Source organism: Streptomyces sp. NPDC014006, from assembly GCF_043088925.1.
Lineage (GTDB): Bacteria > Actinomycetota > Actinomycetes > Streptomycetales > Streptomycetaceae > Streptomyces.
On record NZ_JBICAJ010000013.1, the window covers coordinates 1 to 57,671 of the forward strand.

52 protein-coding genes are annotated in these 57,671 nt (G+C 71.7%); 41 read left to right on the plus strand and 11 right to left on the minus strand.

The genetic code is table 11. The annotated features are described in order from the left end of the window. From ACF1GV_RS34085 to ACF1GV_RS34100, 4 genes are all read left to right on the plus strand, one after another. The coding region (locus ACF1GV_RS34085) for a vitamin B12 dependent-methionine synthase activation domain-containing protein (protein ID WP_391688721.1) at positions 1-786 on the plus strand (786 nt) is incomplete at its 5' end. A 125-nt stretch (positions 787-911) separates the two neighbouring features. Then, entirely contained in the window at positions 912-1,613 is a 702-nt protein-coding gene (locus ACF1GV_RS34090) for an HAD family hydrolase (protein WP_391688724.1), read from the plus strand. Positions 1,614-2,046: 433 nt separating this feature from the next. Continuing rightward, complete coding sequence (locus tag ACF1GV_RS34095; RefSeq protein ID WP_391688727.1) at positions 2,047-3,651, plus strand: ABC transporter substrate-binding protein; 1,605 nt, start codon at positions 2,047-2,049, stop codon at positions 3,649-3,651. Positions 3,652-3,720: 69 nt separating this feature from the next. Further along, complete coding sequence (locus ACF1GV_RS34100) at positions 3,721-5,301, plus strand: ABC transporter substrate-binding protein (RefSeq protein WP_391688730.1); 1,581 nt, start codon at positions 3,721-3,723, stop codon at positions 5,299-5,301. Positions 5,302-5,407: 106 nt separating this feature from the next. On the opposite strand, the gene ACF1GV_RS34105 is transcribed toward ACF1GV_RS34100, so the two are convergent. Both ACF1GV_RS34105 and ACF1GV_RS34110 read right to left on the minus strand, forming a co-directional pair. Next, a complete protein-coding gene (locus tag ACF1GV_RS34105; protein ID WP_391688733.1) occupies positions 5,408-6,079 on the minus strand; it encodes a response regulator in 672 nt (223 codons plus the stop codon). 120 nt (positions 6,080-6,199) lie between these two features. Further along, positions 6,200-7,345 carry a RecB family exonuclease gene (locus ACF1GV_RS34110; protein ID WP_391688736.1) on the minus strand — a complete coding sequence of 382 codons (1,146 nt, stop codon included), beginning with the start codon at positions 7,343-7,345 and terminating at the stop codon, positions 6,200-6,202. Between the two features lie 180 nt (positions 7,346-7,525). Here ACF1GV_RS34110 and ACF1GV_RS34115 point away from each other — a divergent pair, with 180 nt between their 5' ends. The 3 genes from ACF1GV_RS34115 to ACF1GV_RS34125 all read left to right on the plus strand — a co-directional run bounded on the left by ACF1GV_RS34115 (position 7,526) and on the right by ACF1GV_RS34125 (position 11,023). Beyond that, positions 7,526-9,247: a site-2 protease family protein gene (locus ACF1GV_RS34115; RefSeq protein WP_391688739.1), complete on the plus strand. Its 1,722-nt coding sequence runs from the start codon at positions 7,526-7,528 to the stop codon at positions 9,245-9,247. A gap of 64 nt (positions 9,248-9,311) precedes the next feature. After that, complete coding sequence (locus ACF1GV_RS34120; RefSeq protein ID WP_363264892.1) at positions 9,312-10,214, plus strand: tRNA (adenine-N1)-methyltransferase; 903 nt, start codon at positions 9,312-9,314, stop codon at positions 10,212-10,214. A 242-nt stretch (positions 10,215-10,456) separates the two neighbouring features. Further along, positions 10,457-11,023: a hypothetical protein gene (locus ACF1GV_RS34125; protein WP_391688742.1), complete on the plus strand. Its 567-nt coding sequence runs from the start codon at positions 10,457-10,459 to the stop codon at positions 11,021-11,023. A gap of 115 nt (positions 11,024-11,138) precedes the next feature. Here the strand turns inward: ACF1GV_RS34125 and ACF1GV_RS34130 are convergent, their stop codons facing one another. Then, positions 11,139-11,438 (minus strand): ferredoxin, encoded by a 300-nt coding sequence (locus ACF1GV_RS34130; RefSeq protein WP_391688744.1) that lies wholly within the window; start codon positions 11,436-11,438, stop codon positions 11,139-11,141. Positions 11,439-11,688: 250 nt separating this feature from the next. Between ACF1GV_RS34130 and arc the strand changes: the two genes are divergently transcribed. The 5 genes from arc (at position 11,689) to prcA (ending at position 17,488) form a co-directional block, all read left to right on the plus strand. After that, positions 11,689-13,455: a proteasome ATPase gene (gene arc, locus ACF1GV_RS34135; RefSeq protein ID WP_363264895.1), complete on the plus strand. Its 1,767-nt coding sequence runs from the start codon at positions 11,689-11,691 to the stop codon at positions 13,453-13,455. Positions 13,456-13,698: 243 nt separating this feature from the next. Beyond that, the gene (dop, locus tag ACF1GV_RS34140; protein ID WP_391688748.1) at positions 13,699-15,210 is read left to right on the plus strand and encodes a depupylase/deamidase Dop; all 1,512 of its coding nucleotides are present in this window, start codon (positions 13,699-13,701) and stop codon (positions 15,208-15,210) included. Positions 15,211-15,400: 190 nt separating this feature from the next. Then, a complete protein-coding gene (locus ACF1GV_RS34145; protein WP_181794039.1) occupies positions 15,401-15,619 on the plus strand; it encodes a ubiquitin-like protein Pup in 219 nt (72 codons plus the stop codon). Between the two features lie 221 nt (positions 15,620-15,840). Then, positions 15,841-16,686, plus strand: a complete 846-nt coding sequence (gene prcB, locus ACF1GV_RS34150) for a proteasome subunit beta (protein ID WP_391688752.1) — start codon at positions 15,841-15,843, stop codon at positions 16,684-16,686. 64 nt (positions 16,687-16,750) lie between these two features. After that, positions 16,751-17,488, plus strand: coding sequence for a proteasome subunit alpha (gene prcA, locus ACF1GV_RS34155; RefSeq protein WP_391688755.1), 738 nt, complete (start codon positions 16,751-16,753; stop codon positions 17,486-17,488). A 52-nt stretch (positions 17,489-17,540) separates the two neighbouring features. Here the strand turns inward: prcA and ACF1GV_RS34160 are convergent, their stop codons facing one another. After that, positions 17,541-18,563 (minus strand): LacI family DNA-binding transcriptional regulator, encoded by a 1,023-nt coding sequence (locus tag ACF1GV_RS34160; RefSeq protein ID WP_391688758.1) that lies wholly within the window; start codon positions 18,561-18,563, stop codon positions 17,541-17,543. Positions 18,564-18,657: 94 nt separating this feature from the next. Here ACF1GV_RS34160 and ACF1GV_RS34165 point away from each other — a divergent pair, with 94 nt between their 5' ends. The 7 genes from ACF1GV_RS34165 (at position 18,658) to ACF1GV_RS34195 (ending at position 25,409) form a co-directional block, all read left to right on the plus strand. Next, on the plus strand, positions 18,658-19,917 hold the full coding sequence (locus tag ACF1GV_RS34165) for an MFS transporter (RefSeq protein WP_391688761.1): 1,260 nt from the start codon (positions 18,658-18,660) through the stop codon (positions 19,915-19,917). Between the two features lie 9 nt (positions 19,918-19,926). After that, positions 19,927-21,288, plus strand: a complete 1,362-nt coding sequence (gene pafA / locus ACF1GV_RS34170; protein ID WP_093722625.1) for a Pup--protein ligase — start codon at positions 19,927-19,929, stop codon at positions 21,286-21,288. Between the two features lie 125 nt (positions 21,289-21,413). Then, on the plus strand, positions 21,414-22,415 hold the full coding sequence (locus tag ACF1GV_RS34175) for an FKBP-type peptidyl-prolyl cis-trans isomerase (RefSeq protein WP_391688764.1): 1,002 nt from the start codon (positions 21,414-21,416) through the stop codon (positions 22,413-22,415). A gap of 118 nt (positions 22,416-22,533) precedes the next feature. Continuing rightward, the gene (locus ACF1GV_RS34180; RefSeq protein ID WP_363264902.1) at positions 22,534-22,905 is read left to right on the plus strand and encodes an FKBP-type peptidyl-prolyl cis-trans isomerase; all 372 of its coding nucleotides are present in this window, start codon (positions 22,534-22,536) and stop codon (positions 22,903-22,905) included. Between the two features lie 129 nt (positions 22,906-23,034). Beyond that, positions 23,035-24,012: a helix-turn-helix transcriptional regulator gene (locus tag ACF1GV_RS34185; protein WP_391688769.1), complete on the plus strand. Its 978-nt coding sequence runs from the start codon at positions 23,035-23,037 to the stop codon at positions 24,010-24,012. 18 nt (positions 24,013-24,030) lie between these two features. Further along, a complete protein-coding gene (locus tag ACF1GV_RS34190; protein ID WP_391688772.1) occupies positions 24,031-25,116 on the plus strand; it encodes a helix-turn-helix transcriptional regulator in 1,086 nt (361 codons plus the stop codon). Continuing rightward, positions 25,113-25,409: a hypothetical protein gene (locus tag ACF1GV_RS34195; protein WP_391688775.1), complete on the plus strand. Its 297-nt coding sequence runs from the start codon at positions 25,113-25,115 to the stop codon at positions 25,407-25,409. Before ACF1GV_RS34190 ends, ACF1GV_RS34195 begins: the two co-directional genes overlap by 4 nt. 96 nt (positions 25,410-25,505) lie before the next feature. Here the strand turns inward: ACF1GV_RS34195 and ACF1GV_RS34200 are convergent, their stop codons facing one another. Beyond that, positions 25,506-25,748 carry a hypothetical protein gene (locus ACF1GV_RS34200; protein ID WP_391688778.1) on the minus strand — a complete coding sequence of 81 codons (243 nt, stop codon included), beginning with the start codon at positions 25,746-25,748 and terminating at the stop codon, positions 25,506-25,508. Between the two features lie 75 nt (positions 25,749-25,823). Between ACF1GV_RS34200 and ACF1GV_RS34205 the strand changes: the two genes are divergently transcribed. The 9 genes from ACF1GV_RS34205 to ACF1GV_RS34245 all read left to right on the plus strand — a co-directional run bounded on the left by ACF1GV_RS34205 (position 25,824) and on the right by ACF1GV_RS34245 (position 35,418). After that, a complete protein-coding gene (locus ACF1GV_RS34205) occupies positions 25,824-26,018 on the plus strand; it encodes a hypothetical protein (RefSeq protein ID WP_391688781.1) in 195 nt (64 codons plus the stop codon). A 188-nt stretch (positions 26,019-26,206) separates the two neighbouring features. Then, entirely contained in the window at positions 26,207-26,488 is a 282-nt protein-coding gene (tatA, locus tag ACF1GV_RS34210; RefSeq protein ID WP_391688784.1) for a Sec-independent protein translocase subunit TatA, read from the plus strand. Positions 26,489-26,580: 92 nt separating this feature from the next. Beyond that, complete coding sequence (gene tatC / locus ACF1GV_RS34215; protein WP_391689391.1) at positions 26,581-27,465, plus strand: twin-arginine translocase subunit TatC; 885 nt, start codon at positions 26,581-26,583, stop codon at positions 27,463-27,465. A 122-nt stretch (positions 27,466-27,587) separates the two neighbouring features. Further along, a complete protein-coding gene (locus ACF1GV_RS34220) occupies positions 27,588-30,440 on the plus strand; it encodes a DEAD/DEAH box helicase (protein ID WP_391689394.1) in 2,853 nt (950 codons plus the stop codon). A gap of 319 nt (positions 30,441-30,759) precedes the next feature. Beyond that, the gene (locus tag ACF1GV_RS34225; protein ID WP_391688787.1) at positions 30,760-32,400 is read left to right on the plus strand and encodes a sensor histidine kinase; all 1,641 of its coding nucleotides are present in this window, start codon (positions 30,760-30,762) and stop codon (positions 32,398-32,400) included. After that, complete coding sequence (locus ACF1GV_RS34230; protein ID WP_363264911.1) at positions 32,397-32,804, plus strand: roadblock/LC7 domain-containing protein; 408 nt, start codon at positions 32,397-32,399, stop codon at positions 32,802-32,804. The genes ACF1GV_RS34225 and ACF1GV_RS34230 overlap by 4 nt, the downstream gene beginning before the upstream one ends. Next, positions 32,801-33,211: a DUF742 domain-containing protein gene (locus ACF1GV_RS34235; RefSeq protein WP_391688791.1), complete on the plus strand. Its 411-nt coding sequence runs from the start codon at positions 32,801-32,803 to the stop codon at positions 33,209-33,211. Before ACF1GV_RS34230 ends, ACF1GV_RS34235 begins: the two co-directional genes overlap by 4 nt. Continuing rightward, the gene (locus tag ACF1GV_RS34240) at positions 33,192-33,812 is read left to right on the plus strand and encodes an ATP/GTP-binding protein (RefSeq protein WP_391688794.1); all 621 of its coding nucleotides are present in this window, start codon (positions 33,192-33,194) and stop codon (positions 33,810-33,812) included. The genes ACF1GV_RS34235 and ACF1GV_RS34240 overlap by 20 nt, the downstream gene beginning before the upstream one ends. A 67-nt stretch (positions 33,813-33,879) precedes the next feature. Next, positions 33,880-35,418: a cytochrome P450 gene (locus tag ACF1GV_RS34245; RefSeq protein ID WP_391688797.1), complete on the plus strand. Its 1,539-nt coding sequence runs from the start codon at positions 33,880-33,882 to the stop codon at positions 35,416-35,418. A gap of 17 nt (positions 35,419-35,435) precedes the next feature. Here ACF1GV_RS34245 and ACF1GV_RS34250 read toward each other — a convergent pair whose 3' ends face one another. Next, positions 35,436-36,383, minus strand: a complete 948-nt coding sequence (locus ACF1GV_RS34250) for an RluA family pseudouridine synthase (protein WP_391688800.1) — start codon at positions 36,381-36,383, stop codon at positions 35,436-35,438. A 79-nt stretch (positions 36,384-36,462) separates the two neighbouring features. Here ACF1GV_RS34250 and ACF1GV_RS34255 point away from each other — a divergent pair, with 79 nt between their 5' ends. Beyond that, entirely contained in the window at positions 36,463-37,044 is a 582-nt protein-coding gene (locus ACF1GV_RS34255; protein ID WP_391688803.1) for a GNAT family N-acetyltransferase, read from the plus strand. Between the two features lie 35 nt (positions 37,045-37,079). On the opposite strand, the gene ACF1GV_RS34260 is transcribed toward ACF1GV_RS34255, so the two are convergent. After that, positions 37,080-37,922: a siderophore-interacting protein gene (locus ACF1GV_RS34260; protein WP_391688806.1), complete on the minus strand. Its 843-nt coding sequence runs from the start codon at positions 37,920-37,922 to the stop codon at positions 37,080-37,082. A 66-nt stretch (positions 37,923-37,988) separates the two neighbouring features. Next, a complete protein-coding gene (locus ACF1GV_RS34265) occupies positions 37,989-38,909 on the minus strand; it encodes a 5'-3' exonuclease (RefSeq protein WP_363264918.1) in 921 nt (306 codons plus the stop codon). A gap of 212 nt (positions 38,910-39,121) precedes the next feature. Between ACF1GV_RS34265 and ACF1GV_RS34270 the strand changes: the two genes are divergently transcribed. From ACF1GV_RS34270 to ACF1GV_RS34285, 4 genes are all read left to right on the plus strand, one after another. Continuing rightward, positions 39,122-40,213: a glycine betaine/L-proline ABC transporter ATP-binding protein gene (locus tag ACF1GV_RS34270; RefSeq protein WP_391688809.1), complete on the plus strand. Its 1,092-nt coding sequence runs from the start codon at positions 39,122-39,124 to the stop codon at positions 40,211-40,213. Then, positions 40,206-42,812: an ABC transporter permease/substrate binding protein gene (locus tag ACF1GV_RS34275; protein WP_391688813.1), complete on the plus strand. Its 2,607-nt coding sequence runs from the start codon at positions 40,206-40,208 to the stop codon at positions 42,810-42,812. Before ACF1GV_RS34270 ends, ACF1GV_RS34275 begins: the two co-directional genes overlap by 8 nt. Before the next feature lie 425 nt (positions 42,813-43,237). Then, on the plus strand, positions 43,238-43,807 hold the full coding sequence (locus ACF1GV_RS34280) for an XRE family transcriptional regulator (RefSeq protein WP_363264921.1): 570 nt from the start codon (positions 43,238-43,240) through the stop codon (positions 43,805-43,807). Continuing rightward, positions 43,804-44,523: a helical backbone metal receptor gene (locus ACF1GV_RS34285; RefSeq protein WP_391688817.1), complete on the plus strand. Its 720-nt coding sequence runs from the start codon at positions 43,804-43,806 to the stop codon at positions 44,521-44,523. The genes ACF1GV_RS34280 and ACF1GV_RS34285 overlap by 4 nt, the downstream gene beginning before the upstream one ends. Here the strand turns inward: ACF1GV_RS34285 and ACF1GV_RS34290 are convergent. Next, positions 44,435-45,556 (minus strand): TDT family transporter, encoded by a 1,122-nt coding sequence (locus tag ACF1GV_RS34290; protein ID WP_391688820.1) that lies wholly within the window; start codon positions 45,554-45,556, stop codon positions 44,435-44,437. The genes ACF1GV_RS34285 and ACF1GV_RS34290 overlap by 89 nt on opposite strands. 70 nt (positions 45,557-45,626) lie before the next feature. On the opposite strand from ACF1GV_RS34290, the gene ACF1GV_RS34295 reads away from it, so the two are divergent. Beyond that, a complete protein-coding gene (locus ACF1GV_RS34295; RefSeq protein ID WP_391688823.1) occupies positions 45,627-46,592 on the plus strand; it encodes a LysR family transcriptional regulator in 966 nt (321 codons plus the stop codon). A 122-nt stretch (positions 46,593-46,714) separates the two neighbouring features. On the opposite strand, the gene ACF1GV_RS34300 is transcribed toward ACF1GV_RS34295, so the two are convergent. Then, positions 46,715-47,470: a FadR/GntR family transcriptional regulator gene (locus tag ACF1GV_RS34300; protein WP_391688826.1), complete on the minus strand. Its 756-nt coding sequence runs from the start codon at positions 47,468-47,470 to the stop codon at positions 46,715-46,717. Between the two features lie 96 nt (positions 47,471-47,566). Between ACF1GV_RS34300 and ACF1GV_RS34305 the strand changes: the two genes are divergently transcribed. Genes ACF1GV_RS34305 through ACF1GV_RS34325 form a run of 5 tightly spaced genes read left to right on the plus strand, consistent with a single transcriptional unit; the run spans position 47,567 to position 53,402 of the window. Beyond that, complete coding sequence (locus ACF1GV_RS34305) at positions 47,567-48,928, plus strand: glutamine synthetase family protein (RefSeq protein WP_391688828.1); 1,362 nt, start codon at positions 47,567-47,569, stop codon at positions 48,926-48,928. A gap of 8 nt (positions 48,929-48,936) precedes the next feature. Then, on the plus strand, positions 48,937-50,325 hold the full coding sequence (locus tag ACF1GV_RS34310) for an aldehyde dehydrogenase family protein (RefSeq protein ID WP_391688831.1): 1,389 nt from the start codon (positions 48,937-48,939) through the stop codon (positions 50,323-50,325). Next, entirely contained in the window at positions 50,322-51,104 is a 783-nt protein-coding gene (locus ACF1GV_RS34315) for a 3-oxoacyl-ACP reductase (protein ID WP_391688834.1), read from the plus strand. Before ACF1GV_RS34310 ends, ACF1GV_RS34315 begins: the two co-directional genes overlap by 4 nt. A 26-nt stretch (positions 51,105-51,130) precedes the next feature. Then, positions 51,131-52,375: a haloacid dehalogenase-like hydrolase gene (locus tag ACF1GV_RS34320; protein ID WP_391688837.1), complete on the plus strand. Its 1,245-nt coding sequence runs from the start codon at positions 51,131-51,133 to the stop codon at positions 52,373-52,375. A 28-nt stretch (positions 52,376-52,403) separates the two neighbouring features. Continuing rightward, a complete protein-coding gene (locus ACF1GV_RS34325; protein WP_391688840.1) occupies positions 52,404-53,402 on the plus strand; it encodes a DUF2510 domain-containing protein in 999 nt (332 codons plus the stop codon). A 12-nt stretch (positions 53,403-53,414) separates the two neighbouring features. Here the strand turns inward: ACF1GV_RS34325 and ACF1GV_RS34330 are convergent, their stop codons facing one another. Beyond that, entirely contained in the window at positions 53,415-54,617 is a 1,203-nt protein-coding gene (locus ACF1GV_RS34330; protein ID WP_391688843.1) for an amino acid deaminase/aldolase, read from the minus strand. 504 nt (positions 54,618-55,121) lie between these two features. Between ACF1GV_RS34330 and ACF1GV_RS34335 the strand changes: the two genes are divergently transcribed. Together ACF1GV_RS34335 and mycP are read left to right on the plus strand one after the other, a co-directional pair. Beyond that, positions 55,122-56,435: a hypothetical protein gene (locus ACF1GV_RS34335; RefSeq protein WP_391688846.1), complete on the plus strand. Its 1,314-nt coding sequence runs from the start codon at positions 55,122-55,124 to the stop codon at positions 56,433-56,435. After that, complete coding sequence (mycP, locus tag ACF1GV_RS34340) at positions 56,432-57,649, plus strand: type VII secretion-associated serine protease mycosin (RefSeq protein WP_391688848.1); 1,218 nt, start codon at positions 56,432-56,434, stop codon at positions 57,647-57,649. Before ACF1GV_RS34335 ends, mycP begins: the two co-directional genes overlap by 4 nt. Positions 57,650-57,671 lie beyond the last annotated feature (22 nt).

The following is a 57,671-nucleotide window of genomic DNA, read 5'->3' on the forward strand; positions in this document are numbered from 1 at the left end:
CCGCCGTTCTGGGGCACCCGCGTGATCAAGGGCATCCAGCTCAAGGAGTACGCCTCCTGGCTCGACGAAGGCGCCCTGTTCAAGGGCCAATGGGGGCTGAAGCAGGCCCGCACCGGCGAGGGCCCCACGTACGAGGAGCTGGTCGAGACCGAGGGCCGGCCCCGGCTGCGCGGCCTGCTGGAGCGGCTCCAGACGGAGAACCTGCTGGAGGCGGCCGTCGTCTACGGCTACTTCCCGTGCGTGTCGAAGGACGACGACCTGATCGTCCTCGACGAGGCCGGGAACGAGCGCACCCGCTTCACCTTCCCGCGCCAGCGCCGCGGCCGCCGGCTCTGCCTGGCCGACTTCTTCCGCCCGGAGGAGTCGGGGGAGACCGACGTGGTCGGCTTCCAGGTCGTCACCGTCGGCTCGCGCATCGGTGAGGAGACCGCCCGTCTCTTCGAGGCCAACGCCTACCGCGACTACCTGGAGCTGCACGGCCTGTCCGTCCAGCTGGCCGAGGCCCTCGCCGAGTACTGGCACGCGCGCGTGCGTTCCGAGCTCGGCTACGCCGGGGAGGACCCGGACGAGATCCAGGGCATGTTCGAGCTGAAGTACCGCGGTGCCCGCTTCTCGCTCGGCTACGGCGCCTGCCCCGAGCTGGAGGACCGCGCCAAGATCGCGGATCTGCTCCAGCCGGAGCGCATCGGCGTGCACCTGTCGGAGGAGTTCCAGCTCCACCCCGAGCAGTCCACGGACGCCATCGTGATCCACCACCCGGAGGCGAAGTACTTCAACGCACGGTGACCCCGTTCGACGGGCTGCGACCGGCATCTCGGGCACGTCGATCGAAAACGTCGTACACTGGTCGGTCCAGCGCAGGCCGGTTCCCCTCGGGAACCGGCCTGATCGTCCCCAAGGAGGTACGCCGGATGACGACGACGGTCCCCGCGCTCGGTACCAAGACGGCCGAAGGCTCCGCACTGCAGGCCGTGCTCCTGGACATGGACGGCACCCTGGTGGACACCGAGGGCTTCTGGTGGGACGTCGAGGTCGAGGTGTTCGCCTCCCTCGGCCATGCCCTCGACGACTCATGGCGTCATGTCGTGGTCGGCGGTCCCATGACCCGCAGCGCGGGGTTCCTGATCGAGGCGACGGGCGCCGACATCCCCCTCGCCGAGCTGACCGTCCTGCTCAACCAGGGCTTCGAGGACCTTATCGGCGACGCCCTGCCGCTGATGCCCGGCGCGGCCCGGCTGCTGGCAGAGCTGCACGAGCAGGCCGTGCCCACGGCCCTGGTCTCCGCCTCCCACCGCCGCATCATCGACCGCGTGCTGACCACGCTCGGCCCCCACCACTTCTCGCTGAGCATCGCAGGCGACGAGGTCTCCCGCACCAAGCCGCACCCCGACCCCTATCTCCTCGCGGCGGCAGGGCTGGGCGTCGATCCGGCGCGCTGCGCGGTCGTCGAGGACACCGCGACCGGAGTCGCGGCGGCCGAGGCCGCGGGCTGCCACGTCGTCGCGGTGCCCTCCGTGGCACCCATCGGCCCGGCCGCCCGGCGCACTGTCGTGACCTCCCTGGAAGAAGTCGATCTCGCTTTTCTGCGTGGCCTGATGACGCATATGCGGTAACCGTTCACCCAGCGTGTCCCGCCCATCGGCGGGGAATTCCGCTCACGGGCAGCGGGGCGCGCTCCGGTGAATTCCCGGCGTGCGGTGGAGCGGGAATTGCGCCCCCCGTGCACCCTGCACGCGTGTGACGTTCCCCACGCCAGAAGGGTTCGGGAAGGGGTGGGCCCCTGGCTGTCCACCCCCAACGGCGGCTGCGGCGCGGACCCTTGTGTCCCGATTGATGAAACCCTGCACGAATCCTTCCCCTGTCGGGTTTTCGTTGTGTCCCCGCCCGGTTTCGCAGCGTGATGGGGCCTGAACTCCACGGCCCGCGAACCGCCCCTCGGGCGCGGACTAATCTCATCGCGAGAACATCGCCCCTTACCCCCGTGCTCCGCTGCGACACCCCTGCATGCGGGATACACGGAGTCAGACGCTCTGGAGAAACTCGAGCATGAACCGCAAGACTCTGGTGCTGCCGGCCATGGCCGGCCTGCTCGCCCCCGTACTCGCCGCCTGCGGCGGGACCCACGCGGGCAGCGGCGGCGGAGACGCCATCGCCGTCGGCACCACCGACCGGTTCACCGCCACCGAGGACGCCCCGGCTCCGCTCGACCCGGCCTACGCCTACGACGTCGGCAGCTGGAACATCCTGCGCCAGACCGTGCAGACCCTGATGACCCTGCCCAAGGGCGGCGGCCAGCCGACGCCCGAGGCGGCCCAGAGCTGTGGCTTCACCGACAGCGGCAACGAGCGCTACGCCTGCAAGCTGCGCGACGGACTGACGTTCTCCAACGGGGACGCCGTCACCGCCAACGCCGTGAAGTACTCCATCGACCGGGCCCGCGCCATCCAGGCCGACTCCGGCGTGGCCGCCCTGCTGTCCACCGTCGACACCGTCGAGACGCAGGGCGACAAGGAGGTCGTCTTCCACCTGAAGACGTCCGACGCGACCTTCCCGTACAAGCTGTCCACCCCCGTCGCGGGCATCATCGACCCTGCCGACTACCCCAAGGACAAGCTGCGCGAAGGGTTCTCGGTGGACGGCTCCGGGCCGTACACCCTCAAGGCCGAGACCGACGGCGACTCCATGACCAAGGCCGTGTTCACCAAGAACCCCGACTACAAGGGTTCCTTGACCGTGAACAACAGCAAGGTCGAGCTGGTCTCCTTCGACACCGCCGACGCCATGGGCACGGCGCTGGAGAAGGGCGACATCGACCTCATGAGCCGCACCATGTCCCCGGACCAGGTGCGCAAGCTCTCCGGCGGCTCCGGCAAGAACATCGACCTGGTGAGCATGCCCGGCCTGGAGATCCGCTACCTCGCCTTCAACACCAACGCGCAGTCCGTCAAGGACAAGGCCGTGCGCAGGGCCGTCGCCCAGGTCGTCGACCGAGGCGCCCTGGTCTCGCAGGTGTACGGCACCCAGGCCGAGCCGCTGTACTCGCTGGTCCCGGCGACCGTCACCGGCCACTCCAACTCGTTCTTCAACAAGTACGGCGACCCCAGCGCCGCCAAGGCCAAGTCGCTGCTGGAGAAGGCCGGCATCTCCACCCCGGTCAAGCTGACCCTGCACTACACCACCGACCACTACGGCGCGGTCACCAAGCGGGAGTTCGAGGTGCTCCAGCAGCAGCTCAACTCCAGCGGCCTGTTCGACGTCCAGATCCAGGGCACGTCCTGGGACGCCTTCGTCCCCGCCGAGCGCAAGGGCGCCTACGACGTGTGGGGCATGGGCTGGTTCCCGGACTTCCCGGACGCCGACAACTACCTCGCGCCGTTCCTCGACAAGGACAACTTCCTCAAGTCGCCGTACCGGAACAGTGAGATCATCAACCAGCTGATCCCGCAGTCCCGGCGTGAGGCCGACCGGCTCGCCGCCGCGAAGAGCCTGACGGACATCCAGGACATCGTGGCCGACGACGTGCCCGTCCTGCCGCTGTGGCAGGGTAAGCAGTACGTCGCCGCCCGCGACGACATCACGGGCACCGCCTACGCGTTGAACAACACCTCGACCCTGCAGCTGTGGGAGCTCGGCCGCGGTGTGAGCGGCTGACGCACCCTGTGCCCGGGGCCCGTCGACGGGCCCCGGGCTGTCGGAGAACCGAAGACAAGGCACACGTACGTGAACATGCGCAACCAGTGGCCGGTCCTGCCCCTCGTGGCCGGGCTGGCCTCCGGCCTGTTGACCGGATGTGGAACGGAGGACGGCGATTCCGGGGGAACCGGCTCCGCCGTGGTGATGGGGATGTCCGACGACGTCCTGGCCACGGACCCCGCCTCGGGCTACGACCCGGGTTCCTGGCTGTTGTTCAACAACGTCTTCCAGTCGCTGCTGAGCTTCCCGGAAGGAGCCACCGAGCCGCAGCCGGAGGCGGCGAAGCAGTGCGGCTTCACCGACACCCAGGCCCAGGTCTACCGGTGCACCCTCAAGGACGACCTGAAGTTCAGCAACGGTGACCCGCTCACCTCGAAGGACGTGAAGTTCTCCTTCGACCGCATGCTGAAGATCAACGACCCCGCCGGCCCGGCGATCATGTTCCCGTCGCTCGCCTCGGTGGAGACACCGGACGACAAGACGGTCGTCTTCCAGCTCAAGACCTCCGACGCGACCTTCCCCAGCAAGATCGCCTCGGGCGCCGGATCCATCGTCGACCACGGCCAGTACGACGCGAACGGCCTGCGCAAGGACGGCAAGGCCGTCGGCTCCGGCCCCTACAAGCTGGACTCCTTCAACGACGAAGAGGCCGTCTTCTCGGTCAACGGCAACTACCAGGGCACCGCCAAGGTGAAGAACTCCGGCGTCACGCTGAAGTTCTTCCACGGCGACCAGAGCGCCCTGAAGCAGGCCCTCCTCGACGGCAAGGTCGACGCCGCCTACCGAGGCCTGAGCGCGGCCGACATCGCCGACATCCAAAAGAGCGGCGGCAGTTCGGGCGTCGAGGTGGTCGAGGGCAGCAGCGCCGAGGTCCAGCACCTGGTCTTCAACATGAACGACCCCGTCGCCGGAAAGGCCGGGGTGCGCAAGGCCATCGCCCACCTTCTCGACCGCGACGCCCTCATCCGGGACGTCTACCAGGGCACCGCCACGCCGCTGTACTCGATCATCCCGGCCGGTATCGCGGGCCACACCACGTCCTTCTTCAACACCTACGGCGCCCGCCCCTCCAAGGCCAAGGCCAAGGAGGCCCTGCGCGCCGCCGGCATCACCGGCAAGGTCAAGCTCACCCTGTGGTCCACGCCGTCCCGCTACGGCCCCGCCACCGACGCCGAGCTGAAGGCGATAGCCGACCAGCTCAACGCCAGCGGGCTGTTCGAGGCCGACGTGAAGTCGGTGGCCTTCGACCAGTACGAGAAGGACATCGCGGCCGGCAAGTACGGCGTCTACGTCAAGGGCTGGGTGCCCGACTACCCCGACGCCGACAACTTCACGGCCCCCTTCTTCGGCCAGGGCAACGTGCTGGGCAACAACTACGGCAACAAGACCATCACCGGCAGGCTCATTCCGCGCACCGCGGCACAGAGCGACCGCGCCTCCACCGACAAGGAATACGGCGAGCTGCAGGACATCGTCGCCGACGACGTGCCGGTCCTGCCCGTGTGGCAGGGCAAGCAGTACGCGGTGGTGCGCGACGGCGTCTACGGCCTCGAGTCCTGCCTCGACGCCTCGACGGTGTTCCGCTTCTGGCAGCTGCACAAGAGCTGAACGCCTTCCCTCTGGCCAGGGCCTGAGCGGCAGCTCACGCAACAAGGGCGCCCCCGCCCCCGGATGACCGGGGGCAGGGGCGCCCTTGTGTCGCGTGCGGGATGTTCTACTGCGCGCCGGGGCGCACCAGGCCGCTCTCGTAGGCGTACACCGCGGCCTGTACGCGGTCGCGCAGGCCCAGCTTCGTCAGGACATGGCCCACATGCGTCTTGACGGTGGTCTCGCTGACGAACAGGTCGGCGGCGATCTCCGCGTTCGACAGGCCGCGCGCCACCAGCTTCAGCACCTCGACCTCACGGTCGGTCAGCGTGTGCAGCGTGTCCGGGACCGGCTCCTCGCCGGAGGGAAGATGGGTGGCGTACTTGTCCAGCAGCCGCCGGGTGATGCTCGGCGCGAGCATCGCCTCGCCGCCGGCCACCACGCGGATCGCCTGCACCAGCTCGTTCGCGGGCGCGTCCTTGAGCAGGAAGCCGCTCGCCCCCGCCCGCAGCGCCTCCACCACGTACTCGTCGAGGTCGAAGGTGGTCAGCACCAGCACCTTGGCCGGGCCGTTGCGCTCCGGCCCGGTGATCTGCCGGGTCGCCTCCACCCCGTCCATCCGGGGCATGCGGATGTCCATCAGTACGACGTCGGGCTGCAGGGCGCGCACCTGGTCGAGCGCCTGGAGGCCGTCCCCGGCCTCGCCGACGACCGCGATGTCCTGCTCGGCCTCCAGGATCATCCGGAAGCCCGTACGCAGCAGCGGCTGGTCGTCGACCAGTAGGACACGGATGGTCACGTAAGTCTCCTTCGCTCGTCCGGGCCCATTCTGCCCTGCGCCCGCCGCCCGTCTTCCCCAGGGGCGCGCCCGCGCCGATCATGCGTGGCCGGGCTTCGCCCTCTGGGAAGGACCGGTGGCTCAGGCGCCGCCGGAACCGGGCGTGCGCACCGGGAGCGGATACGGCGGGGGAGTGCCGCCGAACTCCGGGCAGTGCGCCTGGTGGTCGCACCAGCCGCACAGCTTGGTCGGCCGCGGCCGCCACTCACCGGTCTCGGTGGCCTGCCGGATCGCCTCCCACAGCGCCAGCAGCTTGCGCTCCACCCGCTCCAGGTCGGCGAGGTCCGGGTCGTAGGTCAGGACGTCCCCGCTGCCGAGGTAGACCAGCTGCAACCGCCGCGGAACGACGTTCTTCAGACGCCACACGACGAGGGCGTAGAACTTCATCTGGAACAGCGCGCCCTCGGCGTACTCGGGCCGGGGCGCCTTGCCGGTCTTGTAGTCGACGATCCGCACTTCCCCGGTCGGCGCGACGTCCACCCGGTCGATGATCCCGCGCAGGGTCAGCCCGGACTCCAGCTCGGCCTCGACGAACAGCTCGCGCTCCGCGGGCTCCAGACGCGTCGGATCCTCCAGCGTGAACCAGCGCTCCACGAGCTGCTCGGCCTCCGCCAGCCACTGCGCCAGCCGCTCGCCCTGCGGATCGTCGGCGAACAGCTCGGTGACCTCCGGACGGCTCTCCCGCAGCCGCTCCCACTGACCCGGGATGAGCGACTTGGCGCGCGGCGCGGTCCGCTCGGCCGCCGGGGCGTCGAAGAGCCGCTCCAGCACCGCGTGCACCAGCGTGCCCCGCGTGGCCGCCGCGCTCGGCTTCTCCGGCAGCCGGTCGATCACCCGGAACCGGTACAGCAACGGGCACTGCATGAAGTCGCCGGCGCGGGAGGGCGACAGGCTGACGGGCGCGGCACGCTCCGGCCGCGGTGCGGCGGGGGCGGCGGCCTCCGGGTGCCCGTCCTCGGAGGAGGAGAGGGACGCCTCGGACAGCGCCTCGCCACCGGCCGGGGTCACCGTGGTGCCGGCGGGGACAGCGGCGTCGGGGGACGCGTCGGCTGCGGGCCGTATCGACGGCGTGTCCGCCGCCGCGACCCCGTGCCCCGCCTCCTGGCCCGGCACCGTCGCGGCGAGCGGCCCGTGCGCCCTCGCCACGCCTGGCGCCTCGGACGGCGGCGGCACCGTCTCGGTGTCGCCGCCGCCCGGCCCGGCCGTTCCCTCGCTGCTCGTCTCCATGCCCCAAGACCTTACGGCCCGCCACTGACAGTGACCCAACCCGCGACACCCGGCGGGCGGGGTACGGCACGGCGAACACGGGGGGTGCCGGGGCGGAACGCGCCGCGACGGACGCATACCATCGACCCGAGACCGCTTCCGGCCCGCCGGTTCGGAAGACGCTTCGAACGAGGGGACACCGTGGACGAGAGCGGCCGGAGCGCGCAGCCGCGGTCGGGCGACGACGAGGCGGCCGAGCACCACGCCGGCCCGCCCACCCCACCCGCCGCCCCCGCACACCCCGAGCCCACCGGCTCCCACGGGCCGTCCGACCAGGGCGAGCAGAAGGCCACCCCCGCGCCCGCCTCCGGCGCCGAGCCCCCCGAGCCCGCGCCCACCGCCCCGGACGCCCCCGCCGCACGCCCCGGCAGTGAGCCGGCCGCCCCCGGCGACGCGCCCGCCCCCCGCACCTCGGCAGCCGAGAACCCCGCCTCCCGCCCCGGCGGACGGCCGGAGCCCGCCGAGACCCCCGGGACCGAGCCCGAGGCTCCGGGGACCGAGCCCACCACGCCGGCCCCCGGCCAGGGCACCGCGGGCGAACGACCCACCCCCGCCGCCCCCCACGACCCTCCGCACCACGCCCCCGCCCCCCACAACCCCCCGCACCCGCAGCACCCGCCCGCTGCCGATCCGCGCGATCAGCACCCCGACCGCAGCCACGCCCACGGGGGAGCCGGCGCAGGATCCGGCGGACGCTCCCCGCGGCCGCCGGAGCCGCGCAGCGGGCTGCTCATGGGCCGCCCCTTCGGCGTGCCCGTGTACGTCGCGCCCAGCTGGTTCCTCGTCGCCGCGCTGATCACCTGGGTGTTCGGCGGGCAGCTCGACCGCGTGCTGCCCGAGCTCGGCGCCGCCCGCTACCTCGTCTCCCTCTTCTTCGCCGTCGCCTTCTACGCCTCCGTGCTCGTGCACGAGCTGGCCCACACCGTCGCCGCCCTGCACTTCAAGCTCCCGGTGCGCCGCATCCGGCTGCAGTTCTTCGGCGGGGTCAGCGAGATCGAGAAGGAGGCCGAGACCCCCGGACGGGAGTTCGTGCTGGCCTTCGTCGGCCCGCTGCTGTCCCTCGTCCTGGCCGGCGTCTTCTATCTCGCCATGCAGCCCGTCGAGCCCGGCACCGTCCCCGGCGTCCTGCTGGCCGGCCTGATGATCTCCAACCTCATCGTGGCGATCTTCAACTTCCTGCCCGGCCTGCCCCTCGACGGCGGCCGCATGCTCCGCGCCGTCGTCTGGAAGATCACCGGCAAGCCCATGAGCGGCACCATCGCCGCCGCCTGGGTCGGCCGCGCCCTCGCCGTCTCCGTCCTGATCGGCCTGCCGCTGCTCACCCAGTCCGGCGCCCTCGGCTCCAGCGCCGAGGACAGCGTCGGCATGGACACCGTCACCGACGCCCTGCTCGCCGCCATCCTCGCCGCGATCATCTGGACCGGCGCCGGCAACAGCCTGCGCGTCGCCCGCCTGCGCGAGCACCTGCCCGAACTGCGCGCCCGCAACCTCACCCGGCGCGCGGTCCCCGTCCACACCGACACCCCGCTCTCCGAGGCCCTGCGCCGCGCCAACGACGCCGGCGCCCGCGCCCTCGTCGTCGTCGACACCGACGGCGAACCCCTCTCCCTTGTCCGCGAGGCCGCCATCGTCGGCGTCCCCGAACACCGCCGCCCCTGGGTCGCCGTCAGCAACCTCGCCCAGGACCTCACCGAGGGCATGCGGGTCTCCGCCGAACTCGCCGGTGAGGACCTCCTGGAAGTCCTGCGCGCCACCCCCGCCACCGAATACCTCGTGGTCGAGGACACCGGCGAGATCTACGGCGTCCTGTCCGCCGCCGACGTCGAGCGCGCCTTCGTCAAGGCCATGGCCCGGCCCAGCTGAACCCCGCTCTCCCCCCGCGCGGGGTGTGGTCCGCGGCCCCCGCAAACCCCGGTAGGCTGGTCACATGTCCGAACCGACCGGTGCCGCCCGCCGCCGCGGGCCCTTCAAGGTCGGGGACCAGGTACAGCTGACCGACCCAAAGGGCCGCCACTACACGTTCACGCTCGAGGCCGGGAAGAACTTCCACACCCACAAGGGGAGCTTCCCGCACGACGAACTGATCGGCGCTCCCGAGGGCAGCGTTGTCCGCACCACCGGCAACGTCGCCTACCTCGCGCTGCGCCCCCTGCTCCCCGACTACGTCCTGTCCATGCCCCGCGGGGCCGCCGTCGTCTACCCGAAGGACGCGGGGCAGATCCTCGCCTTCGCCGACATCTTCCCCGGCGCCCGCGTCGTGGAGGCCGGCGTCGGCTCCGGCTCGCTCAGCAGCTTCCTGCTGCGGGCCATCGGCGACCAGGGCATGCTGCACAGCTACGAGCGGCGTGAGGACTTCGCCGAGATCGCCAAGCAGAACGTGGAGCGCTACTTCGGCGGCCCGCACCCGGCCTGGCAGCTCACCGTCGGCGACCTCCAGGACAACCTGTCCGACACCGAGGTCGACCGCGTCATCCTCGACATGCTCGCCCCCTGGGAGTGCCTGGAGGCCGTCTCCAAGGCGCTGGTGCCCGGCGGCATCGTCTGCTGCTACGTCGCCACCACCACCCAGCTCGCCCGGACCGTGGAGTCCATCCGGGAGATCGGCGGCTTCAACGAGCCGACCGCCTGGGAGACCATGATCCGCAACTGGCACATCGAGGGCCTGGCCGTACGCCCCGACCACCGGATGATCGGCCACACCGGCTTCCTCCTCACCGCCCGCCGCCTCGCCGACGGCGTCGAGCCGCCCATGCGCCGCCGCCGCCCCGCCAAGGGCGCCTACGGCGAGGACTACAGCGGCCCCAACGCCGACGGCGGCCTCGGCCGCTGAGGCAGTCTCACCCCGGCAACGCACCGGCGCCGTGGCCGAGTTCCCGCACCCCGCGCGGAACTCGGCCACGGCGCCGTCGTCTTGAAGCCGCGTGCCGTCCTCTCGAAGCCGCGGCCCCGCCGTCCTGTAACCGCGTCGCACCGGCAGGAAGGCAAGGCGTACCCCGCCGTTCCGCCGTACTGTGACGTGTGGCACCATGCTGGCCACCCCCACCGGCACAGCCCTCACGGGAGACACTCCTAGTGCAGCAATCCGCCGTCCCGGAACTGGCCCACACGCACACCCGCCCCATCCACTGGCTCGCGACCGCCACCGCCCTGGCCGGTGTCGTCGCGCTCTCCTCCCTGCTGCAACCCCGCACGGCCACGGCTGCCCCGACACCGGGCGCGGAAACCACCACCCTGGCCGCCCCCGCCACCACCGGCGTGGACTTCCCCCTGGACTGCGGCCCCGTCAAGGCCGTCGTCGTGAAGCAGGCCACCGGCGACCTCGACGGCGACCACCGGCCCGAGACCGTCGCGGTCGTGCACTGTGACGCCCCCATGGGCACCCCGCCCGACGGCGTCTACGTCCTCACACGCGCGTCCGGCACCGGCCGGCCGCGCCTCGTGGCGACCCTGGCCGACCCCAAGGACCGCACCAACGTCAGCGACATCGCCGTACGCGACAAAACCGTGCACGCCACCCTGCTCGGTTACTCCTCCGACGACGTGCCCGCCTGCTGCCCCGACGTACGGAAGAGCGTGAAGTGGCACTGGGAGGACGGCGCGTTCGTCCGCTCGACGCCCGCGGCGGCGCACAGCGTGTGACCCGCGCCGTGCCGGTGTGAGGAATCAGACATACCGCAGGGCGGTCACGCGCGCGTGGCGCGTGACCGCCCTCGGAAGCGTCTTGAAGACGACTTAACGCCCGGCGCCCGGACGGTCACTCGGCGTCCGGGCCGTACACCTCGACCCGGTCCGCGACCCGGCGTACGTGGATGCACTCGCCCGGACACTCGCGGGCCGAGTCCACCACGTCCGTCAGCAGCGGCAGCGGCACCGGCACCGTCGCGCCCGGCGCCTGCAGCAGCTCCTCGCCGGCGCCCTTGACGTAGGCCAGACCGTCGATGTCCAGCTCGAACACCTCCGGCGCGTACTGGGCGCAGATGCCGTCGCCGGTACACAGGTCCTGATCGATCCAGACCTCCAGCGCCTCGCCCGCGGACGCGGCCTCCTGCTGCACGACTCACCTCTCCTGCCGTTTACGGTCGAGCCGCACGGGAACGATGCAGGCTCTGACGGGTGTTGAACGCTTCGACCCTACCTGGGCCCGCTTCCCCACCACGTTCAGTGGGTATTCCCCTGGCGTGAGGGAGAGCGCAAGGGTGAAGATCGGACACACCCCGACCGTCTTTGTGATCTAGGGGTTTCAATCGACACCCGCCCAGGTAGGGTCTGGAAGCGTCCAGCTCCCCTTGGAGGAGGTGAGGACCGTGGCAGCCCACGACGACGACATTGACCGCGGCATCCGCCCGGGACGCGGGTCCGACGACCCGTCCGGGCAGATTGCCTACCTTGAGCAGGAGATCGCCGTCCTGCGGCGCAAGCTCGCCGACTCTCCGCGACACACGAGGATTCTCGAAGAGCGGATCGTCGAGCTGCAGACCAACCTGGCCGGCGTGTCCGCACAGAACGAGCGGCTCGCCAACACCCTGCGCGAGGCCCGCGACCAGATCGTGGCCCTCAAGGAAGAGGTCGACCGGCTCGCGCAGCCGCCGGCCGGCTTCGGCGTCTTCCTGCAGGCCAACGAGGACGGCACCGCCGACATCTTCACCGGCGGCCGCAAGCTCCGCGTGAACGTCAGCCCCAACGTCGAGCTCGACGACCTCAGGCGTGGCCAGGAGGTCATGCTCAACGAGGCGCTCAACGTGGTCGAGGCCATGGAGTACGAGAGCGTCGGCGACATCGTCACCCTCAAGGAGATCCTCGAGGACGGCGAGCGCGCCCTGGTGCTCGGGCACACCGACGAGGAACGGGTGGTGCGGCTCGCCGAGCCGCTGCTGGACGTGACCATCCGCCCCGGCGATGCGCTCCTGCTCGAACCCCGCTCCGGCTACGTCTACGAGGTCGTGCCCAAGAGCGAGGTCGAGGAACTCGTCCTCGAAGAGGTCCCCGACATCGGTTACGAGGCCATCGGCGGCCTCGGCGGCCAGATCGAAGCCATCCGTGACGCGGTGGAGCTTCCGTACCTGTACCCCGACCTGTTCAAGGAGCACGAACTGCGGCCGCCCAAGGGCGTGCTGCTCTACGGTCCCCCTGGATGTGGTAAGACGCTGATCGCCAAGGCCGTCGCGAACTCGCTGGCCAAGAAGGTCGCCGAGGTCACCGGCCAGGCCGCCGGCAAGAGCTTCTTCCTCAACATCAAGGGCCCCGAGCTGCTGAACAAGTACGTCGGTGAGACCGAGCGGCAGATCCGCCTGGTCTTCCAGCGGGCCCGGGAGAAGGCGTCCGAGGGTACCCCCGTGATCGTCTTCTTCGACGAGATGGAGTCCCTCTTCCGCACCCGTGGCTCCGGCGTCAGCTCGGACGTGGAGAACACCATCGTCCCGCAGCTGCTCGCCGAGATCGACGGCGTGGAAGGCCTGCAGAACGTGGTCGTGATCGGCGCCTCCAACCGCGAGGACATGATCGACCCCGCCATCCTGCGCCCCGGCCGGCTCGACGTGAAGATCAAGATCGAGCGCCCGGACGCCGAGGCCGCCAAGGACATCTTCGGCAAGTACCTCACCGAGCGCCTCCCGCTGCACGGCGACGACCTCGCCGAGCACGGCGGCGACAAGTCGGCCACGGTCCAGGCCATGATCCAGACCGCGGTCGAGCACATGTACGCGGAGTCCGAGGAGAACCGCTTCCTGGAGGTCACCTACGCCAACGGTGACAAGGAAGTCCTCTACTTCAAGGACTTCAACTCCGGCGCCATGATCGAGAACATCGTGGGCCGGGCCAAGAAGATGGCGATCAAGGATTTCCTGGAGAAGACCCAGAAGGGCCTTCGCGTCTCCCACCTCCTCCAGGCGTGCGTGGACGAGTTCAAGGAGAACGAGGACCTCCCGAACACGACCAACCCGGACGACTGGGCCCGGATCTCCGGAAAGAAGGGCGAGCGGATCGTCTACATCCGCACCCTCATCACCGGAAAGCAGGGCGCGGACACCGGACGCTCCATCGACACGGTGGCGAACACCGGTCAGTACCTGTAAAAGCAGGGTGGCTGCGGGTGCCCTCGCCGGGTACCCGCAGCCCGCTGTTTTTTCCGGCCGGATCCGGGGCACAGCACACATGGCAATGACGCAAATGATCTCCCCACCAGCGCAAAGGCGTTCTAGGCTCTTCCGTACCGCCCGGTCGCGCAGTGCGGGGAGGGGCACCGCACACGCACCGGAGCAATCGCGGTACTTGAGCGGCGCCTACGACCGAGGGTGCCGCCGGGCAAGGAGGGCCGCATGACCGTACGGCGAGTAATGGGCATCGAGACGGAGTACGGCATCTCCGTCCCCGGCCACCCCAATGCCAATGCCATGCTCACCTCGTCCCAGATCGTCAACGCCTACGCGGCGGCGATGCACCGGGCCCGCCGTGCCCGCTGGGACTTCGAGGAGGAGAATCCGCTGAGGGACGCGCGGGGCTTCGACCTCGCCCGCGAGGCCGCCGACTCCAGCCAGCTCACCGACGAGGACATCGGCCTGGCCAACGTCATCCTCACCAACGGCGCCCGCCTCTACGTCGACCACGCGCACCCCGAGTACAGCGCCCCCGAGGTCACCAACCCGCGCGACGCCGTCCTGTGGGACAAGGCCGGCGAGCGGATCATGGCGGAAGCCGCGGAGCGGGCCGCCCAGCTCCCCGGTGCCCAGCCGATCCACCTCTACAAGAACAACACCGACAACAAGGGCGCGTCCTACGGCACGCACGAGAACTACCTGATGAAGCGGGAGACCCCCTTCTCGGACATCGTGCGCCACCTGACGCCCTTCTTCATCTCCCGACAGGTCTTCGCCGGCGCCGGTCGCGTCGGCATCGGCCAGGACGGCCACGAGCACGGCTTCCAGCTCAGCCAGCGCGCGGACTACTTCGAGGTCGAGGTCGGCCTGGAGACCACTCTCAAGCGCCCCATCATCAACACCCGCGACGAGCCGCACGCGGACGCCGAGAAGTACCGCCGCCTGCACGTGATCATCGGCGACGCGAACCTGTCGGAGATCTCCACCTACCTCAAGCTCGGCACGACGGCGCTCGTGCTGTCGATGATCGAGGACGGCTTCATCGCGGTCGATCTCGCCGTCGACCAGCCGGTCCGCACGCTGCACCAGGTCTCGCACGACCCCTCCCTCAAGCGCCTGGTCACCCTGCGCAGCGGCCGCACACTCACCGCGGTGCAGCTGCAGATGGAGTACTTCGAGCTGTCCCGCAAGTACGTCGAGGAGCGCTTCGGGGCGGACGCCGACGAACAGACCAAGGACGTGCTCGCACGCTGGGAGGACACCCTCACGCGCCTGGAGAACGACCCGATGAGTCTGGCCGGCGAGCTGGACTGGGTCGCCAAGCGCGAGGTGATGGAGGGCTACCGGCGCCGTGACAGCCTCGACTGGGACGCGGCGCGCCTGCACCTGGTGGACCTCCAGTACGCCGACGTACGCCCCGAGAAGGGCCTGTACAACCGCCTGGTGGCCCGCGGCCGCATGAAGCGGCTGCTGGACGAGGCGGAGGTCGAGCGGGCCATCCAGAAGCCGCCGGAGGACACGCGTGCGTACTTCCGCGGCCGCTGCCTGGAGCAGTACGCCGACGACGTGGCCGCCGCCTCCTGGGACTCGGTCATCTTCGACCTGCCGGGCCGGGACTCCCTCCAGCGGGTCCCAACCCTCGAACCGCTTCGCGGAACGCGAAATCACGTCAAGGAGCTGCTGGACCGCTGTCGCACGGCGGAAGACCTGGTCAGGGTGCTCTCGGGCAGCTGAGGGTACTCGTCGGCCTCCCCGGCCGGAACAGGGTGGAAATGCCCCCGGCCGGGAATCATCGAGGTGGCCCCCGCACGTTGTGGAAACTGCGGGGCCGATGTCGGACCCGGCTTGTAGGGTCTGATCATCACCGATCGGCAGGAATGCCGACCTGTCGACCCATGTCGGGCGAAAGAGCGGGGTGAGGGTTATGGCAACCAAGGACACCGGTGGCGGCCAGCAGAAGGCCACGCGCTCCACGGAGGAGGTCGAGGAGCAGGCGCAGGACGCACAGGCCTCGGACGACCTCAAGGAGCGCCACGAGAAGCTGAGCGACGACGTGGACTCCGTCCTGGACGAGATCGACGACGTCCTCGAGGAGAACGCAGAGGACTTCGTGCGCTCCTTCGTGCAAAAGGGCGGGCAGTAAGCCGGAACTGCCTTCACTTTCGAAGGCGGGGGAGCGGGGTGTGAGCGACCGGTGGGCCCGCGACCCTGTCGTGGACCACCGGTCTTCGCACTCCGCAGGCCGTGCCGGGTGCTCCCCGCCCGAAGGCTTCCGCCGGGGATGTGGATCACCGCCGCGAGCCGGGTAAGGTCCGTGGCATACCAAGCTTCAACCGTTATTTCGGCCTATCCGGAAGGAACCTCGTGGAAGCCAACTCTCGTGGCACCGGGCGTCTACCTGCTGCCTTCCTGACGCCAGGATCCTCCTCCTTCATGGACTTCCTCGCCGAGCACCAGCCGGAGCTGCTGCCGGGCAAGCGCCGGCTGCCTCCGGTCCAGGGTGTGATCGAGGCGCCGCACGGGACGACCATCGTGTCCGCGACGTTCCCGGGCGGCGTGGTGCTGGCCGGCGACCGCCGGGCCACCATGGGCAACGTCATCGCGCAGCGCGACATCGAGAAGGTGTTCCCGGCCGACGAGTACTCTGCCGTCGGCATCGCCGGCACCGCCGGTCTCGCCGTCGAGATGGTCAAGCTCTTCCAGCTCGAACTGGAGCACTTCGAGAAGGTCGAGGGCGCCCAGCTGTCGCTGGAGGGCAAGGCCAACCGCCTGTCGACGATGATCCGTTCCAACCTCGGCATGGCCATGCAGGGCCTGGCCGTGGTGCCCCTGTTCGCGGGGTACGACGTGGACCGCGCCAAGGGCCGCATCTTCTCCTACGACGTCACCGGCGGCCGTACCGAGGAGCGCGGCTTCGCCGCCACCGGCTCGGGTTCGGTCTTCGCCCGGGGCGCGATGAAGAAGCTGTACCGCGAGGACCTCACCGAGGCCGACGCCACGACCCTGGTGGTGCAGGCCCTGTACGACGCGGCAGACGACGACTCGGCGACCGGTGGTCCCGATGTCGCCCGCCGGATCTACCCCATCGTCACCGTGATCACCGAGGACGGTTTCCGCCGGCTCACCGACGACGAGTCCTCCGAGATCGCCCGCTCGGTGCTGCAGCGGCGTCTGGAGCAGCCGGACGGCCCCCGCGCCGCCCTGCTCTGAGGGCCGGGCCCGGATTTGTTGTCAAGGTGATCCAGTGACTTCCACAGAAAGGGACGGATAACCGGTGTCGACGCCGTTCTATGTCTCACCCCAGCAGGCGATGGCCGACCGCGCCGAGTACGCCCGCAAGGGCATCGCGCGTGGCCGCAGCCTGGTCGTCATGCAGTACGCCGACGGCATCGTGTTCGCCGGCGAGAACCCGTCCCGCGCGCTGCACAAGTTCAGCGAGATCTACGACCGGATCGGCTTCGCCGCGGCCGGCAAGTACAACGAGTACGAGAACCTCCGGATCGGTGGCGTCCGCTACGCCGACCTGCGCGGTTACACCTACGACCGGGACGACGTCACCGCCCGGGGTCTGGCCAACGTCTACGCCCAGACGCTGGGCACGATCTTCTCGTCGGCGGCGGAGAAGCCGTACGAGGTGGAGTTGGTCGTGGCCGAGGTGGGGGAGACGCCGGAGGGCGACCAGATCTACCGGCTGCCGCACGACGGCTCGATCGTGGACGAGCACGGCTCGGTGGCGGTCGGCGGCAACGCCGAGCAGATCAGTGGCTTCCTGGACCAGCACCACCGCGACGGCATGAGCCTCGCCGAGGCGCTCCAGCTGGCCGTGCGGGCGCTGTCCCGGGACACCAACGGCACGGAGCGGGAGATCCCCGCCGAGCGTCTCGAGGTGGCGGTGCTGGACCGCACGCGGCCGCAGCAGCGCAAGTTCAAGCGGATCGTCGGCCCGCAGCTCGGCCGGCTGCTGCAGGCGGGCAGCACGGCCACCGAGGCCGAGAGCAGCGACGAGGAGTAGTACCACGCGCGCCACTGCGCCCCGGTCGGTGACGGCCGGGGCGCAGTGGCGTTCAGGAGGCCTTGGGCGGTGCCGTGGAGCCGCGCACCACGAGTTCGACGGGGATGTCCCCGGCGGCGGGTGTGCGGCCCTCCAGGACGGCGAGCAGGGCTCGCATGCCGTGTTCGCCGAACCGCTCGGCGTCCAGTCGTACGGTGGTGAGCTCGGGGTCGATGGCGGTGGCGAGGCCGAGGTCGTCGACGCCGGTGACGGAGACGTCCTCGGGGACGCGCAGGCCGAGCCGGCGCAGTGCCTTGTAGGCGCCGGCGGCGAGCATGTCGTCGTCGCAGACGATCGCGGTCGGGCGCGCCTGCGCCGGGCCGAGCGCGGCTTCGGTGGCGGCCAGCGCGCCGTCGATGGAGATCGGCGCGGGCGCGGGTGCGGCGCGCAGGGACGTCCCCGGTACGGCGCCGATCCGCCGGGCGAGTTCACGCGCGCGTACCTCGAACGTCCAGGAGGGCACGTCGGCCGCGAGGTGCAGGAAGTGCCGGTGGCCGAGGCCGAGGAGGTGCTCGCCGACCTGGCGGACGCCGTCGGCGATGTCCAGGTTGACGGTGGCCGCGCCGAGGCTGCCCGCGGGGTCGCTGTCGAGCATCACCAGGGGCAGCTGGTCGCCGCGGATGGCGGTGAGGGCGTCGGCGGCCATGGAGGAGGCGAGGACGCCGTCCAGGGCGGCCTGGGCGGAGGCGAAGGGGTCGCGGGCCGGGCCGATGCCTTCGGGGGAGGGGTAGAGGACGACGCCGAAGCCATGGTCGGCGGCGACGCGGGCGGCACCGGTGTAGACGCCGGCGAAGAACTCGGTGGTCAGCGCGGGGACGACGAGCAGGACTGTGCGGGTACGGCCGAGGCGCAGATTGCGGGCGGCCAGGTTGGGCCGGTAGGCGAGCTCCCGCGCGGCCTCGCGGACGCGTTCGGCGGTGGCCTCGGAGACCCGGCCGCGCCATTTGTCGCCCAGGACGAGGGAGACGGCGGCCTGCGAGACGCCGGCCGCTTGGGCGACGTCCCGGCTGGTGGGGCGGGTGCTGCCTCGGACCACCGTCCGCTCACTTCCGTCGTCTGGACTGCTGAACAGCGCACATGGTACGTATGACGCAGGACGTTATACGTAAAACTTCAGCCGGAGGGCGGAGATGGCCGCGGGATACCTGGAGATCCTCAGGGCGAGGCACGCCGCCCGCCTGCTCGTGGGAACGCTGGTGGGACGGCTGCCCAACGCCACCGCCGCCATCGCGATCGTGCTGTTCGTGCGTGCCGAGGGCGGCAGCTACAGCCTCGCGGGCGCGCTCGCGGCCGTGTACGGCGTCGCCAACGCCGTGGGCCAGCCGGTGCTCGGCCGGCTCGTCGACCTGCACGGGCAGCCGCGGATCCAGCTGCCCGCCGCGATCGCCGCGGCGCTGGCCATGACCGTCTTCGCGGCCGTCGGCGTCACCCCCGCCCCGCTGGCCTACGCCGCCGTGGCCGCCTCCGGACTGTGCACCCCGCCACTGGAGGGCGGTCTGCGGGCGCTGTGGCCGAGCGTGCTGCACCGCGAGGACCAGGTGCACACCGCGTACGCCATGGACGCGATCGCACAGGAGGTCATGTTCACCGTCGGCCCGCTGCTGGTGACGCTGTGCGTCTCCCTGTGGTCCGCGCAGGCCGCGCTGCTCGTCCTGAGCGCCCTCGGTGTCCTCGGCGCGCTCTCGGTCGTCCTGTCGCCGCCCTCGCGCGCGTGGCGCTCCGCACCGCGCGAGGCCCACTGGCTGGGCGCACTGCGCTCGCCGGGGCTGCTGGCACTGCTGGCGGCGTTCCTGTTCATCGGGATGGCGCTGGGCTCCATCACCGTGGCCTCCGTGCCGTACGCGGACGACCACGGCGGCGACGCCGTCTACGGCTGGCTGATGGCCGCCCTGGGTCTCGGCGCGCTGGCCGGGGGCGCGGTGTACGGGGCGCGGCAGTGGGCCGGCCCGCCGGAGCGGCGACTGCGCTTCCTGGTCGCGTTTCTGGCGGTGTGTTACCTGCCGCTGACGCTGATGCCGGACGCGGTCGCCATGGTGGCGCTCACCGCGCTCGCCGGTGTGTTCCTGGCGCCGTCGATCGCCTGCGCGTTCGTCATCGTCGACCGGCACGCGCCGAGCGGCACCGTGACCGAGGCGTTCTCCTGGCTGGTGACCACGTTCACCGTGGGCGCGTCGGTGGGAACGGGTCTGGCGGGGCCGGTCATCCAGGCGGGCGGCGCGCTGTGGGGATTCGCGGTACCCGGTGCCGCCGGTGCGGTTTCGCTGCTCGTTCTGCTGGGTACACGCACGGTCCTCGCAGTTCCCGTCACAACGGGGGTTGTTGCGGCCTCCTCGGAAAATGATCCAAATCGTGCCGCCGAACCCCGTTTCAGTTCGGGGGATCGGGCGTAATGTTCCCTCATGGACCGCCGCATTTTCGGGCTGGAGAACGAGTACGGCGTCACGTGCACGTTCAGGGGACAGCGCCGTCTGTCACCTGACGAGGTGGCGCGGTACCTCTTCCGCCGTGTCGTGTCATGGGGCCGCAGCAGCAATGTCTTTCTGCGGAACGGTGCCCGCCTCTATCTCGATGTGGGCTCCCACCCGGAATACGCGACACCCGAATGTGACAACGTGACCGAGCTCGTCACCCACGACAAGGCCGGAGAGCGCATTCTCGAGGGCCTGCTGGTGGACGCGGAACGACGCCTGCACGAGGAGGGAATCGCAGGCGACGTCTATCTCTTCAAGAACAACACCGACTCGGCGGGAAACTCCTACGGCTGCCATGAGAACTACCTGGTGGCCCGGCACGGAGAGTTCTCGCGGCTCGCGGACATCCTCATCCCCTTCCTGGTGACGCGACAGCTGTTGTGCGGTGCGGGCAAGGTCCTGCAGACCCCGCGCGGCGCCGTCTACTGCGTCAGCCAGCGGGCCGAGCACATCTGGGAGGGCGTCTCCTCGGCGACGACCCGCTCGCGGCCCATCATCAACACCCGCGACGAGCCGCACGCCGACGCCGAGCGCTACCGGCGCCTGCACGTCATCGTGGGCGACTCCAACATGTCCGAGACGACCATGCTGCTCAAGGTCGGCGCGACCGACCTGGTGCTGCGCATGATCGAGGCGGGCACGGTGATGCGTGACCTCACCCTGGAGAACCCGATCCGGGCGATCCGCGAGGTCAGCCATGACATCACCGGCCGCCGCAAGGTGCGCCTGGCCAGCGGCCGCGAGGCCTCCGCCCTGGAGGTGCAGCGCGAGTACTACGAGAAGGCCGTCGACTTCTGCGAGCGCCGCGGTATCCGCACCGGCACGGTGGAGCAGGTGCTGGAGCTGTGGGGCCGCACGCTGGACGCGATCGAGTCCGAGGACCTCGACCGTATCGGCACCGAGATCGACTGGGTCATGAAGTACAAGCTCATCGAGCGGTACCGGGCCAAGCACAACATGACGATGTCGCATCCGCGGGTCGCGCAGATAGACCTCGCGTACCACGACATCCACCGCCGTCGTGGCCTGTACTACCTGCTGGAGAAGAAGGGACAAGCGGCCCGGATCTGCAACGACTTGAAGATCTTCGAGGGCAAGTCGGTGCCGCCGCAGACCACTCGGGCCCGGTTGCGCGGTGACTTCATCCGCCGGGCGCAGGAGCAGCGCCGGGACTTCACCGTCGACTGGGTGCATCTGAAGCTGAACGACCAGGCACAGCGGACCGTGTTGTGCAAGGACCCGTTCCGGTCGGTGGACGACCGGGTGGAGAAGCTCATCGCGGGAATGTGAGCCGGCCTTTCGGTGACATGCCGGAACGCCACTCGGGCGCCGTACGTTACCCGTGCGGCGCCCTTCTCACGCCGTAGAGTTGCGCGCACGCCATCCACAAGATCGACCGATTACGAGGCCCTATCGTGCGCCGACGTTCCCTGATGATTGCCGTACCCGCCGGACTGGTCACCCTCGCCGGTTGCGGCGACGACAAGTCCGACTCGAGCAAGACCAGCGACAGCGCGTCGCCGTCGGCGCCGCAGCCGTCGGCCGCGCCGAGTCCGAAGATCGTCGCCGGTCCGCTCCCGGCGGTCACCGCGGGTACGAAGTTCGGCGAGAAGCCGACGATCGCCAAGGGCAGCGGCGCGCCGTCGAAGGACATCGCGGTGAAGACGCTGATCACCGGCAGCGGTCGCACGGTCGCGGAGAACGACTTCGTCCAGGCGGACTTCGTGGGCCAGATCTGGGACACCGGCAAGGTCTTCGCCAACTCCTACGAGAGCAAGACGCCGCTGATCGCCCAGCTCGCCCAGGGGCAGATCTGGGAGGGCTGGCGGTTCGCGCTGCCCGGAAAGAAGGTCGGCAGCCGGGTGGAGCTGTCGGTGCCGCCGAACTGGGGCTACGGTCCGCAGGGCAACCCTCAGGCGGGCGTGAAGGGCACCGACACGCTGGTGTTCGTGGTCGATCTGAAGGACGTGTTCAACGGCAAGAGTTCCGCCCAGGGCAAGAAGGTCCCGCAGGACGACGCCGCGCTGCCCAAGGTCGGCACGAACACGGACGGCGGGGCGCCCTCCGTCGACGTGCCCAAGACGAACGCGCCGAAGAAGCTCGTGGCGAACTACATCCTGGAGGGCGACGGCGAGGAGCTGAAGGCCGACAGCACGGCGCTCGTGCAGTACAAGGGCGTGCTGTGGGACACCGGCAAGGAGTTCGACTCCACGTACGGCCGCAAGAGCCCGACCCTCATCTCCCTTCAGCAGGTCGTCAAGGGCTGGGCCCAGGGACTGACCGGCAAGAAGATCGGCAGCCGCGTCCTGATCGTCGTCCCGCCGGCCCTGGGCTACGGCGACAACCCCCCGCAGGGCAGCGGCATCAAGAAGGACTCCACGATGGTGTTCACGGTGGACATCCTGGCGAAGATGTGACCCACGAGGCGCGGGCCGGGAAGCGTGGCCGGCGTCGGCCGGGCCCGGCAGGCGCCGGCACCTGGGGGATGACAGACTGTCCGCGTTCCGTGTCGTAGATATGCAGGAGCTTCAAGACGTGAGCATCGACAAGCCCGAGATCGACTTCCCGGGCGGCGAGCCCCCGGCTGACCTCGAGATCAAGGACATCTGGGAGGGCGACGGTCCTCAGGCGAAGGCCGGCGACACCGTCCAGGTCCACTACGTGGGTGTGGCCTTCTCCTCCGGCGAGGAGTTCGACGCCTCCTGGAACCGCGGCACCCCGCTGCGCTTCCAGCTCGGTGTCGGTCAGGTCATCCCCGGCTGGGACCAGGGTGTGCAGGGCATGAAGGTCGGCGGCCGCCGCCAGCTGATCATCCCGCCGCACCTCGCCTACGGCGACCGTGGCGCGGGCGGCGCGATCAAGCCGGGCGAGACGCTGATCTTCGTCTGCGACCTGGTCTCGGTCTGATCGTCGCACGATCACAGCTGATCACATGGGGTCCATGCCCGTACGGGCATGGACCCTCGGCTTTTGCCATCGCCCCACGGAGCGGTACGGTCATCGATCGTAAGGACCATAGGGAGGCGAAGCGCGTCGATGGCCATTGCCAAGGCCGAGCGGCTGATGAACCTGGCGCTGTGTCTGCTCGGGACACGGCGGCCGCTCAGCAAGCGTGAGCTGCGCGAGTCCATCGAGGCGTACGTAGAGACTTTCCGGCCGGAGAAGGGTGCGGCGGGGTCCGACGATTCCTTCAACCGCATGTTCGAGCGGGACAAGGACGACCTGCGCGAGCTGGGTCTGGTCATCGAGACCGTGGAGAGCCTCGACGGCGAGGTCGGCTATCTCGCCCGCCGCGACTCCAACCGCCTGCCGCCCATCACCCTCGACGCCGAGGAGGCCGCGGCCCTCGGGCTCGCCGCCAAGGTCTGGCAGCAGGCCCGCCTCGCCGGCGCGGCCAGCGGCGCCCTGCAGAAGCTGCGCGCGGCAGGACTGCCCGAGGACGTCGACCCCTACGAGGCGCACAGCGCGCTGGAACCGCGCATCCCGGTGCACGAGGCCGCCTTCGAACCGCTGATGCTGGCCTGCCGCGACCGCCGCACGGTCGCCTTCGACTACCGCAAGGCCAACGCCGCCCAACCCGAGACCCGGCACGTCGAGCCGTGGGCGCTGGAGTGCTGGCGCGGCCACTGGTACCTGGCCGGCTTCGACCGCGACCGGGGCGCCGAGCGCGTGTTCCGGCTCTCCCGGATCACCGGCAAGGTGCACTCCCGCGGCGGGAAGTTCACCGCCCCGGTCCCGGATGTCGTCACCGTCCGCGAGACCGTCGCGAGCTGGGCCGGCGAGACCGCCGACCGCAGCGCCCTGATCCGGCTGCACTCGGGCGCCGGGTACCCCCTTCGGGCGAAGGCCACGGCCGTGCGGGAACTCGGTGACGGCTGGGACGAGTTGGAGATTCCGTACGGGCACGGCCTGGACGCCTGGCTGGTGGAGTTCGGCCCGGACGTGGTGGTGCTGGAGCCCGCCGAGCTGCGGGCCGACGTCGTGGACCGGCTGCGCGCCGTGGCCAAGGGCTGAGGGGAAGCGGAGCGAGACGTGGCAGGCAAACCGGTCAGGCCCACGAGCGCCATCGACCAGACCCGGCGGATGCTGTCCCTGGTGACGTATCTCCGGGAGCGTCCCGGTGCCCGGATCGAGGACGTGGCACGCGCCTTCGGGATCACCGAGGACGAGCTGGTCTCCGACCTCGACGTGCTGCCCATGTGCGGCACCAGCTTCCGCGGCGGCGATCTGCTCGACATCGACACCGACGGCGAGCGCATCTGGTGGCACAACCCGGCCGCGCTCGGCGCGGAGGCCGCCGAGCCGCTGCGGCTGGCCGCCGACGAGGCGACCGCGCTGCTGGTCGCCGCCCGCGCGGTGGCCACCCTGCCGGGACTGCGGGAGAGCGACCGGCAGGCGCTGCTGCGGGCCACGGCCAAGGTGGAGACCGCGGCCGGCGAGGCCGCCGGTGCCAGCTCCCGGCTGTCGGTGACCTTCGAGTCCGAGGGCGGTGTCTTCGCCGACGTCGACCGGGCGATCTCCGAGCGCCGCCGGCTGTGGATCCGCTACTACTCGCCAGCCCGTGACGAGGTCACCGAGCGCGAGATCGACCCCATCCGCCTGGTCAGCGTCGGCCACACCTACGTCGAGGCATGGTGCCGCCGCTCCGAGGCCCGCCGTACGTTCCGGCTCGACCGGGTCGCCGAGATCAGGATTCTCGACGAGCCGTCGGCGCCGCCGGAGATAGAGCTGCGCGATCTGTCCGAGGGGCTGGTCCAGCCGGCCGCCGAGGATCCGGAGGTCGTCGTCGAGGTCGGCCCCGGCGGCCGCTGGGTCGCCGAGTACTACCCGCACGACAGCGCCGAGGAGCTCCCCGACGGGGGGCTGCGGATCGCGCTGCGCACCCCGGACCCGGCCTCGCTGCGCAGGCTGGCGCTGCGGCTCGGCCGTGACGGCCGGATCGTCTCCCCGCCGGAGCTGGCGGACAGTGCCCGCCGCGCGGCCCGCGAGGCCCTGGCGGCCTACGACGGCATCGAGACCGAGGGGGCGCAGGGACCGCACGGGTCGCCCGGGCCGCGCGCGGTCCCGGCCGCCGGGGCGGGCGAGGTGGAGGACGACAGGCAGGAGCAGAGGCTGTGAGCGAGTCGGCGTCGCCGGGAGTCGTGGGCATGACGGTGGCCTCCGCGTTCGCGGAGATGCGCAGTGTGGCGCCCGTGGTCTTCAGAGCCGGCTGCCCGGACTGCCGGGGCCGCTTCGAACTCGCGGCGAGCGCCCTGCGCCTGGCCATCGGCGCCTCCAGCCGCACCACGTTCTACTCGTTCACCTGCCCCGAGTGCGGGGCGGCCGTGCGCAAGCCGGCGGGGGAGCGGATCGTGGAGCTGCTCGCCGGCGGCGGCGTGCGCACACTGCGCCTGCACTCCACCGTGCATTAGGGGGCCGGTGCCCCGGCGCGGAAGGCAGAACCCGGCAGGGCGCAGCGCGGGGCAGCCGGGTCACGACGACGTGACCCGGCTGCCCCGCGACCGGTGTCAGCAGTGACCACCCTTGGCGGACGAGAAGGTCATGGGCTTGTTGTAGACCACGGTGTGGCCCTCGCCGTCTGCGGCCACGGTCGCGCACCACTTGTTGCTGAACAGCGCGCTGGTGGTGCCGGCGATGGCCGACTTCACGTTGCAGGTGTTGTGGTGGTAGATGGTGTAGGTCGCGCTTCCGTCCCCCCACGAGTGGTTGAAGCAGCCCACGCTCCCGCGGTGGACGGAATCGGTTGTCAAGATCAGTTCAGCTCCGGCGACGGGGAGCCCGCCGACCGGAAACGAACCACCCCGGGACCGTCTAGGCTCATCGGCATGTTCTGGCCGATGTTCGCGGTAGGTATGGGTTTCGTGAGTCTCGCCGTGCTCGGTGTGCTCGCTGTCCGGGTGTTCCTGGAGGCGGAGCGGCTGGGTCGGCAGGTGGCGGATTCCACACGCCGTATCAACCGGGCGGCCGCTGACCTGGAGCGGGCCACGGCGAGCGCGGCCCGGGCCGTGGATTCGCTGTAACCGCGCGGGTAGGCTTGCTGATCGCGGGGCGGAGAACGAGGCCCGCTCCGTGAGCCGGGAGTACGCACGGGGATTGCCTCACGTTTACCCCTGGGCGTTACGATCGCTGTCAGAAACGGTTGATCGGACGCGTGTCCGACCAGTCGGACAGCACCCCACCCTGCCGCCTCGGTGAGAAGGTAAATCTTATGTTCGGAAGGCTCGGAGCCCCCGAGATCATTCTCATCCTCGTCGTCATCATCCTGCTGTTCGGCGCGAAGAAGCTTCCGGACATGGCGCGCTCGCTCGGCAAGTCCGCGCGCATCCTCAAGAGCGAGGCCAAGGCCATGAAGGAGGAGGGCGGCAGCGGTACGTCCGCTCAGGGGCCCACCAACGAGCAGCCTCCCGCGCAGCGCACGATCCAGTCCGCCCCCGGTGATGTGACAAGCGCCCGTCCGGTCAACGAACCGACGGACTCCACCCAGCGCTGACACACGCGGCCGGAGCTCCGGCCAGCCGCACGAGATGAGGACGTGGGTTGCTGAAGTCTGCCCGCAAGAAAGAGAAGGACCCCGAGGGGCGGATGCCCCTCGTCGAGCACCTGCGCGAACTGCGCAACCGGCTGGCGAAGGGGATGCTGGCGATCACGGTCGTCTCCGTGGTGGTCGCCTTCTACAGCCAGGACCTGATGTCCTTCCTCATGCATCCCGTCCCGCGCTGCACCAAGGGTCTGGGTGAGTCGACCGGCGGCACCTGCGCCGTCATCGCCTACACGGACCTGCTGTCCCCCTTCACCACCACGGTGAAGGTGTGCTTCATGGCAGGCGTGATCATCTCCAGCCCGGTCTGGCTGTACCAGCTCTGGGCGTTCGTGGCTCCGGGTCTGCACAAGCACGAGCGGAAGTACACGTACTGGTTCGTGGCGGGCGCCGTGCCCCTCTTCCTGGGCGGTGCGTGGCTCGCGTACACGATCCTGCCCATCAGCATGCGCGTACTGCTCGGGATCACACCCGAAGGTTCGGCGAACATCCTGCCGATGGACAAGATCCTGGACTTCATCGTCAGGATGATCCTCGTCTTCGGCAGCGCCTTCGAGCTGCCCCTGCTGCTGGTGATGCTCAACTTCGCGGGTGTCGTGACCGGGCGCCGGATGGCCGGCTGGTGGCGGGGCGTCGTGATGGGCGTCGTCATCTTCGGTGCGGTGGCGACGCCGACCACGGACCCGTTCGGCATGCTGGCGCTGGCCGGTCCGATCGTCGTGCTGTACTTCATCGCCGTCGGGATCTCCCTGCTGAACGACCGGCGCCGCCGGCGTGCCGATCCCGAGGCCGAACTGGACGAGGACGAGGCATCGCAGCTGGACCTCACCCCCGAGGCCATCGGAGACGTCGAACCGGTCAGCGCCAGCCGCGCGCTGCCGGAGCAGACGAGCACGGAACGCGTCAACGGATACGACGACGTGACCTGACAGGCTCCGCACGACCGGCCGTCCCGCACCGCGGGGCGGCCGGTTCGCCGTTGCGGCTCCGCACCCGCCGCATCCCCGCTGAGCTGGGCGTACGGCAGGATTCACAGCAGGAGATCCGGTTAATGATCGTCCTGTTGTCAGTGCGGCCCGGTACGGTGGAAAGCACGATGACACAGGACCTCTCACCGGCCGAGCGGTACGCGGCAGCACGCAGGCGAGCTGCCGAGCAGGCCACCGCCCTCGCGTCCTTCCGCGAGATGTACGACTTCGGCCTCGACCCCTTCCAGATCGAGGCGTGCAAGGCCCTCGAGACAGGGAAGGGCGTGCTGGTCGCCGCGCCCACCGGCTCCGGCAAGACGATCGTGGGCGAGTTCGCCGTCCACCTCGCCCTCCAGCAGGGCAAGAAGTGCTTCTACACCACGCCCATCAAGGCGCTGTCCAACCAGAAGTACGCCGACCTGTGCCGCCGCTACGGCCAGGACAAGGTCGGCCTGCTCACCGGCGACAACAGCGTCAACTCCGACGCCCCGGTGGTCGTGATGACGACCGAGGTCCTGCGGAACATGCTGTACGCGGGCTCCCAGGCCCTGCTGGGCCTCGGATACGTGGTCATGGACGAGGTGCACTACCTCTCCGACCGCTTCCGCGGCGCCGTATGGGAAGAGGTGATCATTCACCTGCCCGAGTCGGTGACGCTCGTGTCGCTGTCGGCGACCGTGTCCAACGCCGAGGAGTTCGGCGACTGGCTGGACACCGTCCGCGGCGACACCGAGGTGATCGTCTCCGAGCACCGGCCCGTGCCGCTGTTCCAGCACGTGCTGGCCGGCCGGCGGATGTACGACCTGTTCGAGGAGGGCGAGGGCCACCGCAAGGCCGTCAACCCCGACCTGATGCGCATGGCGCGCATGGAGGCGAGCCGCCCGTCCTTCCAGGACCGCCGACGCGGCCGGAGCATGCGCGAGGCCGACCGGGAGCGGGAGCGCCGCCAGCGCTCGCGCATCTGGACACCGGGGCGGCCCGAGGTCATCGAGCGCCTGGACGCCGAGGGCCTGTTGCCCGCGATCACGTTCATCTTCTCCCGCGCCGCCTGTCAGGCGGCCGTCGAGCAGTGCCTGTACGCGGGCCTGCGGCTGAACGACGACGAGGCCCGCGAGAAGGTGCGCGCCCTCGTCGAGGAGCGCACGGCGTCCATCCCGGCCGAGGACCTGCACGTCCTCGGCTACTACGAGTGGCTGGAGGGCCTGGAGCGGGGCATCGCCGCCCACCACGCGGGCATGCTGCCGACCTTCAAGGAGGTCGTCGAGGAGCTGTTCGTGCGCGGCCTGGTCAAGGCCGTCTTCGCCACCGAGACCCTCGCGCTCGGCATCAACATGCCCGCCCGCTCCGTCGTGCTGGAAAAGCTCGTCAAGTGGAACGGCGAGCAGCACGCCGACATCACCCCGGGCGAGTACACCCAGCTCACCGGGCGCGCCGGCCGGCGCGGCATCGACATCGAGGGCCACGCGGTCGTGCTGTGGCAGCGCGGCATGAACCCCGAGCACCTCGCCGGGCTCGCGGGCACGCGCACATACCCGCTGCGCTCCAGCTTCAAGCCGTCGTACAACATGGCGGTCAACCTCGTCGAGCAGTTCGGGCGGCACCGCTCGCGTGAGCTGCTGGAGACGTCGTTCGCGCAGTTCCAGGCGGACAAGTCGGTCGTCGGGATCTCCCGGCAGGTGCAGCGCAACGAGGAGGGTCTCGAGGGCTACAAGCAGTCCATGACCTGCCACCTCGGCGACTTCGAGGAGTACGCGCGACTGCGCCGCGAGCTGAAGGACCGCGAGACGGAGCTGGCCCGGCAGGGCGCCAACCAGCGCCGCGCCGAGGCGGCCGTCGCGCTGGAGAAGCTCAAGCCGGGCGATGTCATCCACGTCCCGACGGGCAAGTACGCGGGTCTTGCGCTGGTGCTGGACCCCGGTCTGCCGGCCGGGCGTTCCAACGGCCACCGTGGTTTCGACGCCCACGACGGTCCGCGCCCGCTGGTGCTGACCGCCGAGCGGCAGGTCAAGCGGCTGGCGGCCATGGACTTCCCGGTGCCGGTTGAGCCGCTTGAGCGGATGCGGATCCCGAAGTCGTTCAACGCGCGCTCCCCGCAGTCCCGGCGTGACCTCGCCTCCGCGCTGCGCACCAAGGCCGGGCACATCCCGCCGGAGCGGCGCCGCAAAAATCGCTCCCAGGCCGCCGACGACCGTGAGATCGCCCGCCTGCGCAAGGAGCTGCGGGCGCATCCCTGCCACGGGTGCGACCAGCGCGAGGACCACGCCCGCTGGGCCGAGCGGTACCACCGGCTGCTGCGTGACACCAGGCAGCTGGAGCACCGTATCGAGGGCCGAACGAACACGATCGCGCGCACCTTCGACCGGATCGTGGCGCTGCTGACCGAGCTGGACTACCTGCGCGGCGACGAGGTCACCGAACACGGCAAGCGGCTCGCCCGGCTGTACGGCGAGCTGGACCTGCTGGCCAGCGAGTGCCTGCGCGCGGGCGTCTGGGAGGGGCTGTCGCCGGCCGAACTCGCCGCGTGTGTCTCGGCGTTGGTGTTCGAGGCGCGGGTGAGTGACGACGCCATGGCGCCGAAACTGCCGTCGGGGAAGGCGAAGGCGGCACTCGGCGAGATGGTGCGGATCTGGGGGCGGCTGGACGCCCTGGAGGAGGACTTCCGCATCTCCCAGACCGAGGGCGTCGGCCAGCGCGAGCCCGATCTCGGGTTCGCCTGGGCCGCCTTCATGTGGGCGTCCGGCAAGGGCCTCGACGAGGTACTGCGCGAGGCGGAGATGCCGGCGGGCGACTTCGTCCGCTGGTGCAAGCAGGTCATCGACGTCCTGGGCCAGATCCAGGCAGCGGCCGCCGGCGAGGGCTCCACGGTCCCGAAGGCGGCCCGCAAGGCGGTCGAGGGCCTGCTGCGCGGCGTCGTGGCGTACTCGTCGGTGGGTTAGCGCCGACGGAAGCATCCCGGACGGGCCCCACCGCAGCGGCGGTGGGGCCCGTCGGCTTGTGACGGCACCTCACTCGTTGCGGTGAGTGATGACGTACGCCCGTTCGTGGTCACAGCATGTGTGCGACTCGATCCCCAGCGTGTAAATGGAGCCGAGGGTACTCCTGTCACGGGAGGGAATGCAGCGCCTTCCCGAAGATGTCCCGGCGATGATCCGGTCGGACTAAGCTCGCCCGCAGCGCACCGAGTTGAGGCGTATTCGTGCGTTTGTTCCCCGAAGCCCGTTTCTTCCCCAAAACTCCTTAGATTCAAGGACCTGCATGGTGAGCGTCCAATCCCCTCCTCGTCGCCGTGAACTCCCCTCCGTCGGCGTGCTGTTGCTGCCCGTCATGGTGATGGCCGCGGCGATCGGGGCCGCCGTCGCCCTCGTCGCCGAACCGGCCCGGCCGGCCGTGGCCGTGTGCGGCGGCATCGCCACCGTCCTGGTCGTCCTGACGGCCGGCGAAGCGCTGCGCCGCGGCCGCCGGTTGCGCACCCAGCAGGCCGAACACACCCGTCACACCGCGTATCTGGAACAGCGCCTCGCCACCCATGACGCGGACAACCATCGCCTCGCGTACGAACTCCTGCCGGTCGCCGTCGAGTATCTGCGCCGCGGAAATTCACTCTTCGACACGACCCGCGACATCCTCGACGGCGATTCACGCTTTCGTGGACTGCGCGAGGCCGGCCGCGAGGTCATCCTCTCCGTGCTGCGCATCCTCGACCACGAGGAGAACATGCGCGACTCCCAGCAGCGCGCCTTCGTCAGCGTCGCCCGCCGCGTCCAGGCCATCGTCCACCAGCAGTTCAAGGAACTGCGGGAGATGGAGGAGGACCACGGCCGCAGCCCCGAGGTCTTCGACGACCTGCTGCGCATCGACCACGGCACCTCGCTGATCGGCCGCCTCGCCGACTCCGTCTCCGTCCTCGGCGGCGGCCGCCCCGGCCGTCAGTGGCCCGAACCCGTGCCGCTGTACAGCGTGTTGCGCGGCGCCATGTCGCGCATCCTGGAGTACCGCCGCATCTCGCTCGACAACATCGCCAAGGTCAACGTCCGCGGCATCTGCGTCGAGCCGGTCATCCACGCCTGTGCCGAGCTGCTCGACAACGCGACCCGCTACTCCCCGCCGCAGACCAAGGTCCACGTCACCGCCACCGAGGTGCACACCGGTGTCGCCATCGAGATCGAGGACGCCGGTGTCAGCCTCACCGAGGAGTCCCGCGAGCGCCTCGAGGGCATCCTGCAGCGCGCCATGGCCGGCATCGACCTGAATGTCCTCGGCGAGGCCCCCCGCCTGGGTCTCGCGGTCGTCGGCCGCCTGTGCACGGCGCACAACATGCAGATCTCGCTCCGCTCCTCCGCCTACGGCGGTGTCCGCGCCGTACTGATCGTGCCGAGCGACATGCTCACCAGCCACCCGGCGCCCGGCTTCGCGCACGGCATCGGCGCCACCTCCCTCCCCGCGATCGGCCCCGACGTGGCCGAGGGCCCCAAGCGCCCGCCCAAGAAGCGCCGCCCGACCAACCCGCGCATCCCGGAGAACCTGTCCCTGGAAGACGACGTCCCCGTGATCACCGAGTGGACCGAGAAGGGGCTGCCGCAGCGGCGCAGCAAGGCCGTCGTCCCGATCACCGAACTGCGTGCCCAGCAGTACGCCGAACAGGACCGCCTCGAGCGCGAGGAGCGGGAAGCGCGCGAGCGCGAGGCCACCGTCTGGGCGCAGTCCCGCACCGAACCCGAGCCGAAGAAGGACGAGCCGGCCCCCGGCCTGTGGGTCGAGGCGTTCTGGGACGGGCTGAAGAAGGACCTGCCGCCCGGCACCCACCCGACGGAGTTCACGCGCAACCCCAGCGCGTTCAGCTACCTGCTCAACGACAAGGCCCGCCCCGAGGGCGACGACGAAGGGGATCTGACGTGATCCAGCAGCGACAGAACTTCGACTGGATGCTCAAGGAGCTCTACGACAGCGTTCCGGGCATCGAGATGATCGTGGTGCTGTCCGCAGACGGCCTGCGCATCGCCCGCTACAGCGGCGACCCCGACGCCGCCGACCGCGTCGCCGCCGCCTGCGCGGGCCTGCAGAGCCTGGCCGGTGCCGTCGCCCAGGAACTGCCCGCGAGCAGCGGCGAGATGAAGCTGGTCGTCGTCGAACTCGACCGCGGCTACTTCTATCTGATGGCCGCCGGTGCCAACGCCTATCTGGCGGTGCTCTCCGACATCCGCTGTGAGCCCGGCGCGATGAGTCACTACATGCGCGACCTGGTGCTCCGCATCGGGGATCACCTGACCAGCCCGCCCCGGCGGGGTGGACAGACCGTATGACGCCACCGCAACGCCAGAGGCGACAGCGCAAGGAGCCGACCGCGCCCGTGCCGCCGCCCCAGCCGGCGCAGCAGCAGGGCGACGGGAAGGCACCCGAACGGCTGTACATCATCACGGGAGCCGAAGGCGACCGGGCCAAGCTCGACCTGGTCACGTTGATCGTGGCGCACGCCGACACGCCGTCGTCCGCCACCCCCGAGCAGTCGGCGGTACTCCGGCTGTGCGCCGCCCCCCTGTCCGTGGCCGAACTCTCGGCCTATCTGCAGCTGCCGTTCAGTGCGATGACCGCGCTGCTCACGGAGATGCTGGCCGGCGAACTGGTGCACGCCCGCGCCCCGATCGTCCGCCAGCAGCTGCCCGACCGATCCCTTCTCGAAGCGGTGATGCATGGACTTGAAAGGCTCTGACACCCTCCCCGGCCCACGCGCGGAGGACCATCTGCCGCAGTCCACCCAGGCGGCGGCGAAAATCGTGATCGTGGGCGGCTTCGGTGTCGGCAAGACCACCATGGTCGGCTCGGTCAGCGAGATCAAACCGCTGACCACCGAGGAGACCATGACCCAGGCCGGCGTCGGGGTCGACGACAACTTCGGCTCCGAGACCAAGACCGCCACCACCGTGGCGATGGACTTCGGCCGTATCCGCGTCTCCGACCAGGTCGTGCTCTATCTCTTCGGCACGCCCGGCCAGGAACGCTTCTGGTTCCTGTGGGACCGGCTGTTCCAGGGCGCCCTGGGTGCGGTCGTCCTGCTCGACACCCGCCGCCTCGAGGTCAGTTACGAGGTCATGGGCCGGCTGGAGGAGCGCGGCGTGCCGTTCGTGGTCGCCGTCAACACCTTCCCCGACGCGCCCCGCTACCCCGCCGAGGACCTGCGGCAGGCGCTCGACCTGGTCCCGGGGATCCCGATCCTGGAGTGCGACGCCCGCCGGCGCGCCTCCAGCCGTGACGTCCTGCTGACCCTGATGCGGTTCCTGGCCGGCCTGTCCGCGGCCGGCCGGCTCACCTGACGTACGTACCCCTTCGCGCTGTTTCTCCCCTTTCCCCGGAGCGAACCCCCTTTCCCGGAGCGACCCCGTGACGCCTGAATCACTGTCCACGACCACAGCGGACGATCCCGCCCCGAGTCCGCCGCCCGGCTGCCCCGCCCACGCCAAGGGACCCGGCGGGCTGCACCGGCTCTACGGCCCCGGAGCCGAGGACCTGGGCGAGCTGTATGAGCACCTGCGTGAGGAGTACGGGCCGGTGGCGCCCGTACTGCTGCAGGAGGACGTCCCGATGTGGGTGGTCCTCGGCCACACCGAGAACCTTCAACTGGTGCGATCCCCGGGCCAGTTCTGCCGCGACAGCCGGATCTGGACGCCGCTGAACGAGGGCATGATCAAGCCCGACCACCCGCTGATGCCGCACATCGCCTGGGAGCCCATCTGCTCCTACGCCGAGGGCGACGAGCACCTGCGGCTGCGCGGCGCGGTCACCGGCGCCATGACGACCATCGACCACCGCAGCCTGCGCCGCCACATCACCCGCTACACGCAGATCCTCGTCAACAGGTTCTGCGAGAGTGGGGAGGCCGATCTCGTCGGCCAGTTCGCCGAGCACCTGCCGATGGCCGTGATGTGCGAGATCTTCGGCATGGCCGAGGAGTACAACGACCGGATCGTGCAGGCCGCCCGCGACATGCTCCGCGGCAGCGAGACCGCCATCGCCAGCCACGCCTACGTCATGGAGGTGCTGCAGCGCCTCACCGCGCGCCGCCGCGCCGAACCGCAGCACGACTTCGCCAGCCATCTGATCCGCCACCCCGCCGGGCTGACGGACGACGAGGTCACCAAGCACCTGTGGCTGGTCCTCATGGCGGCCTACGAGGCCACCGCCAACCTGCTCGCCAATGTGCTGCTCATGGTCATCACCGACGACCGCTTCTACGCCAAGCTCAACGGCGGCCAGATGACCGTGCCGGAGGCGGTGGAGCAGTCCCTGTGGGACGAACCGCCGTTCAGCACCGTCTTCGCCTACTACGCCAAGCAGGACACCGAGCTGGGCGGCCAGCGCATCCGCAGGGGCGACGGGCTGCTCTTCGCCCCCGCGGCGGGCAACATCGACCCGCGGGTGCGGCCCGACCTGAGCGCCAACATGCAGGGCAACCGCTCCCACCTCGCCTTCGGCGGCGGACCGCACGAGTGCCCGGGTCAGGACATCGGCCGTGCCATCGCCGACGCCGGTGTGGACGCGCTGCTGATGCGGCTGCCCGATGTGCAGCTCGACTGCGACGAGGACGAGCTGAGCTGGACGGAGTCGATCGCCTCCCGGCACCTGGTCGACCTGCCGGTGCGGTTCGACCCCAAGGCGCCGCAGGACGTGCGGGCCGTACCGAGCCCGCACGGGCTGCCGCAGCAGCAGCGTCCCCCGGTGTGGCAGGTGACCGCGCCCCCGCCCCCGCCGCAGCACGCGCCCACCCCCTCCGTGCCCGCTTCAGCCACGGCCCCGCCCTTCGCGCCGCCCCAGCAGGCTCCCGCCGAGCCGCCGTACGGGCAGCCTCCGGTGCCGCAGGCGGAACCGGCCCGGCGGCGCGGGGTGTGGCAGCGTCTCCTGCGCTGGTGGCGGGGGAACTGACGCCGGGCCGCAGAGGCTCATACGGCCGCCCACGCGTCGTACGACGTCCAGGCCGCGAGGGTGCGGCCGCTGCGGAAGCGGTGCTCCGCCCCTGTGACCGGATCGGTGAACTCCAGCTCCCGCGCCAGCAGTTGCAGCGGTCGCCGGAAGTCACCGGCCGGCACGGGGGCGGCGATGCGCGGGTAGAGCGGATCGCCGAGGATCGGCACGCCGAGCGCGTTCATGTGCACCCGCAGCTGGTGTGTCTGACCGGTGGCGGGCACCAGCCGGTACCGGCCGAGGCCGCCACGCTGGCCGGCCAGCTCGATCCGGCTGACCGCGTTCGGCTCGCCGGGCACCTCCCGCGCCGTGAGCACCCCGCGCTCCTTCACGATCCGGCTGCGCACGGTCACCGGCAGCTCCGGCGCGGGGTCGCAGGGGGCGATCGCCTCGTACACCTTGCGCACCCGCCGGTCGCGGAAGAGCGTCTGGTAGGCGCCGCGCTCCGCGGGCCGCACGGTGAACAGCACCAGCCCGGCCGTGAGCCGGTCCAGCCGGTGCGCGGCGGTCAGTGTCTGAATGCCCAGGTCCCGGCGCAGCCGGGCCAGGGCGGTTTCGGTGATGTGGCTGCCGCGCGGGGTGGTGGCCAGGAAGTGCGGCTTGTCGGCGACGACGATGTGCTCGTCGCGGTACAGGACCTCGATCGCGAACGGCACCGGCACCTCCGGGGCGAGTTCCCGGTGGAACCAGACGAACATCCCAGGTGCGTACGGCGCGTCCGGCGCCACCGGCCGCCCGTCGGCGCCGACGACCAGCCCGGCGTCGAACAGCGCCTCGACCCTCCCCGCCCCGGCCCCGCTGAGCCGCTCCACCAGGTACTCCCGGACGGTGGCCCACGACCCGGTCGCGGGCAGCCGCACGCGCACCGGGTCCACTCCGTCGAGCTGAGGGAGCGGCGAGGGCGGGGGCGGGGTACGGCGTCTCATCGCAGGCCAGGGTACGAGGGCGGCGCGGGCCGGTGAAAACCGCTGGGCGCGGGGAGCGGACGTGGGCAGGATGGCGATCATGCCTGACCTGACGCAGCCGGTGCTGCCCGCCGGCACCTTCTCCCGCATTCCGCAGCCCACGATCCCCACCGGCGACGGCCTGGTGCTGCGCCCGTGGCGCGCCGGGGACGCCCCCGCCGTGCACGAGGCCTTCCAGGATCCGGCGATCCACCAGTGGCACATCCGCTCCGCCGACTCCGAGGAGGAGGTGCGCGGCTGGATCGCCGAGTGGCAGCGGGCCTGGGCGGGGGAGCGCACGGCGCAGTGGGCCGTCGCCGACGCGGCCGGTGACCGGCTGCTCGGCCGGGTCGGGCTGCGCCGGATCGAGCTGCTCGACGGTGCCGCCGAGGTCGCCTACTGGACGCACCCGGCGGCCCGCGGCCAAGGCGTTGCCGCCCGGGCCGCGGCCGCGCTGGCCCGCTGGGCGCTGGACGAGATCGGGTTCGAACGCCTGGAGCTGCTGCACGCGGTCGGCAACGAGGCGTCCTGCCGGGTCGCGGGGAGGGCCGCCTTCGCGCTGGAGGGGACCAAGCGGCGGGCCCTGCTCCACCCCGACGGCTGGCACGACATGCACCTGCACGCGCGGGTGCGGAGCGACTGACCGGACTCGGCGGCCGTCGTCCGGGCGGCGCGCTTTCAGGCGGCGGGTGCGCCCTCCTGCTCGGCCTCCACCCGGGCGTTCCACTCCCGCTTGGAGGCCTGCCAGCCGTCCTCGTCGTGGCCGAGGCGCCAGTAGCCGGAGATCGACAGGTCCTCGCGAGGGATGCCGAGGTCCACGCGCAGCAGGCGGCGCAGCTCCTTCACGCAGGCCGCCTCGCCGTGCACGAAGGCGTGCACACGGCCCTCGGGGCAGTCCAGCGCGCGCACGGCCTCGACGAGCCGCTCGCCGACCGGCCGATCACCGCGGTGCAGCCAGACGACGTCCACGTCGGAGTCGATCTTCTGCTCCTCCTCGACTCCGGTGACCTCGATGAACGCGTGCGCCACGGCGCCGTCGGGCAGCGCCTCCAGGGCCGCCGCGATGGCGGGCAGCGCGCTCTCGTCACCGGCGAGCAGATGCCAGTCGGCGGCCGGGTCGGGGGCGTAGGCGCCGCCGGGGCCCATGAAGCGGACGGTCTCACCGGGCTGCACCCGCGTCGCCCAGGGGCCGGCCAGTCCCTCGTCGCCGTGGACCACGAAGTCCAGTGTCAGCTCGCGGTGTTCGGGGTCCCAGGAGCGCACGGTGTAGGTCCGGGTCACCGGCCACTGCTCGCGCGGGAACTCCGCGCGCACGCGCTCCAGGTCGAAGGGCTCGGGGTAGGTCACGCCGTCCGCCGGGAAGAGCAGCTTGACGTAGTGGTCGGTGCAGGTGTCCGCCTCGAAGGCGGCCAGGCCCTCGCCGCCGAGCACCACGCGCTGCATGTGCGGGGTGAGCCGTTCGGTGCGGACGACGCGCGCGGAGTGCACCCTGCGCGGCTTGCGTCCCGGACGTTCTGTCATGACGGCCTCCCTGTTTCCCCATGCTTAGGCTTACCTAAGCTAGCACCTCGCCGAGGTGGACAGCCGTCACACCGCCAACGTGGTCAGCAGCCGCTGCAGGGACCCGCCCAGCCCCCAGCGCCCTGCCAGCTCCTCCAGTGCCGCCGCGTCGCGCGGAGCGTGCGGCAGCGCCGTGTCGACGTCCGGCAGCGGGACGTCGCCGGCGACCCGGACCACCTTCGGCGCCACCGCGAGATACGGCTTCGCCTCCGTGAGCCGCTTGCGCTGGGCCGGGGTGAGCTTGGCGCGCGGGTCGTCCACGGCCGCCAGAATCCCGGCCAGGTCGCCGAACTCGGCCAGCAGCTTCGCCGCCGTCTTCTCGCCGACGCCGGCCACGCCCGGCAGTCCGTCGCTCGGGTCGCCGCGCAGCAACGCCAGATCCGCGTACCCCCTGCCGTCGACGCCATACTTCTCGCGCAGCAGGGACTCGTCGGTCAGCTGGAGGGTGCCGACGCCCTTGAGCGGGTACAGCACGCGCACGTCCCGGGCGTCGTCGACCAGCTGGTACAGGTCGCGGTCGCCGGTGACGATGTCGACCGGTCCCTTCGCGCGGGCGGTGAAGGTGCCGATGACGTCGTCCGCCTCGTACCCCTCGACGCCCACGCGGGCGATGCCGAGTGCGTCGAGGACCGCCTCGATGACCGGCACCTGCGGCGACAGGGTGTCGGGCACCTCTTCTTCGTCGGGCCCGCTCGCGTGCTCCTCGGCGACCCGGTGCGCCTTGTAGGAGGGGATCAGATCGACCCGCCACTGTGGCCGCCAGTCGGCGTCCATGCAGGCCACCAGGTGCGCCGGCCGGTGGTCCTTGACCAGGCGGTCGATGAAGTCGAGCAGTCCGCGCACGGCGTTCACCGGCGTGCCGTCCGGGGCCTTCACGGAGTCGGGGACGCCGAAGTAGGCGCGGAAGTACAGCGAGGCGGTGTCGAGGAGCATGAGTCGTCCGGTCACGCTCGCATCATGCCGTACGGCACTGACAGCGGCCGCCCGGCGCGCAAGGTGCAACGCGTTGCGCCCTTTAGTGACGTGGCCCACTTGTGCGTTTGTGTTCGGGCAAAGCGGGGAGGCGCGCCTTCGGAGCGATGCCGGTTGCGCGTTCAACCTTTGTGTGATGCATGCGAACCCCTCGCTCCTTTCCCTGCCGTCGAGAAGAGAAGGTCCGCGTGTCAGCCAGGCTTCAGGCCGAGCACCTCTACAAGGTGTTCGGCAGACGACAAGATCAGGCGGTGGAGCGGCTCCGTGCGGGAGCCGACCGCGAGGAGCTGCGCGCGGACGGCACCACGGCCGCCGTCATCGACGCGTCCTTCACCGTGGACCCCGGCCAGATCTTCGTCGTGATGGGCCTGTCCGGCTCCGGCAAGTCGACGCTCCTGCGCATGCTCAACGGCCTGCTGGAGCCCACCGCCGGCCGCGTCCTCTTCGACGGCCAGGACCTGACCTCGCTCGGCGGCAAGGAGCTGCGCGCGGTCCGCGCCAGGAAGATCAGCATGGTCTTCCAGCACTTCGCGCTCTTCCCGCACCGCAGCGTCCGCGAGAACGCCGCCTACGGCCTCGCCGTCCAGGGAGTGCCCCGCGCCGAGCGCGAGGAGCGCGCCGCCGAGGCACTCGCCCTGTGCGGTCTGGCCGGCTGGGAGGACTCCTGGCCCGACGAGCTGTCCGGCGGCATGCAGCAGCGCGTCGGCCTCGCCCGTGCGCTCGCCACCGACGCCGACCTGCTGCTGATGGACGAGTCCTTCAGCGCCCTGGACCCGCTGATCCGCCGCGACATGCAGGACCAGCTCCTCGAACTGCAGCGCACCCTGAAGAAGACCATCGTCTTCATCACCCACGACCTCAACGAGGCCATGCGCCTGGGCGACCGCATCGCCGTCATGCGCGACGGCCGCATCGTCCAGAACGGCACCGCCGAGGACATCCTGCTGCGCCCCGCGAACGACTACGTCGCCTCCTTCATCCAGGACGTCGACCGCTCCCGCGTGGTCACCGCCGGCGCCGTCATGGACACCGACGGTCTGCGCGGCGACGAGGCCGACTGCGGCTGCGCGACCGCGACGCCCGACACGCCGTTCACCGAGCTGTGCGCGCTCAGCGCCCGCGCGGCGCACCCGGTGGCCGTCCTCGACGACGGGGGCGCGCTCGTCGGCGTCGTACCGCCCCGGCGTCTGGTCGCCTTCCTCGGCGACGAGGAGGGCGCCCCGGGCACCTGCGACAAACGCCGGGACAAGGGCGGGGAGAAGGTGATGGCCGGTGCCTAGGATCCCGCTCGGCGACTGGGTCAACGACGCGGTCGACTGGCTGCTCAACCACGTCTCCTGGCTCTTCGACTTCCTCAAGACCGTCTTCACCGGCGCCTACGAAGGCATCGACGCCGTCCTCCAGGCGCCCCAGCCGCTGCTGCTCGCCGGCATCTTCGCCGTGCTCGCCTTCTGGCTGCGCGGCACCCTCGCCGGTGTGCTCACCTTCCTGGGCTTCGCCTTCATCGACTCGCTCGAGCTGTGGGACGACGCAATGGTGACGCTGTCGCTCGTGCTCGTCGCCACGCTGATCGCGCTGGTGATCTCGGTGCCGGTGGGCATCTGGGCCGCCCGCTCGGACCGGGTCAGCAGCCTGGTGCGGCCGGTGCTGGACTTCATGCAGACGCTGCCCGCGATGATCTACCTCATCCCGGCGATCCTGTTCTTCGGCACCGGCGCCTCCGCCGGCATCGTCGCCACCCTGATCTTCGCGCTCGCCCCCGGGGTGCGCATGACCGAGCTGGGCATCCGCCAGGTCGACAAGGAGCTGGTGGAAGCCGCCGAGGCGTTCGGCACCACGCCCCGCAGCACGCTGCTGCGGGTCCAGCTGCCGCTGGCGCTGCCCACCGTCATGGCCGGCGTCAACCAGGTCATCATGCTCGGCCTGTCGATGGCCGCGATCGCCGGCATGGTCGGCACCGGCGGCCTCGGCGGCGACGTCAACGAGGCCATCGGCCAGCTCAATGTGGGCCTCGGCTCCGAGGCGGGCGTGGCGATCGTCATCCTCGCGATCTACCTCGACCGCATGACGGGCGCGCTCGGCACCCAGGTCTCCCCGCTGGGCCGCCGCGCCGCCGCACGCGCGCGTGCCGCGAAGGGCCTGAAGATCTGGTCGTACCGGCCCCGGCCGCAGATCGCCGTCATCGGCGTCGTGATCCTCGGCCTGGTCGCCGGCGGCATGGGCGTCTTCGGCGGCAAGGGCGCCGCCACGGCCGTCGCCGACGGCAAGGACGTCGGCCAGGGCAAGAAGGTCACCATCGGCTACATCCCCTGGGACGAGGGCATCGCCTCCACCTACCTGTGGAAGGAGGTCCTCGAACAGCGCGGCTACCAGGTCGAGGCCAAGCAGCTCGACGCCGGACCGCTCTACACGTCCCTCGCCGCCGGCACCGTCGACTTCCAGACCGACGCCTGGCTGCCGAACACCCACGCGCAGTACTGGAAGAAGTACGGCTCGCAGATCGACGACCTGGGCAGCTGGTACGGCCCGACGTCGCTGGAGCTGACCGTCCCGGCGTACCTGAAGGACGTCAACACGCTCGCGGACCTCAAGGGCAAGGCGGGCGAGTTCGGCGGGAAGATCACCGGCATCGAGTCCAGCGCCGGCGAGATGGCCCTGCTCAAGAGCAAGGTCCTCAAGGAGTACGGCCTGGACAAGGAGTACAAGGTCGTCGACAGCTCCACCCCGGCCATGCTGGCCGAGCTGAAGCGGGCCTACAGCAAGAAGGAACCGATCGTCGTCCCGCTCTGGTCGCCGCACTGGGCGTACAACGACTACCGGCTGAAGAAGCTGAAGGACCCCAAGGGCGCCTGGGGCAAGGGCGACGGCCTGCACACACTGGCCCGCAAGGGCTTCGCGGGCGACAACCCCGTCGTGGCGAAGTGGCTGAAGGGCTTCAAGCTGGACGAGAAGCAGCTGACCGGCCTCGAGGCCGACATCACCAAGGCCGGCAAGGGCAAGCAGCAGGACGCGGTGCGCGCCTGGCTGAAGAAGAACCCGGGTCTCGTGGACAAGCTCGCACCGGTCCAGGACACCCAGGCCGCCGAGGCCAAGCGGCCGGTCGACGTGGCCTGGTTTCCCTGGGACGAGGACATCGCCGTCACCCACCTGTGGAAGAACGTCCTGGAGCGGCGCGGCTACAAGCTGAACCTGAAGCAGATGGACGTCGGCCCGGTCTACACCGGCCTGGCCGGCGGGGACCTCGACCTCAACTTCGACGCCTGGCTGCCGTACGCGCAAGGGAACTACTGGGAGAAGAGCAAGGACCGGCTGAAGGACCTCGGCACCTGGTACCAGCCCACGTCGCTGGAGATCGCCGTGCCGTCCTACGTCAAGGGCGTGACGTCGCTTCAGGACCTCAAGGGCAAGGCCGGGACGTTCGGCGGGAAGATCATCGGCATCGAGCCGGGCACCGGCGAGATGAACCTGCTCAAGACCAAGGTCCTGCCGGGCTACGGCCTGGACAAGGAGTACAAGGTCGTCGACGGCTCCACCCCGGCGATGCTCGCCGAGCTCAAGCGCGCGTACGCCAAGAAGGAGCCGATCGCCGTCGTCCTGTGGTCGCCGCACTGGGCGTACAGCCAGTACGGCCTGACCAAGCTGAAGGACGACAAGAAGCTCTTCGGTGAGGGCAACACCATCCGGACGATCGCCAACGAGAAGTTCCCCGAGCAGTACCCGCAGCTCACCCGCTGGATCAAGAACTTCCGGATGAGCGAGGCGGAGCTCGGCAGCCTGGAGGCCGAGATCACCAAGCGCGGCCAGGGCCACGAGGACGACGCCGTCGCCGCCTGGCTCGGGCAGCACCCGGACATGGTGGGCCGCATGACCCCGCGGTAACCGCCCCGTCCCCGCACACCCCCGAGGGGTGGGCCACCCACGCCACCTGACCGCGTGGGCCGGCCCACCCCTCGGGTCGTCTCCGGCGACCCGAGGCCACCACAAGGATCCGGCCAACCACGCACCGCTATGTCACCGCCAGAACCCGGTTCCCGAACGCGGGAACAACCCGGGACGGCCACCACATTGAACATGACACGGGGATCGCGGTACGCCGAACGCCCCATCCGCCGACCGCCCGGGCAGGTGATCCACTGGCGCGAACCATCAGGTCGGAGCCCACCCCGCGGGTCCTCGTCGGGACGGCCGCATGAAACGGTTCGCCGAACATGCGTAGGGTGCAGAGAACTCACGCGCACCCGCCGACCGGGACCCACCGAGCGGCGCGACGATCGGGACGACGAGCGAAGGAGGGAGCCGGAGCGATGGGCGACCACAAAGAGCAGCCCCTTCGGGTCGGCGCGGCCGTGCGGCGGCGCCGCCGGGCCCTGGATCTCACGCTCGCCGTCGTGGCCGAGCGCAGCGGCCTGTCGGTGCCCTTCCTCAGCCAGGTCGAGAACGACCGGGCGCGGCCCAGCCGCAGCTCCCTGGAGAAGCTGGCCGACGCCCTGCGCACCACCGCGGTCGAGCTGCTCGCCGCCGCGGACCCGGCCTCCAGCGTCGACCTGGTACGCGCGGAGGACCTCGAACCCGGGCCGGTGCCGCACGTGCGGTCCCTGGTGCGCGGGCACCACCAGATGCACGCCTCGGAGTTCCTCGGCGACCACGACGCCGGCCGCGAGTTCCAGTACCGCAACGACCAGTTGATGTACGTCGCCGACGGCGCCGTCGAGATCGAGGCCGAGGGCCGCGCCTACCGGCTCGGCCGCGGCGACACCCTGTATCTGACCGGCGGGGTGCGTCACCGCTGGCGGGCGACCGTGCCCGACACCCGGCTGATCGTCGTCGCCGTCGCCGAGCACATCGAGGCCGTACGGGACCGGCCGCGCCGGTGAGGGTCGTCTCGCTGGTGCCCTCGCTGACGGAGGCCGTCGCCGCCTCCGCGCCCGGCGTCCTGGTCGGCGCCACCGACTGGTGCACCCATCCCGCGGGCCTGGACGTGGTCCGCGTCGGCGGCACCAAGAACCCCGGGATCGAGCGCATTCTCGACCTCGCGCCCGACCTGGTCGTCGCCAACGAGGAGGAGAACCGCGCCGCCGACCTGGACGCGCTGCGCGCCGCCGGCGTCGAGGTGCTGGTCACCGAGGTGCGCGACGTACCGCAGGCCTTCCGGGAACTGGACCGGGTCGTCACGGCCTGCGGGGTGCGGCAGCGGCCGCGCTGGCTGGACGAGGCCGAGGCGGCATGGCGGACGCTCCCGGAACCGGCCGCGCGCCGGAGCGCCGTCGTGCCGATCTGGCGTCGGCCGTGGATGGTGCTGGGCCGTGACACCTTCGCCGGCGACGTGCTGGCCCGGCTGGGCGTCGACCAGCTGTACGCCGGGCACGCGGAGCGCTACCCGCGCGTGCCGCTTCAGCAACTGCGGGCGGCCGCTCCGGATGTCGTCGTGCTGCCGGACGAGCCCTACCGCTTCACCGCCGAGGACGGGCCCGCGGCCTTCGACGGGCTCGCCTGCGCGCTGGTCAGCGGACGGCACCTGACGTGGTACGGGCCGTCGCTGGCCGAGGCGCCACGGGTACTGGGCGCGGCCCTCGCAGCAGCTCACCGCTGAGCAGCCCGCGGGCGGTGCCCACGGCGGCGGCGAGCCAGCCGGCGACCAGCAGGGCGTACAGGCCGAGCGCCAGGGCGTCGAACGCGGCGAGACCGGTGTGCCGGGCCAGCGCCTCGGCGCCGGTGACACAGGTGCCGACCGGGAAGGTGAACGCCCACCAGGTCATCGTGAACCCCATGCCGCGGCGCCGAGCGCGCACCACATGGGCACCGGCCAGGCAGAGCCACAGCAGCGCGAACCCCGTCACCGGCACGCCGTACAGGACGGCGAACATCCCGAAGCCCGTGCCAGCCGACCCCGGCATCGCCTCAGGGGCGGCGTCGGCGAACTTGCCCACCGCGGTCGTGGACTGGCCGAGCGGCCCCAGCACCAGGAACAGCGTCGGGGTGAGCGCGAGCGGCAGCGGCCCTGCGATCGTGCGGGCGAACAGCAGCGGCAGCATCAGCAGGACCGCCAGCGCACTGAGTCCGAACAGGGCGACACAGGCGAGGAGCAGCGTCTCACGCGGCTGACCGGGCGGCAGGTGCGGAACCAGCAGCGGGCCGGCGGCGGCCGCCACCATCGGTGCCACGAGCGGCAGCAGCCACACGGGCGTGGCCTCCAGCACCGGCACCCGATGGCGTACGGCCATGAGGTACGGCACGGCGACCGCGGCCGCGAGGGCGATGGCCGTACCGGTGGTGAACAGCACGGTGTCCAGGACGATGGCGGCCGTCGTCCCGATCCAGTCGCGCCCCGCGGTCAGCGCGCCGGCGCCGACGGAGAGCAGGGCCATCGCCAGGCAGCCGTAGAAGGGGGCCATGGCCGCGTCCAGCAGGTGGGCGCGGGCCTGGTCGCGGTGGTGGCGCCAGTGCAGGGCGCGGGCGGTGAGCAGGAGCAGCAGCATCGCCAGGGCGAGGGCCCACAGCCCCGCGCAGGCCGGGCGCAGGCCGGGCAGAGGGACGGGCAGGGAGATGCCGGCCGTGGCGAGGATGGCGGTGCCCATCACGGTGGCGTACCAGTTGGGTCCCAGGTGCCGGACTGCGGTGATCATGTTTTCACCGTGCCGTGAGCGGGCGGCACCCACCAGGGATCACGGCTCTATGAGCACATAAGCTGGGTTTATGGCAGACGTGAGCGGGACCGAGAGCGGGGCCCCGTCGCCGGGCGGGTCGCTGGCCCACCGGGTGCCGGATCTCGGCGCGCTGGAGCTGCTGCTGGCCGTGGCACGGCTGGGCAGCCTCGGCGCCGCGGCGCGGGAGCTGGGCATCACCCAGCCCGCCGCGAGCAGCCGTATCCGCTCGATGGAACGGCAGTTGGGCGTCGGCCTGGTGGACCGCTCGCCGCGCGGGTCGCGGCTGACGGACGCCGGGGCGCTCGTGACGGACTGGGCGCGGCGGGTCGTCGAGGCGGCCGAGGCCTTCGACGTGGGCGCGCAGGCGCTGCGGGACCGGCGGGACTCGCGGCTGCGGGTCGCCGCGAGCATGACCATCGCCGAGTACCTGCTGCCCGGGTGGCTGATCGCGCTGCGCACGCGGCGGCCCGACACCGCGGTGTCGCTGCTCGCCGGGAACTCCGCGGTGGTCGCCGAACGGCTGCTGGCCGGAGAGGCCGACCTCGGGTTCGTGGAGGGGCTGACGGTGCCCGGCGGACTGGACTCCGCGGTCATCGCCCGGGACCGGCTGATCGTGGTCACCGCTCCCGGACACCCCTGGGCGCGGCGCCGGCGGGGAGCCGTCTCGGCCCAGGAGCTGGCGGCGACGCCGCTGATCCTGCGGGAGACCGGGTCGGGGACGCGGCAGGTGCTGGACGCGGCGCTGGATTCGCCCGCGGTGCCGTTGATCGAGCTGTCGTCGACGACCGCGGTGAAGGCGGCGGCGGTGAGCGGAGCGGGGCCCGCGGTGCTGAGCGAACTGGTGGTGGGGGAGGAGCTGGCGTCCCGGCGGCTGGTGCGGGTGCCGGTGGAGGGCGTTGCGCTGGCGCGGGCCCTGCGGGCGGTGTGGCCGGCGGGGCACCGGCCGGCGGGCCCGGCACGGGAGCTGCTGTCCTTGACCCGGTCGCCGTCCCGGCCGGGGGGCTCAGGGGCGTGAGAGAGGGCGTTGACGCGGTCCGTCCGGGCGCTTCGACGGCACGAGGATGACGGCCCTCGCACCCCCGCAATGGCCCTCGACCGCACCTTTGCCCCGCCGCTCCCCGCCGACCGGAGGCGCCCTCACGCCAGGAAGCCCCGCAGCAGTGCCGCCGTGCCCGCACAGTGCTCGCGCATCATCTCGCGGGCGCCGTCCGCGTCGCCGTCCAGGACCGCTTCGACCAGTGCCGTGTGCTGGCGCTGGGAGTGCTCCAGGTTGCGCACCAGCAGCGGGATGCAGTCCAGCAGGTCGTTCACCGTGGCCCGAACCGCCGCGTACTGGGCGGTGAGCGTGGCCGAGCCGCTCAGTTCGGCCAGGGTGAGGTGGAGCAGGGTGTCGCGGCGGCGGTAGTCCGCCAGCGGCGCGTCCTGGGTGGCCGCCAGCGCCTCGCGCAGCCGGTCCGCCCGGTCGGGTGTCAGACCGTGCTGAGCGCACAGGCCCGCCGCGCCCACCTCCAGCACCTCCCGGAACCGCAGCACGTCCTCGATGTCGACCTCGGCGATCCGGCGGCGCAGCTCGTCCTCGCCGCCGGCGCCGGCCGCCTGGGGGCGTGGCAGCACGAACGTTCCGCCGTAGCGGCCGCGCCGCGCCTCCACCAGCCCCTGGTCCTGGAGGACCTTCAGCACTTCGCGCAGCGTCACCCGGCTGATCCCCAGCCGCTCGGCCAGCTCCCGTTCCGCGGGCAGCCGTCCGCCGGCCGGTACCAGACCGAGCCGGACCACCTGGAGTATCTGCTCCAGCGCCTCCTCGAAGCCGTTGCCCGCCCGCACCGGCCGCAGCAGCGGCGCGAGCCGGTCCGCCGCCCGAGCCGGCCCACTCTCCCCCTGCGTCCGCGCCATCTCGCCGCGTCCCCTTCCCAAGCAAAGGTCAACAGCAATACCTTATGGCTTCCGGTGCCGGACGAGAACGCCGCAGCAGCCCGAGGAGGCTCTCCCGTGGCAGACCGCACACCCCCGCTCAGCGTCGAGGAACTGCACGCCCTCGTCGCGAGCGGTGACATCGACACCGTCGTCCTGGCCTTCCCCGACATGCAGGGCAGGCTCCAGGGCAAGCGGTTCGCCGCCCGTTTCTTCCTCGACGAGGTCCTGCACCACGGCACCGAGGGCTGCAACTACCTCCTCGCCGTCGACGCCGACATGAACACCGTCGACGGGTACGCCATGTCCTCCTGGGACCTGGGGTACGGCGACTTCGCCATGCGTGGCGACCTGCGGACCCTGCGGCGCGTCCCCTGGCACCCCGGCACCGCCCTGCTGATCGCCGACCTCGCCTGGGAGGACGGCTCACCCGTCGCCGCCGCGCCCCGGCAGATCCTGCGCCGCCAGCTCGAGCGGCTCGCCGCCCTGGGCTACACCGCGCAGGCCGGCACCGAGCTGGAGTTCATCGTCTTCCGCGACACCTACGAGCAGGCCTGGGACTCCGGTTACCGCGCTCTCACGCCCGTCAACCAGTACAACGTCGACTACTCGATCCTCGGCACCGGGCGCATCGAGCCCCTGCTGCGCCGTATCCGCAACGAGATGGCCGGCGCCGGGCTGACCGTCGAGTCCGCCAAGGGCGAGTGCAACCCCGGCCAGCACGAGATCGCCTTCCGCTACGCCGAGGCGTTGACCACCTGCGACCAGCACGCGATCTACAAGACCGGCGCCAAGGAGATCGCCGCCCAGGAGGGCGTCTCGCTCACCTTCATGGCCAAGTACAACGAGCGCGAGGGCAACTCCTGCCACATCCACCTCTCCCTCGCCGACGCCGACGGCCGCAGCGTCATGGCCGCCGACGGGGGCGGCATGTCCGACGTGATGCGGCACTTCCTGGCCGGGCAGCTCGCCGCGCTGCGCGAGTTCTCGCTGCTGTACGCGCCGAACATCAACTCCTACAAGCGGTTCCAGCCGGGCTCCTTCGCGCCGACCGCCGTCGCCTGGGGCCACGACAACCGCACCTGCGCCCTGCGCGTCGTCGGCCACGGTCGTTCCCTGCGCTTCGAGAACCGCCTGCCCGGCGGGGACGTCAATCCGCACCTCGCGGTGGCGGGCATGGTCGCTGCCGGGCTGTACGGCATCGAGCAGAAGCTGGAGCTGCCCGAGCCCTGCCCCGGCAACGCCTACGCCGCCGACTTCGCGCACGTCCCGACCACCCTCCGCGAGGCCGCCGAGCTGTGGGAGAACAGCCTCCTGGCCAAGGCCGCCTTCGGTGACGAGGTCGTCGCGCACTACCGCACCATGGCCCGCGTCGAACTGGACGCCTTCGACGCCGCCGTCACCGACTGGGAGCTGCGCCGCTCCTTCGAACGCATGTGAGGCCCTTCGTGAGCCACCCGTCCGACCCGTACGTCCTCGAGGTCCTCAACCCCGCCACCGAGGAGGTCGTCGCCACCGTCCCGGCCGCGACCGCCGCCGACGTGGACGCCGCCGTCGTACGCGCCGTACGGGCACAGACGAAGTGGGCCGCCTTCCCGCCCGGGGACCGCGCCCGGCTGCTGCGCCGCTTCGCCCGGGTCGTCGACGAGCACCTGGAGGAGCTGGCCCTGCTGGAGGTCCGCGAGGCCGGGCACACCATCGGCAACGCCCGCTGGGAGGCGGGCAATGTGCGCGACCTGCTCGACTACGCGGCCGGGGGAGTGGAGCGGCTGACGGGGCGGCAGATCCCGGTGCCCGGCGGCCTGGACGTGACCATCCTGGAGCCGCTCGGTGTCGTCGGCGTCATCGCGCCGTGGAACTTCCCCATGCCCATCGCCGCCTGGGGCACCGCGCCCGCGCTCGCCGCGGGCAACGCCGTGATCCTCAAGCCCGCCGAGACCACCCCGCTCACCGCCCTGCGGCTGGCCGAACTGGCCGTGGCCGCCGGGCTGCCCGAGGGGCTGTTCCAGGTGCTGCCGGGGCACGGGCCGGTCGCGGGCACCGCGCTCGTCGAGCATCCCGGCGTCGCCAAGATCGTGTTCACCGGCTCCACGGCCGTGGGCAGACAGGTGTGGGCCAAGGGCGCCGACCGGCTCAAGCGGATCACCCTGGAGCTGGGCGGCAAGAGCCCCAACATCGTCTTCGCCGACGCGGATCTCGAACAGGCCGCGACCGCCGCCCCCATGTCCTTCCTCGACAACAGCGGCCAGGACTGCTGCGCCCGCAGCCGCATCCTCGTCCAGGCCTCCGTCTTCGAGCGCTTCCTCTCCCTGCTCGCCCCGGCCGTCGAGTCCGTCGTCGTGGGCGACCCCGCCGACGAGTCCACGCAGATGGGCCCGCTCATCTCCCGCGCCCAGCTCGACCGGGTGCGCTCCTACGTCCCGGGCGACGCCGAGGGCATCCGCGGCAAGGCCCCCGAAGGCCCCGGCTACTGGTTCCCGCCGACCGTCCTGACCGGCGTCGACCCGCACGCGCGCGTGGCCGTCGAGGAGGTCTTCGGGCCCGTCGCCGTCGTCCTGCCCTTCCGGGACGAGCGCGAGGCCGTCGCGCTCGCCAACGCCACCGACTACGGCCTGTCCGGCTCGATCTGGACCCGGGACGTCGGCCGCGCCCTGCGCGTCTCCCAGGCCGTACGCGCGGGCAATCTGTCCGTCAACTCCCACTCCAGCGTCCGCTACTGGACCCCCTTCGGCGGGTTCAAGCAGTCCGGCGTCGGGCGCGAGCTCGGCCCGGACGCGCTGGCCGCCTTCACCGAGACCAAGAACGTCTTCATCAGCACGGAGGGCCCCGCGCAGTGACCCAAGAGATCGTGTGCCGCCGCCTCGTCGGCCGGACCGCCGTCGTCACCGGAGCCGGCAGCGGCATCGGCCTCGCCTCCGCCCGCCGCCTCGCCGCCGAGGGCGCGCACGTGGTGTGCGGCGACGTCGACGAGGCCCGCGGCAAGGCGGCCGCCGAGGAGACCGGCGGGCTGTTCGTGAAGGTCGACGTCACCGACCCCGAGCAGGTCGAGGCCCTGTTCCGGGCCGCGTACGACACCTACGGCAGCGTCGACGTCGCCTTCAACAACGCGGGCATCTCACCGCCCGACGACGACTCCATCCTGGAGACCGGCCTGGAGGCGTGGAAGCGCGTCCAGGAGGTCAACCTGACCTCCGTCTACCTGTGCTGCAAGGCCGCCCTGCCCTACATGCGCCGCCAGGGCAAGGGCTCCATCATCAACACCGCGTCCTTCGTGGCCCGGATGGGCGCGGCCACGAGCCAGATCTCTTACACCGCCTCCAAGGGCGGCGTGCTGGCGATGTCCCGGGAACTGGGTGTGCAGTTCGCCAGGGAGGGGATCCGCGTCAACGCCCTGTGCCCCGGGCCGGTCAACACCCCGCTGCTGCAGGAGCTGTTCGCCAAGGACCCCGAGCGGGCCGCGCGCCGCCTCGTGCACATCCCGGTCGGCCGGTTCGCCGAGGCCGAGGAGATCGCCGCCGCCGTCGCCTTCCTCGCCAGCGACGACTCCTCCTTCGTCAACGCCACCGACTTCCTCGTGGACGGCGGAATCTCCGGCGCGTACGTCACCCCCCTGTAAGGAAGGAAACGGTACGGTCCGGGCGTATGCGACAGCTCCTCGCGTGGACCCTGGCCGCGGCCGCCGTCCTGGCGGCCGCGCCCGCCGCCCAGCCCGTCGGCCGCGGCGCCTGCCCCCGCCTCACCACCGCCTGGTACGGCGACAACCGCGCCCACCTCCAGCGGGTGATCGACGCCCGCGGCACCTGCGCCGGCCGGCCCGGCCGCCCCCGCCCGGTCGCCGTGTTCGACTGGGACAACACCGTCGTCAAGAACGACGTCACCGACGCCACCCTCGCCTGGGCGCTGCGCCACGACCGGCTGCTGCGCCCGGCCCGCTGGAAGGACACCAGCGCCTGGCTCACCGCCGCCGCCGACCGCGCCCTGACCCGCGGCTGCGGCAGCGGCCCGGCGGGCGCCCCGCTGCCCACCTCCCGCAACGCCCGCTGCACCGACGAGATCCTCGCCCTGCGCGAGAGGGGCACCACCATGAGCGGCGCCCCCGCCTTCGCCGAGACCTTCGACCACCGGCGCACGGTCCCGCAGTACGCCTGGGTGCCGCAGCTGTTCACCGGCCGCACCCCCGCCGACCTCGCCTCCTACGCCGCCGCCGCCCGCCGCGAGGCCCTCGCCGCCCCCGTCGGCGCCACCCGCAGGGTCGGCACCCACACCCTCCCTGCCTACGTCCGCTACTACGACCAGCAGCGCGACCTCATCCGCACCCTGCGGCGGGCCGGTTTCGACGTCTACATCGTCTCCGCGGGCTCCGAACCGATCACCGAGGTCTGGTCGCGCGGGGTGGGCGTCGACGCCGCGCACACCATCGCCATCCGCTCGGTCCTGGACCGCCACGGCCGCATCACCCCGTGGACCGAGGGCTGCGGCGGCGTCGCGGCGACCCGCGGCGCGGTGATCCCGTACATCGACGGCAAACGCTGCTGGATCAACCAGGACATCTACGGCGTCCGCGGCCCCGCCGCCTGGCAGCGCCAGCCCTGGCCGCGCCGCCCCGCGCTGGCCGGCGGCGACGCCGACACCGACGCCACGTTCGTGGCCGACGCGACCGCCGTGCACCTCGTGATCAACCGCAACAAGCCCGAACTGATGTGCAGGGCCTACGACGACGCCGACGGCCACTGGCTGGTCAACCCGATGTTCCTCCAGCCGCTGCCCCGCCGCAGCGCCCCCTACCCGTGCGCGACGACCGCGTACACCGCGCCCGACGGCACGCGGGGCCCGGTGCGGCGCGAGGACGGCTCGGTGGTGCCCGACCAGCGGGACACCGTGTACTGACCGTCAGGCCGGGCCCTACAGTGCGGGGATGAGCATGACGCCCCCGCCCGGCTGGTACCCGGACCCGTCCGCCGCGCACCTGGAGCGCTGGTGGGACGGCACGGCCTGGACCGAGCACCGGCGCACCCGCCCGGCCCCGGCACCGCCGACCGTGCCGGTGCACCAGGCGGCCGCACCGCAGCCGCCGGTGTTCCCGACGCCGCCGGTGGCGTTCCCGCCGCAGCCCGCGACGGTCCCGCAGCCGGCGGCCGCCCCGGGGCGCGCCAGGGCCGTCGCCCTCACCGTCGCAGGGGTCGTGCTCGTCGCGGCGATCGCCACCGGCGCGCTCCTGCTGGGCAAGGGCGACGGCGGCGGCGACCCGACCGCCGGGACGGCCCCGCAGCCCGCCCCGGCCCTCTCCACGGGGACGGACGAGCCGCCCACCCCCGAGCCGTCCTCCGCGTCGCCCACGGGTGACCCGTCCGTCGTCGTCGACCAGCTCAACGGCATCACGCTGAGAATGCCCGACGGTTGGGTGCGACCCGAGTTCGTCGCCGACGACTCCGTCGTCATGACCACGGACGGCACCTACGACTGCCCCGGCGACCCCGGGATGTGCCGCCACGGCCTGGTCACCACCCACACGGCGACCTCGACCGACCAGACCTCACCCGAGGCACTGGCGAAGGCCGACATCAGCGAGGCCTCCGGCCTGGCCTTCGACCAGGACACCCTGAACCGGCGCCCTTTCGGCGGGATGACCGGCCACCAGGTCGTGGCCCAGGGCCCGGCGGCAGTGGCGGGCCGCGCCGGGTACTACGTGCGCTGGCACGTCACCACCGCCAAGGGTCCCGGCGGATACGTCCAGTCCCTCGTCTTCCCCTCCAGCACGGGCACCGAGGCACCCGTCGTCGTGCGCTACGTCTTCGACGCCGGCCAGGACGGGCCGCCGCTCGCCGACATGGACCGCATCACCCACGGCATCCGGCCGCTCGGCGACGCGGCCACCGGCGGCGGCGTGGGCAGCAGCATCGGCCCCACCCCGTGAGCCGCCGAGGCGTCACAGGAACGTGTGTCCCTCGCCCCGGTACGTCGGCACGGTCGCGGTGACCCGGTCGCCCTCGACGAGATGCAGCACGTCGAACCGCTCGCACAGCTCGCCGGCCTTGGCGTGCCGGAACCACACCTTGTCGCCGATCAGCAGATCGTCGGCCGGAGAGCCGAGCAGCGGCGTCTGCACCTCGCCGGGCCCCTCCTGCGGGTCGTACCGCAGCCCCTCGGGCAGATACGGCACCGGCAGCCGGTCCGGTCCGGCCGCGCCCGAGGCCGGGTAGCCGCCGCCCAGCACCGTCACCACGCCCACGCCCGGCCGGCGCACCACCGGCTGCGCGAACAGGGCCGCCGGACGGCCGCTGAACGACGTGTAGTTGTCGAAGAGCCGCGGCACGTACAGCCCCGACCCGGCCGCGATCTCCGTGACGGCGTCCTCGGCGGCCGTGTGCTGCACACTCCCGGTGCCGCCGCCGTTGACGTACTCCAGGTCCGGCACCAGGGCCCGCACCGCGCGCACCACCGCGGCGCGCCGCTCGGCCAGTTCACGGCGGGCGGTGGCCTGCATCAGCCGGATCGCCCGCGACCGCAGCGGCCGCCCCGTGACCGCGTCGCCGACCCCTGCGATGTGCCCCTCGTACGCCATCAGCCCGACCACCTTGAAGCCCGGCCGGCGGGTCACGGCGCGCGCCAGCTCGGCCACCTGGGCGGGGGAGTGCAGCGGGGAACGCAGGGCGCCGACCCGGACCCGGCCGCCGAGCAGCCGCAGGGACGTGTCCAACTCCAGGCAGACGCGCACGACTTCGCGCCCGTCGCCGCGCGCGGCGTCGATCAGGTCGAGCTGCGCCACGTCGTCGACCAGCACGGTCACCGCGGCCGCCAGCTTGGGATCGGCGGCGAGTTCCGCGAACCGGGGTCGGTCGGCCGACGGGTAGGCGAGCAGGACGTCCTCGAAGCCGGAGCGCGCGAGCCACAGGGACTCGGCGAGCGTGAACGACATGACGCCGCGGAAGCCGTCCTTGGCCAGGGCCCGTTCCAGCAGCGCCCGGCAGCGCAGGGACTTGCTGGCGACCCGGATCGGCTTGCCCCCGGCACGGCGGACCAGATCGTCCGCGTTGGCGTCGAAGGCGTCCAGGTCCACGATCGCCACGGGGGCGTCGAGATGGGCGGTGGCCCTGTCGTAACGGGCCCGGTCGGCGGCGCGCGCAGTCATGACGGCAGCCTGCCAGACGGGATTACCGCAGGGTAGGGGGACGTTCCGGGCAGATGCCCCGGGCTCCCCGGACTGGTTCCCGTCCGGCCAGGTCCAACCCGTAGAGTGACGCGCAGCGCAGGCGAAGCGATGGTCCGGGGCCGAGGAAACGGGGGGTGCATGAGCACGGAGGCACGCCACGGCGCCCGGTCCCAGCCGGACCGCCCGACGGCCGGCGGGCCGGCCCCGGCGACGGGTTCCGCCTTCGGTCCGGCTTCGGATCCTGCCTCCGGTTCCGCGCCGGATCATGGCTCCGCTTCGAGTCCTGTCTCCGGTTCCGCTTCCGCTCCCACCGGGCGTCGCTCCGCCGGTCCCGCGGCGTCCGCGCCGCGCTTTCCGCTGCTGCGGCCCGGTCCGCCGGCCGACGCCGGACGGGACGCTCCGCCGCCGCCCGCGTCTGCCCGTTTCCCGGACGCCCCGCCGACGATCGGCCGGGGCATAGGCGGCCTGCGCGCGGGCGGGTCCGTGCCGGAGGAGACCCCGGCCGAGACGACCACCCGCCTGCGTCCCATCCCCGCCGCCGACGACGTCGCGAAGGATTCCGGATCGTCGGCCCGAGCCGGTTCGGCCGCTTCCGCTTCGGCCCCTTCCGGCGCCTCCGGTTCGGCCGCCGCTACGGCCTCCTCGTCCTACCTCGGCTCGCCCGCACGCGCCGGGCAGGGCGTGCTGCAGCAGCCTTCCCACGCGCCCGGGGCCGGCCTCGGTGACACGGGTGCGTCGGCCGCGTACCGCGGGGGCCGCCCCGGACCCGACCCCTTCTCCCGGCCGGACCCGGGCCGTACGGGACGCGTCCCCGGCCCGTCCGGCGTCCCGGAGGCCTCCGGGACGCCGTTCGGAGCCGCAGGCGGCGGCTCGCCGGACGGGGTGACCCCCGGCGGCGCACCCGGCCGCCGCCCGCACCCCGCCGTTCCCGCTCCCACCCCCTCGCCCGACCCCGCGCTGTCCTGGAGCACGGGCGGACCGGCACGGCCGCGGGTGTCGTTCGGCCGGCCCGAGTTCTTCGACGACCGGCCCTCCACCGTTCCGGCGCGGATGCGGCGCCACTCCGTCGCGGCCGCCGTGTGTCTCGTCCTCGGCCTCGGGCTCATCGGCGGGGCCGTCACCGGGGCCTGGCTGACCGGCGACTCCGACGACACCGGGAAGGCCGGCACGTTCACCGCGGCCGCCGGACTGTGGCACAACGTGCCCGTCGACCAGCTCTTCCCGCCGAGCGTGTCCGGCCCGAACGCCGGTCCCGGCGGCGCCGACCGCACCTGGACCCGGGTCGCCGTCGCCCCGGACGGCGGCTGCGCCGACGCCTTCGACCCGCTGCTGCGCCAGGCCCTCGCCCCCGTCGGCTGCGCCCGCCTGCTGCGCGCCACGTACACCGACGCCACCCAGAGCTACGTCACCACGGTCGGCCTGCTGTTCACCAAGGCCGACCCGGCCGGCATGCGGGCTCTGAGCACCCGCCTGCGCACCGAGGGCCTCGGCACCCGCCCCGACCTGATGCCCCGCCCCTACGCCGCCGCCGGCACCCCGGCCGCCGGCTTCGGCGACCGGCAGCGCGCCGCATGGACGATCACCGTGCTCACCGACGCCCCCGTCGTCGTCTACGCCGTCTCCGGCTGGGCCGACGGCCGCACCGTCGACAGCCCGCAGCCCGCCCCGGCCACCACGTCCGGCGCCACCACCGCCCCCGTCCAGGCCGGCCTCGGCAACGAGGCGGAGGGCCTGGCCGGCCGCATCGAGAAGAACCTGCGCCACAGCGCGACCTCGCCCACGGAGACGTCGTCATGAGCCGCCCCACCACCGTCGTGCGCGCGGGCCGCACGGGGCTGCTCGCCTGTCTGCTCGCCGGCTCCCTCGCGCTGCTGCCCGCCGCCCCCGCGCACGCCGACGGCATACGGGGCCAGCAGTGGGCCCTGGACGCCCTGCACGCCCAGCAGATCTGGCGCACCACCCGCGGTGAGGGCGTCACCGTCGCGGTCCTCGACACCGGCGTCGAGGCAGACCACCCCGATCTCACCGGCAACGTCCTGACCGGCGCCGACCTCGTCGGCTTCGGCGCCAAGGAGGGCCAGCGGCCCTGGGCCCGGCACGGCACCGCGATGGCCTCGATCATCGCCGGGCACGGTCACGGCCCCGGCGGCGCCGACGGCGTCATGGGCATCGCGCCGAAGGCGAGGATCCTGCCCGTCCGCGTGATCCTGGAGGACAGCGACCCCGACCGCGACCGGGCCCGCCGCACCCGCGGCAACGCCCTCGCCGAGGGCATCCGCTGGGCCGCCGACCACGGCGCCGACGTCATCAACCTCTCCCTCGGCGACGACTCCGCCTCCGCGCACCCCGAGGCCGGTGAGGACGAGGCCGTCCAGTACGCCCTGAAGAAGGGCGCCGTCGTCGTCGCCTCGGCCGGCAACGGCGGGGAGAAGGGCGACCACATCTCCTACCCGGCGGCCTATCCCGGCGTCATCGCCGCCACCGCCGTCGACCGCTTCGGCACCCGCGCCTCCTTCTCCACCCGCCGCTGGTACGCCACGGTCAGTGCCCCCGGCGTCGACATAGTGATCGCCGACCCCGACCACCGCTACTACCAGGGCTGGGGCACCTCCGCGGCCTCCGCGTTCGTCTCCGGCTGCGTCGCGCTGATCAAGGCCGCCCACCCGGGACTGACCCCGGCCCAGATCAAGCAGCTGCTGGAGCAGACCGCCCGCAGCGCGCCCGTCGGCGGCCGCGACGACTCCCGCGGCTTCGGGTTCGTCGACCCGGCCGCCGCCATCAAGGCGGCCGCCCGTCTAGAGCCGCAGGGCCTGCGCTCGGCGGCCTACGGCGAGAAGTACTTCGGTGAGGGGCCCGAGTCCGCCCGCGAAAAGGACGACACCAGCGACTGGGCGGCCCCGCTCGCGGGCAGCGTCGGCGGAGTGCTGCTGGTCGTGGCCGTCGTCCTGTGGCGGGGGCGGCGCCGGGAGGACGACTGGCGGGGCCGGCCCGGGGAGTACGACGCCCTGTGAACGCCGCCCCGGCCCCACCACG

Coding starts and splice junctions, on each gene's coding strand:
- ACF1GV_RS34090 (WP_391688724.1), top strand. CDS start 912: ATGACGACGACGGTCCCCGCGCTCGGTACCAAGACGGCCGAAGGCTCC.
- ACF1GV_RS34095 (WP_391688727.1), top strand. CDS start 2,047: ATGAACCGCAAGACTCTGGTGCTGCCGGCCATGGCCGGCCTGCTCGCC.
- ACF1GV_RS34110 (WP_391688736.1), bottom strand. CDS start 7,345: ATGGAGACGAGCAGCGAGGGAACGGCCGGGCCGGGCGGCGGCGACACC.
- ACF1GV_RS34120 (WP_363264892.1), top strand. CDS start 9,312: ATGTCCGAACCGACCGGTGCCGCCCGCCGCCGCGGGCCCTTCAAGGTC.
- dop (WP_391688748.1), top strand. CDS start 13,699: ATGACCGTACGGCGAGTAATGGGCATCGAGACGGAGTACGGCATCTCC.
- ACF1GV_RS34145 (WP_181794039.1), top strand. CDS start 15,401: ATGGCAACCAAGGACACCGGTGGCGGCCAGCAGAAGGCCACGCGCTCC.
- ACF1GV_RS34165 (WP_391688761.1), top strand. CDS start 18,658: ATGGCCGCGGGATACCTGGAGATCCTCAGGGCGAGGCACGCCGCCCGC.
- pafA (WP_093722625.1), top strand. CDS start 19,927: ATGGACCGCCGCATTTTCGGGCTGGAGAACGAGTACGGCGTCACGTGC.
- ACF1GV_RS34185 (WP_391688769.1), top strand. CDS start 23,035: ATGGCCATTGCCAAGGCCGAGCGGCTGATGAACCTGGCGCTGTGTCTG.
- ACF1GV_RS34205 (WP_391688781.1), top strand. CDS start 25,824: ATGTTCTGGCCGATGTTCGCGGTAGGTATGGGTTTCGTGAGTCTCGCC.
- tatA (WP_391688784.1), top strand. CDS start 26,207: ATGTTCGGAAGGCTCGGAGCCCCCGAGATCATTCTCATCCTCGTCGTC.
- tatC (WP_391689391.1), top strand. CDS start 26,581: ATGCCCCTCGTCGAGCACCTGCGCGAACTGCGCAACCGGCTGGCGAAG.
- ACF1GV_RS34220 (WP_391689394.1), top strand. CDS start 27,588: ATGATCGTCCTGTTGTCAGTGCGGCCCGGTACGGTGGAAAGCACGATG.
- ACF1GV_RS34225 (WP_391688787.1), top strand. CDS start 30,760: ATGGTGAGCGTCCAATCCCCTCCTCGTCGCCGTGAACTCCCCTCCGTC.
- ACF1GV_RS34235 (WP_391688791.1), top strand. CDS start 32,801: ATGACGCCACCGCAACGCCAGAGGCGACAGCGCAAGGAGCCGACCGCG.
- ACF1GV_RS34240 (WP_391688794.1), top strand. CDS start 33,192: ATGGACTTGAAAGGCTCTGACACCCTCCCCGGCCCACGCGCGGAGGAC.
- ACF1GV_RS34250 (WP_391688800.1), bottom strand. CDS start 36,383: ATGAGACGCCGTACCCCGCCCCCGCCCTCGCCGCTCCCTCAGCTCGAC.
- ACF1GV_RS34255 (WP_391688803.1), top strand. CDS start 36,463: ATGCCTGACCTGACGCAGCCGGTGCTGCCCGCCGGCACCTTCTCCCGC.
- ACF1GV_RS34260 (WP_391688806.1), bottom strand. CDS start 37,922: ATGACAGAACGTCCGGGACGCAAGCCGCGCAGGGTGCACTCCGCGCGC.
- ACF1GV_RS34280 (WP_363264921.1), top strand. CDS start 43,238: ATGGGCGACCACAAAGAGCAGCCCCTTCGGGTCGGCGCGGCCGTGCGG.
- ACF1GV_RS34290 (WP_391688820.1), bottom strand. CDS start 45,556: ATGATCACCGCAGTCCGGCACCTGGGACCCAACTGGTACGCCACCGTG.
- ACF1GV_RS34295 (WP_391688823.1), top strand. CDS start 45,627: ATGGCAGACGTGAGCGGGACCGAGAGCGGGGCCCCGTCGCCGGGCGGG.
- ACF1GV_RS34300 (WP_391688826.1), bottom strand. CDS start 47,470: ATGGCGCGGACGCAGGGGGAGAGTGGGCCGGCTCGGGCGGCGGACCGG.
- ACF1GV_RS34320 (WP_391688837.1), top strand. CDS start 51,131: ATGCGACAGCTCCTCGCGTGGACCCTGGCCGCGGCCGCCGTCCTGGCG.
- ACF1GV_RS34325 (WP_391688840.1), top strand. CDS start 52,404: ATGAGCATGACGCCCCCGCCCGGCTGGTACCCGGACCCGTCCGCCGCG.
- ACF1GV_RS34330 (WP_391688843.1), bottom strand. CDS start 54,617: ATGACTGCGCGCGCCGCCGACCGGGCCCGTTACGACAGGGCCACCGCC.
- mycP (WP_391688848.1), top strand. CDS start 56,432: ATGAGCCGCCCCACCACCGTCGTGCGCGCGGGCCGCACGGGGCTGCTC.